General features: G+C 69.6%; 38 protein-coding genes. 12 read left to right on the plus strand and 26 right to left on the minus strand.

Going from position 1 to position 41,662, the window contains the following annotated elements; translation table 11 throughout:
* Positions 1-35: 35 nt before the first annotated feature.
* The 4 genes from C4V41_RS54735 (at position 36) to C4V41_RS54750 (ending at position 3,643) form a co-directional block, all read left to right on the plus strand.
* A protein-coding gene (locus C4V41_RS54735; protein ID WP_407670161.1) for an IS3 family transposase occupies positions 36-1,210 on the plus strand; the annotation gives its coding sequence in 2 pieces (ribosomal slippage) (positions 36-291 and positions 291-1,210; 1,176 coding nt in all).
* Positions 1,211-1,243: 33 nt separating this feature from the next.
* Positions 1,244-1,753, plus strand: a complete 510-nt coding sequence (locus C4V41_RS54740; RefSeq protein ID WP_103964010.1) for a hypothetical protein — start codon at positions 1,244-1,246, stop codon at positions 1,751-1,753.
* A gap of 628 nt (positions 1,754-2,381) precedes the next feature.
* Positions 2,382-2,843 carry an LppU/SCO3897 family protein gene (locus tag C4V41_RS54745; RefSeq protein ID WP_456093869.1) on the plus strand — a complete coding sequence of 154 codons (462 nt, stop codon included), beginning with the start codon at positions 2,382-2,384 and terminating at the stop codon, positions 2,841-2,843.
* Complete coding sequence (locus C4V41_RS54750; RefSeq protein WP_103964012.1) at positions 2,840-3,643, plus strand: zeta toxin family protein; 804 nt, start codon at positions 2,840-2,842, stop codon at positions 3,641-3,643. The genes C4V41_RS54745 and C4V41_RS54750 overlap by 4 nt, the downstream gene beginning before the upstream one ends.
* A 4-nt stretch (positions 3,644-3,647) precedes the next feature.
* On the opposite strand, the gene C4V41_RS54755 is transcribed toward C4V41_RS54750, so the two are convergent.
* The 5 genes from C4V41_RS54755 to C4V41_RS54780 form a co-directional block, all read right to left on the minus strand.
* A complete protein-coding gene (locus C4V41_RS54755; protein WP_103964013.1) occupies positions 3,648-4,727 on the minus strand; it encodes a hypothetical protein in 1,080 nt (359 codons plus the stop codon).
* A complete protein-coding gene (locus C4V41_RS61370) occupies positions 4,724-8,695 on the minus strand; it encodes a zeta toxin family protein (RefSeq protein ID WP_146104185.1) in 3,972 nt (1,323 codons plus the stop codon). Before C4V41_RS61370 ends, C4V41_RS54755 begins: the two co-directional genes overlap by 4 nt.
* Before the next feature lie 45 nt (positions 8,696-8,740).
* Entirely contained in the window at positions 8,741-8,995 is a 255-nt protein-coding gene (locus C4V41_RS54770) for a hypothetical protein (RefSeq protein ID WP_146104186.1), read from the minus strand.
* A gap of 53 nt (positions 8,996-9,048) precedes the next feature.
* Positions 9,049-9,459, minus strand: a complete 411-nt coding sequence (locus tag C4V41_RS54775; protein ID WP_103964017.1) for a YbaB/EbfC family nucleoid-associated protein — start codon at positions 9,457-9,459, stop codon at positions 9,049-9,051.
* A 333-nt stretch (positions 9,460-9,792) separates the two neighbouring features.
* Positions 9,793-10,119, minus strand: coding sequence for a hypothetical protein (locus C4V41_RS54780; protein ID WP_103964018.1), 327 nt, complete (start codon positions 10,117-10,119; stop codon positions 9,793-9,795).
* Between the two features lie 424 nt (positions 10,120-10,543).
* On the opposite strand from C4V41_RS54780, the gene C4V41_RS62510 reads away from it, so the two are divergent.
* The 3 genes from C4V41_RS62510 (at position 10,544) to C4V41_RS54790 (ending at position 12,067) form a co-directional block, all read left to right on the plus strand.
* Positions 10,544-10,711 carry a hypothetical protein gene (locus C4V41_RS62510; protein WP_160150727.1) on the plus strand — a complete coding sequence of 56 codons (168 nt, stop codon included), beginning with the start codon at positions 10,544-10,546 and terminating at the stop codon, positions 10,709-10,711.
* 39 nt (positions 10,712-10,750) lie between these two features.
* The gene (locus C4V41_RS54785; protein WP_103964019.1) at positions 10,751-11,023 is read left to right on the plus strand and encodes a hypothetical protein; all 273 of its coding nucleotides are present in this window, start codon (positions 10,751-10,753) and stop codon (positions 11,021-11,023) included.
* 93 nt (positions 11,024-11,116) lie between these two features.
* Positions 11,117-12,067 (plus strand): ERCC4 domain-containing protein, encoded by a 951-nt coding sequence (locus C4V41_RS54790; protein WP_103964020.1) that lies wholly within the window; start codon positions 11,117-11,119, stop codon positions 12,065-12,067.
* Between the two features lie 205 nt (positions 12,068-12,272).
* Here the strand turns inward: C4V41_RS54790 and C4V41_RS54795 are convergent, their stop codons facing one another.
* The 12 genes from C4V41_RS54795 to C4V41_RS54850 form a co-directional block, all read right to left on the minus strand.
* Complete coding sequence (locus C4V41_RS54795; protein ID WP_103964021.1) at positions 12,273-13,334, minus strand: Glu/Leu/Phe/Val dehydrogenase dimerization domain-containing protein; 1,062 nt, start codon at positions 13,332-13,334, stop codon at positions 12,273-12,275.
* Between the two features lie 116 nt (positions 13,335-13,450).
* Positions 13,451-14,200 carry a ZIP family metal transporter gene (locus tag C4V41_RS54800; RefSeq protein ID WP_103964022.1) on the minus strand — a complete coding sequence of 250 codons (750 nt, stop codon included), beginning with the start codon at positions 14,198-14,200 and terminating at the stop codon, positions 13,451-13,453.
* 135 nt (positions 14,201-14,335) lie between these two features.
* Complete coding sequence (locus C4V41_RS54805) at positions 14,336-14,926, minus strand: hypothetical protein (protein WP_146104187.1); 591 nt, start codon at positions 14,924-14,926, stop codon at positions 14,336-14,338.
* Positions 14,927-15,039: 113 nt separating this feature from the next.
* Positions 15,040-15,486: a hypothetical protein gene (locus C4V41_RS54810; protein WP_235030981.1), complete on the minus strand. Its 447-nt coding sequence runs from the start codon at positions 15,484-15,486 to the stop codon at positions 15,040-15,042.
* 165 nt (positions 15,487-15,651) lie between these two features.
* A complete protein-coding gene (locus tag C4V41_RS54815) occupies positions 15,652-17,985 on the minus strand; it encodes an ExeM/NucH family extracellular endonuclease (RefSeq protein ID WP_103964025.1) in 2,334 nt (777 codons plus the stop codon).
* Between the two features lie 67 nt (positions 17,986-18,052).
* Entirely contained in the window at positions 18,053-19,237 is a 1,185-nt protein-coding gene (locus C4V41_RS54820; RefSeq protein WP_103964026.1) for an FAD-dependent oxidoreductase, read from the minus strand.
* Between the two features lies 1 nt (position 19,238).
* Positions 19,239-19,793, minus strand: a complete 555-nt coding sequence (locus C4V41_RS54825) for a TetR/AcrR family transcriptional regulator (protein ID WP_160150728.1) — start codon at positions 19,791-19,793, stop codon at positions 19,239-19,241.
* Positions 19,794-19,859: 66 nt separating this feature from the next.
* Complete coding sequence (locus tag C4V41_RS54830; RefSeq protein WP_103964028.1) at positions 19,860-20,258, minus strand: RNA-binding S4 domain-containing protein; 399 nt, start codon at positions 20,256-20,258, stop codon at positions 19,860-19,862.
* Between the two features lie 22 nt (positions 20,259-20,280).
* Entirely contained in the window at positions 20,281-20,958 is a 678-nt protein-coding gene (locus C4V41_RS54835) for a DUF899 domain-containing protein (protein WP_103964029.1), read from the minus strand.
* 64 nt (positions 20,959-21,022) lie between these two features.
* On the minus strand, positions 21,023-22,474 hold the full coding sequence (locus tag C4V41_RS54840) for an alpha/beta hydrolase (RefSeq protein ID WP_103964030.1): 1,452 nt from the start codon (positions 22,472-22,474) through the stop codon (positions 21,023-21,025).
* A 69-nt stretch (positions 22,475-22,543) separates the two neighbouring features.
* Positions 22,544-24,019: an MFS transporter gene (locus C4V41_RS54845; protein WP_103964031.1), complete on the minus strand. Its 1,476-nt coding sequence runs from the start codon at positions 24,017-24,019 to the stop codon at positions 22,544-22,546.
* 9 nt (positions 24,020-24,028) lie between these two features.
* Entirely contained in the window at positions 24,029-24,850 is an 822-nt protein-coding gene (locus C4V41_RS54850; RefSeq protein WP_103964032.1) for an oxidoreductase, read from the minus strand.
* A gap of 119 nt (positions 24,851-24,969) precedes the next feature.
* Between C4V41_RS54850 and C4V41_RS66335 the strand changes: the two genes are divergently transcribed.
* Positions 24,970-25,677 carry a GbsR/MarR family transcriptional regulator gene (locus C4V41_RS66335; RefSeq protein ID WP_103964033.1) on the plus strand — a complete coding sequence of 236 codons (708 nt, stop codon included), beginning with the start codon at positions 24,970-24,972 and terminating at the stop codon, positions 25,675-25,677.
* Here the strand turns inward: C4V41_RS66335 and C4V41_RS54860 are convergent.
* The 6 genes from C4V41_RS54860 to C4V41_RS54885 form a co-directional block, all read right to left on the minus strand.
* Positions 25,668-26,066, minus strand: a complete 399-nt coding sequence (locus tag C4V41_RS54860) for a hypothetical protein (RefSeq protein ID WP_103964034.1) — start codon at positions 26,064-26,066, stop codon at positions 25,668-25,670. The genes C4V41_RS66335 and C4V41_RS54860 overlap by 10 nt on opposite strands.
* Positions 26,067-26,164: 98 nt before the next feature.
* Complete coding sequence (locus C4V41_RS54865; RefSeq protein WP_103964035.1) at positions 26,165-27,430, minus strand: High-affinity nickel-transporter; 1,266 nt, start codon at positions 27,428-27,430, stop codon at positions 26,165-26,167.
* Complete coding sequence (locus tag C4V41_RS54870; protein WP_103964036.1) at positions 27,427-28,713, minus strand: tetratricopeptide repeat protein; 1,287 nt, start codon at positions 28,711-28,713, stop codon at positions 27,427-27,429. The genes C4V41_RS54865 and C4V41_RS54870 overlap by 4 nt, the downstream gene beginning before the upstream one ends.
* A 20-nt stretch (positions 28,714-28,733) precedes the next feature.
* Positions 28,734-30,092: a DUF4331 domain-containing protein gene (locus tag C4V41_RS54875; RefSeq protein ID WP_103964037.1), complete on the minus strand. Its 1,359-nt coding sequence runs from the start codon at positions 30,090-30,092 to the stop codon at positions 28,734-28,736.
* A gap of 65 nt (positions 30,093-30,157) precedes the next feature.
* On the minus strand, positions 30,158-30,817 hold the full coding sequence (locus C4V41_RS54880; protein ID WP_200824916.1) for a hypothetical protein: 660 nt from the start codon (positions 30,815-30,817) through the stop codon (positions 30,158-30,160).
* A gap of 129 nt (positions 30,818-30,946) precedes the next feature.
* Positions 30,947-31,714: a hypothetical protein gene (locus C4V41_RS54885; RefSeq protein ID WP_103964038.1), complete on the minus strand. Its 768-nt coding sequence runs from the start codon at positions 31,712-31,714 to the stop codon at positions 30,947-30,949.
* A 159-nt stretch (positions 31,715-31,873) separates the two neighbouring features.
* Here C4V41_RS54885 and C4V41_RS54890 point away from each other — a divergent pair, with 159 nt between their 5' ends.
* Entirely contained in the window at positions 31,874-33,385 is a 1,512-nt protein-coding gene (locus C4V41_RS54890) for a sulfatase family protein (protein WP_160150729.1), read from the plus strand.
* Between the two features lies 1 nt (position 33,386).
* On the opposite strand, the gene C4V41_RS54895 is transcribed toward C4V41_RS54890, so the two are convergent.
* Genes C4V41_RS54895 through C4V41_RS54905 form a run of 3 tightly spaced genes read right to left on the minus strand, consistent with a single transcriptional unit; the run spans position 33,387 to position 37,544 of the window.
* Entirely contained in the window at positions 33,387-35,201 is a 1,815-nt protein-coding gene (locus C4V41_RS54895; RefSeq protein ID WP_103964040.1) for a hypothetical protein, read from the minus strand.
* Positions 35,189-36,169 (minus strand): hypothetical protein, encoded by a 981-nt coding sequence (locus C4V41_RS54900; RefSeq protein WP_103964041.1) that lies wholly within the window; start codon positions 36,167-36,169, stop codon positions 35,189-35,191. The genes C4V41_RS54895 and C4V41_RS54900 overlap by 13 nt, the downstream gene beginning before the upstream one ends.
* Entirely contained in the window at positions 36,156-37,544 is a 1,389-nt protein-coding gene (locus tag C4V41_RS54905; protein ID WP_103964042.1) for a hypothetical protein, read from the minus strand. Before C4V41_RS54905 ends, C4V41_RS54900 begins: the two co-directional genes overlap by 14 nt.
* Before the next feature lie 181 nt (positions 37,545-37,725).
* Here C4V41_RS54905 and C4V41_RS54910 point away from each other — a divergent pair, with 181 nt between their 5' ends.
* From C4V41_RS54910 to C4V41_RS54920, 3 genes are all read left to right on the plus strand, one after another.
* The gene (locus C4V41_RS54910; RefSeq protein WP_103964043.1) at positions 37,726-39,039 is read left to right on the plus strand and encodes a DUF4407 domain-containing protein; all 1,314 of its coding nucleotides are present in this window, start codon (positions 37,726-37,728) and stop codon (positions 39,037-39,039) included.
* Positions 39,029-40,420 carry a serine/threonine-protein kinase gene (locus C4V41_RS54915; RefSeq protein ID WP_103964044.1) on the plus strand — a complete coding sequence of 464 codons (1,392 nt, stop codon included), beginning with the start codon at positions 39,029-39,031 and terminating at the stop codon, positions 40,418-40,420. The genes C4V41_RS54910 and C4V41_RS54915 overlap by 11 nt, the downstream gene beginning before the upstream one ends.
* 45 nt (positions 40,421-40,465) lie before the next feature.
* Positions 40,466-41,662 (plus strand): S1 family peptidase (locus C4V41_RS54920; RefSeq protein ID WP_146104196.1); only part of this gene is annotated, 1,197 nt, incomplete at its 3' end.

The following is a 41,662-nucleotide window of genomic DNA, read 5'->3' on the forward strand; positions in this document are numbered from 1 at the left end:
ACATAAGCTGACTGAAGTCTGGAAGAGGTAGGTACGTGACGAGGCGTCGTAGGCGGTTCTCGCCGGAGTTCAAGGAAGAAGCCATCCGCATGGTGCTGGAGGGCGATCGGACGGTCGCGTCGGTGGCGCGGGAGTTCGACATCAACGCCAGCACCCTGGGCAGCTGGGTGAACCGGCATCGGATTGTGAGCGCTCAGGAGGAACCGCGGCCGGTCTCCGGGCCGGACCGGGCCAGGATCCGGGAGTTGGAGCGAGAGAACGCCGAGCTGCGCGAGAAGTTGATCTTCCTGAAAAAAGCAGCCGCCTTCTTCGCGGCCGAAACTCGATGACGCTCGCCATGTACGAGCTCATCGACGCGGAGAAGGCCGACCACAAGATCGCCCGGATGTGCGCCTGGCTGGGCGTGTCCCGCTCGGGCTATTACGAATGGCGCGAGCGGCCGGCCTCGGCTACCACGCAACGCCGCACCCTGCTGGCCGCGCTGGTTGCCGAGATCTTCGCCGACTCGCACGAGACCTACGGTTACCGGCGCGTGCACGCCGCCCTGGGCCGTCGCGGCGAGCACTGCTCGACCGAGCTGGTCCGCGCCCTGATGCGCGAGCAGGGCCTCCTGCCGGCCCAGGTCCGGGCGTTCCGGCCCGCCACCACCGTCCAGGGCGACTTTCGCGGCATTCCCGACCTGGTCGGCCGCGACTTCACCGCTGAGCGGCCGGGCACCAAGCTCGTCGGCGATATCACCTATGTCCGCACCTGGGAGGGCTTCCTCTACCTGGCCACGGTGATCGACTGCCACAGCAAGGCGGTGCTGGGCTGGGCGATGGCCGATCACTACCGCACCGATCTGATCAAGGACGCGATCCGGATGGCCGCCGGCACCGGCCTGCTCCAGCCCGGCGCCGTGTTCCACACCGACCGCGGCTCGAACTACACCTCAGATGAGTTCGGCCGCTACCTGACCGGCCTGAACATCCGCCGCTCGGTCGGCCGCACCGGCGTCTGCTGGGACAACGCGATGGCCGAGTCGTTCTTCAGCGCGATCAAGAACGAATGGCTGCACCGCTTCGTCTTCACCACCCGAGCCAAGGCGAGACGGCAGGTCATCCGCTACATCGAAGGGTTCTACAACCGCCGGCGCCTGCACTCGGCGCTCGGCTACCGGCCGCCCCTGGAGGTACTCAACGAATTCCTCTCAACTCGAACAGCCGCATAGGCTACGCCCATAGGACGGCTGTCCGGAATCACCGTGGCCCCTCACGCCCATGCCTTCATTGAGGCGCCCGCCACGCCCTCCTACGACAGAGCACACATCGAGAATGGGCCATGGCGCTACTCGAAATACAAGATTCTGCTTTTCCTGCTCACCAAGGACGGCGTGCGCCAGTTGACCCAGCATCTCGACTTCCTGAAGGCCACCACCCGCAGCCGGGCACGCACCAACTACCGCTACGACGCGTTCACCTCCGTCCAGGTGGCCGAGACCGACAGCGGAGAGAACGTTTTCGAGCTGACGCTGACCAACGGCGATCCAATCAAGGTCAAGGTGACCGACCCACCCACAGACGTCACCGAGACCGAGGACAAGGACCCGCAAGGCGCGTCCCAGCGGACTCTCAATACGGCCGGGCTCGGCAACGCCCTGCACGTCCTGGAGGGGGTAGCCGCGGAGGGCAAGGAATGGATCGCCTTCGAACGCCAACGTGAGAAGCTTCCCCTCGCGGAGGTGAGCAAGGCTGTGAACGCCATCTTCACCTGATGAACCAAGCCGGATCGGTGACTTCCGATGATCGCTCATTCTCCAGGCGCGAGCTGAGGCTCGACGGACGGTGGCCGGGTGGCCAATCTGCGCGACGTCGTTGAGGCGTTGATCCGCCGCCTGCATTCTGGTCTCGTAAACCGGCCCGTCACGGTGCCATGGCTCGGACAGGTCGATGGTGACGCCGATGCCGATTCTGTGCAGCAGGTCATGGAAGTACGTAGTCGCTGTTCTGCATTCAGCCCTACAGATCGTCCGGCTCGCTGCTCTTGGATCCGCCGGACCTCGTCAGTTTTCGGCTGGGGGCGCTGTCGAAGCTGACGTGCACCGAGCGTGCCAAGCGAGGACCGCTCGATCAGCTCCTCGAACGGCTCATCAGCCGTGCTGTTCACGAGAGCCGATTTTCTCCCCCCATCCGACAGTGGCGATCAAGAGCGGGCGAGCGGGATGGATCCGGCGTGTCGGTCGAGCGCACTTCGCCGGACGCTTCGGCGATTTCGTAAATGAGCGGAAGCGTCCGGGCGGCTGGTTAGGCTGCCGTGCCATGATGGGCGCCTCGAGTGATCGCCACCGTCCTGTCGCCCGCCTCCCGGCGGGCCTCGCCTGTACGCTCCTGATCTTGACGGCCGTGGCCTGCGCCGCGGAGGATGATCCGAGCAATGCCCAGGTCGGCTCCTGCCTCGAAGCGCTCGGTAAGGGCGGCAAGACTCTCCGGGAGGACTTCCACATCGTCGGGTGCACCACCCCGCAGGCGGCCTACAAGGTGATCAAGAAGGCGAACCGCTGCGACGACGTCACCAACGGATACCTCGTGATGTCCAGCCGCCGGACACGCAGCCAGCTCTGCCTGACGCTCAACGCGAAGAAGGGTGACTGCTTCTACCAGGAGATCGGCTTTCCCACCGGCAAGGCGTCCAAGGTGACCTGCGGGCCCTCGGCCACCTACCGGGTGACCAAGGTGTCGGAGGGTGCCGCCGACGCCTCGATCTGCGGCAAGGACGTTCCCAACTGGACCAAGACGCCTGACGAGCTGCCGCGCGCCATCGTCTACCGCCACCCCGCGCTCACGCTCTGCGCCGACCGGCCATGACCTCAGCCCGACCGACCAACTGGGACGAGGCGCTCGGCTTCGAGTCGGCTCTGGACATCATCGGCAGCCTCATGGCGTGGTGCACCGCCCGGGACCGGGCCGCGCCGGCCGACGCGTCGTGGCGTGCGTTGCGTGGCCAGTATCGGAGGGAGTTCACCGGCCTCGACCCGGCGGACCACGTGGCCGTGGCCAGGGCCGTCAGGGCGCATGGCGCTCGACTGGCGGAGCTGGGCGGTTCGGTCGAGGTCGTCGCCCGGCCATCGCCGGACACCTACCGGCTCTCCTCGGGTGAGCACGCCCGCGTGTTCGCGGAGACGATCGTCCCGGAGGCGCTGGACGTCGCGGCGCCCAGCCCGGCGCCGGTCGTCATGATCGTGGCGGGGGAGCAAGGCTCCGGCAGGACGACGCGGGCCCGCCAGATAGCGCGGGACCGGCCCGCGCCCGGCGGCTGGGAGGTGATCGATCCCGAGATGTACCTCGCCTATCACCCCTACAGCTGGGATCTCGTGCTCCACGACGATGCCGCCGCTGGGGACCGGGTGATGGCCGACGCCCTGGGATGGTGCGTCCTGGCCGTCGAGCGGGCCATCGCCCGCCGGGCGGACGTCATTCTCGAGGCTGGGGCGGACCGGGATGGTGAGGTGGACGCGTACGCGGCGATCTTCCGGGCCGCCGGCTATCGCGTCGAGGTGGAGATGACGGCGGTTCCCGAGGCGGTCGCGAGGCTTCGCCTGTTGATCCGCTACCACTGCCGCCACGGGAACTGGGAGGTGTTGGAGTCGCCCTCGCCGATCCGGTGACGGCTCACGTCGTGCGATACAGTGCCGCCCTGGCGCGGAACCAGCTCACGGTGTCCAGTGACGGCGGCCGGTTGCCCGCGTCGCCCAGATGGGCGAGGAAGTCCGCGGACGGGGCCAGCGCGTGCTCACGCAGGTAGTAGGCGACGGCTTCCGACCAGATCCAGACGCCGTCCGTACGGACGCTCCAGGGAACGACGCTACGGCGGGATCGGTTCACGGCGTCGTCGCGGAGGATCGGATTGTCGCGGATGGTCGCCGCCGACGTGAGGTAATCCAGGAGACGGTCACGCCGGGCCGGGTCGGTCACGAGCGGGTGATCGGTGTGGAAGCGGGGGCCCGCCTCGCCGTCCACGGCGTCGTACACGCTCGCCCGATGAAAGCTGTGCGGCGGGACGGGGGCCCACAACAGCGACGACCGCGCCCGGGCTGCCCGCTGGTAGGCCGGTGGGCTCGATGCGGCGGTGTAGACCTCGACCTGCGGATCGGCCTCGCCCTGCTCGCTCAGCGCGATCTGCGCGCCGAGCGCGAGCAGGCTTGGATCGGTGCCCGCAGCGACCTCCGCGAGGTAGACGCGCTTGGCGCGAGGCCCCGGGGGACCGCTGGGCGGGAACCGCCAGGCCCGCCACAGCGCGAGAACCCCCGGCCGGTCGGCGACCAAGCCGATCAGGGCCAGATCCCGCTCGTCGAGCAGGCCGTCCGCGAGCGCCAGATCCCCCGCGTCGGTGAGGTCCAAGCAGCGGCCGATCCGCTCCCGGTGAGCACGCAGCACGGGCAGCGGCGCCGGGGCGAACTCCCACTCCGGAGCGGGGTCGCCGCTCTGCCGCCGCACCCGGGAGAGCCGGGCGTGATCGGCCCCCGCGCTGTTCAGCAGGCCCGTCAGCAGGTCGGCGTCGGGGCCGGTCAGGGAGACGTCGCGCTCGACGACTGCCATGGCCATCGACGCGGCCAGGCCACGCAGGTCCTCGGCCACGAGCCGGTCCCTGGCCTCGGCGATCAGGCCGTCGGGGACCCGCCCGGCCAGCCGCAGCAGCAGCGTGTGACAGTCGGCCACCAGGCTCGGGAACCGGTACGGGGGCTGGCTCATCGTGGTTCCTGCCTCCCCTGACGAGCGGTGGGATCCATGCTAGTGAGGCGGTCGTACAGCTCAGCCACGTCCGCGAAAGCGCCGAACAGCCCCGGTGACGCCACCTCGACACCGCGGACGATCTCGTAGATCGAATGGTCCTCCGTCGGCAGCATCCAGCCGAGCAGCGCGTGGGTGAAGTGTTCCTCGGTGACGCCCTCGGGCTGGATCCAGCGGAAGATGGAGTGCAGGCGCGTGGCGGTGCCGGAGATCCCGGCGATGACGGGGAAACCCGCTTCGGTGGAGACCGTCGTGTACCAGGGGTGGTCGGTGTGCATGCCGTACCGCGCCGTGCCCAGCACCCAGCTCATCGGGTCCCGCGCGTCGCGCCCGGGATCGTCGTCCGGCCGGGCGAGAAGGTCCGACCAGGGGTCCTCGATGGCCGGGTCGTCCTGGACGTTGCGGACCTCGGCGGACGGGGCAGGCTCCGGAGGCGCGCCGGACGGTTGCGGTGGCTCGGGCGGGCGCCGCGCGGCGGCCAGTTCGAGCGCGTGCAGCGGCATGTCGCGGTCCAGGAAGTCCTGCGGTGTCCGCTGGAAGGCGTCGAGTTCCTCGACCGTACGTGACCACCTCGCGGCCTGGCTCTCCTTGAACTCCGCCACGGTGGCGGCCGCGTCCGGCGAATGCGTGCCCATGGTGGCGATCTTGAAGATCTCCCTGGAGTTGGCCAGCGGGCGCTCCAGGAGGGGGCGCAACCGGGAGACGTCGAGGCCGGCGCGGGTGGCCGTCTCCGTCCAGTCGGGCCGTGTGCGCAGCTCGTACAGGGTTTCCTTGAGGGTGAGAGCGTCCTGGCTGAAGAACGCGGCGTTGTAGAGCGCGGTCATCAGCATGCGCAGGTTGCCGTCCCGGCGCAGGCCGGTCAGCGAGATCCGGTCGCGGCCGACCTGGCCGGGGCTGGTGGGGTCGTCCTTGAAGAACGCCTGCTCGGTGCGGGCCGCCGGCGTTCCCGGATGGAGCTCCTGATGGAGCGCAGTGAGAACGTCGTACAGCCTGGCCACCGTCCGCTCGGCGGCGGTGCGGGCGGCGGGATCGTGGTACAGCGCCTCTCCGAGCCTGCGCTCGAACGCCAGCGAGGTCTCCGTCGGGCCGGGAGGTGTCAGCCACGGCGCCGCCATGCCCTCGACCGCGTCCGCCTCGCGGGCCAGGTGGTCATAGGTCGCGGCGCCATCGGGGTGCTCGGCGCGCTGCCGGTCCAGCGTGGCGCGCAACCGCTCGACCCGGCGGGTGAAGTCCGTCCGTTCGGCCGGGGTCCACGGACGCTCCCGCTCGGCCCGCAGGGCCTGCTGGGCGCCCGTCCGTCCAAGCCACGCGCCGTCGGGTCCGCGCCGGTTGGAGAAGATCGTCTCACCGGTACGCAGCCGGATGTGCAACGCGTTGACGATCGCCGGTGGGTCGTCGGACTCCAGCATGCCCACGGTCTTCTCCGACCCGGCGAACCGGCTGTCGTGCGCCGCCGCGGGCACGAACCGGCCGGCGCCCTGGGTGACCTTCTCACTCAGGTAGCGGGTGAGCACCGAGAGCCGGCTCTGCGCCCCGGCGGCCGCCACGAACTCAGTCTCCACCCGGTAACCGCGGTCCTGGAAGCTCCTGATGAACTCGCCGGCCTCCCGTGGGTCGCCCAGCGTGGCCTCCACGATCACGTTGTAGCCCTTCGCGATGACGTGCTCGAACGCCATCGTCTGCCACTGCTTCGCGATCGGCTGGATGAGGTTGTTCGTCGCCACGTCGTTCCAGGCCAGCAGCCGCTTGTACGCGGGGTGGAAGTCCTTGAACTCGTCGACGATCAGCCGGATGGCGCCCCCGTGGTTCTGGTACTCGTCGTGGAGGCGGCGGATCGTGGTGGACTTGCCCGCGCCCGGCTGGCCCCCGACGACGATCATCGTCGGGGCGGGGGAGCGCATGGCATCGGACAGCTTCTCCCGGACGATCCGGCGCTCGAAGATATCCCGTAACTCCTCGTCGGTGAGCCGGTGGTCGACGGGGGGCTCCGGAGGGGTCTGCGCTGGTCGCGGCGACGGGTTCGTAGCCGGGCGAGAAAGCGGGGGAGGGGCGCCGCTCAGGGCCTGCACGAGCTCCGCTTGGGAGGGTACGAGCTCGCCGCCGCGGCGCAGGGTTCCCGATGCCGACGGCTGAGGCTCGGGGACGGCCTGTGCTGTACGGGCGTTCAGATCGCCGGGAGCTCCAGGGGAGACCGGGTTCGCGGCGGTGGGCGGGGATGGCGTGGCGAAGGGCTGACCACCGGCGGCTGCTTGCGGCGCCCCCGCGACAGGTCCCGAAGCGACCCCGCCGCCGCCCCCGCCTGTCCCGCCTGTTCCGCCTGCCCCGGCGCCGGCGGCGACCGGGGCCGCGCTGGTGGGAGCGCTTGCCGGAGTGGTGGGGGAGCCGGTCGTGACCGGGGTTCCCGGAGCCGCAGGAGCGGCGTTGGCCGTGTGATCGGCTGCGACGGGTGGAACGTTCGCAGCCAGGCCGGGAGCAGCGGCGGCGGCTGCGGGCGGCGCGCTCGCCGCTCCCGGACCGGCCGCGGCTCCCGGACCGGCTGGCGCTCCCGGACCGGCCGCGGCTCCCGGACCGGTCGGCGTCGTGGGCGCGGGGACGCCCGTGCCGGGGCTCGGTGGCGCGTTCGTGGCCAGGTCGGTCGGGGTGACAGATGTGGCCGAGGCAGCCCCGGTGGTCGGACCGGAGACGGAGTCGGTGCCGCTGCGGCCCGCGTCCGTGGCCGAGGCCGTCGTGTGCGCGGTCTCCAAGGCGCTGTGAGGGTTGGCGATCGCGCTGAGGACGTCGACGCTGAACGGGCTGATCGTGTTCGTACGACCGGCGCCCGCCGCCATCCCGCCCAGCACCCCCTCCACCGAGGGCAGCTCCCATTTGCCGTACACCAGGCCGTTGGCCGCCACCCCCGCCGGCACCGACACCGCTCCGTTGGTGAGAGCGCCCCCCAGGGCACGGCCCGGATAGCGACGCAGGGCGTTGAGGATGCCGGGCGCGTCCCGGGCGGCCGCGTTCAGGGCCTTGATCCCCGGCACATTGCTCACGAACCTGGACATCGGCCCAGCGAGCCTGGAAGCGAGCACGGCGCCGCCGGCATCGCCGAGCATGGTGGCCAGCGTCCGCTTGCCGTCCCACCCCTCGCGGGTGCCCAGGTCACGCTGACGGGCCTGGGCGTAGCCGTCGATCACCAAGCCCTCGGCGACCTCCTCCGGCACCTCCCGGAGCGCGTGGCTGGTGACCGCGCGGGCCAGCAGCGCCTTGCCCTGTCCCAGGCCGCTCAGCCGGGCCGTGTTCACCGCCGCCGCTCTGGGGGCGATCGTCCCGGCGAAGCGGGCGCTCGCCGCGCCGTTCAGCCGTTCGAAGACCTGGTCAAGGAACCTGCGCAGTTCCCTGGCGTACGGCCCGAGCAGCGGGGTGGTGGCGCCTGCGCTGAAGAACGTGGCCAGTGCCGCCACGGTGGCCGCCGACAGCGTCACCCAGAAGCCGGCGTTGATGGACAACTTGGCGTACTGCGTCTCACGGGCGTAGTTGTCGTGCTGCACCGCGTACGTGTGCGCGACCTGCGCCAGCGCCCCCAGCCCCGACTCGCCGGAGCCGAACCGCTCGACGTCCGTACGGAAGGCGTCGGCCGCCGTCCCCTGCCAGCCTTCCAGGATCCTGGCCCCCGCGGGCCCGCACGCCTTCGCGGCGGTCGCCGAGCACCGTGCCAGGTCCTCGAAGGCCACCGCCAGCGCGGCCTGGCCGCTCTCGCTGCCTTCGGGCCACATCTGCCCGGACGAGATCAGCGCGGTCAGGATGTCGGCCAGCGGCGGCAGGCTCTCGCCCCAAGCCTTGGTCACGTCGGTGCCGAACCCGTCACTGCCGATCGTGTCGCCCTGGCTCGCGGGCGTGCCGGTGACGGGGGAGCTGACGTTGCGGCCCGGACCGGTCTCTACGGCCATGCCCGCCCCGGTTCACCCCCGCGCCGATGGGCTGTGGTCAACTTGTCAGACCCTCCTGTCGAACGACGCGGCCTCCGCCTCCGCCGAACCGTCGACGCTCTGACGTACCGCTGTGCCGCTGTCGGACATCCGGGCCGCCTGGGCGCGCGCCCAGGCGATCACCAGGTTGGGGCCATCGCCCTCCGTGTACGCCCTGCGGAACTCCCTGCCCGCCGAGTCGTCCCCCCACGGAGTCGCGGCGTGCAGCCGTTCGATGCGGGCCACGGCCTCGGCGACCGCGTCGTCGAGGCCGGCGGCCATGGCATCCCAGTGTGCCAACCCTTTCTCGACCAGCCGGCGGTCGATCCTGAGCGTCACAACGCGTCCCGGTCGCCGCGCATGCGCTCGCCCAGCTCCCACAGCCCCGAGTCGAGATCCCCTTCGAGCTCCGCTCGCATTTGGTCCGCCGGGACCAGCGGCTCGAAGATCGCGATGACCTCCTCCTGCGCCCTGGCCGCCGCCCGGTGTGCGGTCTCGGTGATGAGCAGGGCGATGGCCTGCGAATCGGACCGCCGCAGGACTCGGGGGTCGAGATCGAGACGGATCAGCTCCCCGCGTGCCCCCACGGTCACCGTGACCAGCCCGTCGGGCGAGCGCTCGGTCACGCGCACCGCTCGGGCTCTGTCGTGCAGGGCCCGCGACTCGCTCTGCAGGCGTACGAAGTTCTCGCGCAGCTCCTCGGCATAGGCCCGCAGCGCGTCCGCTTCCAGGGGCGGCAAAGCCATCACCCCCTTGTCACGACATGAACGGATCTTGCCGCGAACCTAACGCGAAGGGTACGAGTGCCGAACCGTTTCACGAATCTTAGAAATGTCCTCCGCCGCGGCCTGCTCCGGTGGGGTTTCGGCGTCGATCAGGTGCTGCCGGTTGGCGGGCACCCCCCGGGAGCCCGATCAGCGGGATCTGGCCGTTGACGCGATCCTGCTCTTCGTGCCGCTGCTGGAGCTCTTCCGGGGGCCCGATCATGATGCCGTTGATCCCGATCGCCGTACACCTCGAACAACCGCTTGTAGTCGCTGGGAAGTCGCAATCCGAGCGATTGCTCGATCCTCGGCCAGTCATAGGTGCGGCCGCTGTTCCGCGGCTCTCCGATGATCGTCGCCAATTGCGCCAGCGTGTCTCGCGGCCCCTCCTCGGCAGAGCACCGGGCTCGACGCCCGGGGGAACAGCACGCGCGTACGCGGCACCGCGGACAGCGACAGCACCGGCAGATCCAGCCGCCCGTCGAGCCACCGGTCGAGAAACCCCGAGGCGTCGTACGGCAGCCGCTGCCGCCCCAGCCCGCTGGCATCCAGCGGCACCACCGGCCTCTTCGGATAGAGCTGTGCGATGCGCAGGTCGTTCCGGCCGGAGACGAAGACGCTTGCGGTGGTGTGGGTCAGCATCAGGCCCTCCTTGTCGTCCCCGGACGAGGTTCTTTGCGACAGAACTGTCGCGCATGGTCGGCGTGATGTGCCGGTGCTACCTTGACCAGGATGTGCAGGACGGTCAGGGTGCATCGGTCAGCACAGTACGGGCGAGGCCCGCGGCCTCCTGCGGGGTCAGTTTCGTGCCACGCAGGAACGCCTCGGCGTGCGCGACCTCCCCCGCCAGTTTGAGCTCCTCGGCGATGCGCAGCCGTTAGCTCTGGCGGTGGGCCGCCTCGGTGCAGTCGCCCTTTGATCTCGGCGAGTGTGGACAGTGGTGACATGGTCTGCAATTCACCCCCACTCGTCGGAGGCCAGGAGGTCGAGGTCCTGCGCCCGGGAGTCCGGGCAGTTGCAGTACACGCTCTCCACCGGCGCCAGCGTGAGATCGAGGCCGCTGTCCATGAAGCGGTTCGACTGGATCAGTATCGTGCCGGCGACCGCCGACCGCGACCACCTGCTGTCCATCACCGCAGGCGGTCGCCAGGCCATCGGCCTCAGCATGGACATCAGCAACAGGGACTATTTCCATTACGCCCGCGACGGGCGCCTGGCGACCTCATTCAGGTAGTTACGCTTCGGCGACGACCCGTACGCGCTCGATCATCTGATGGACGGGCTGCGCTTCCAGATCAGCGCGGACGATGTCTTCGACGATCGCGTCGACCGGGAGGAGAGCGTCAGCTCGGTCCTGGTCCTGATCGAGCGCTTCACGGGAACCGACCCGCCGCCGACTGGTTCGAGGCGCGGCACTCCTGCATCCGGCCTGCCTCCTGACGGCTCACGCTCAGCCCGTGCGGCATGTCGCCAGGCTGTCGGCCCAGGCAACGCCAGCGGTGAACCCCTGCTTTCGTTGGCGGCGTACGACACCGTGTTCATATGAGGGCGGCCGCCGCCCGCAATGTGAGCCCGCCCCCAGCGGTCGAGTCCGCTCGCGTTCTCAGCCGTTCATGCGATCGTGAGAGAGACTGGCAGCATGCGTGAGCTGGTCATCGTCCGGAATCCGGATCAGCAGTCCCGGCTGCCCTACTTGATTCGGCTGCCTCTTGGGGAGGGGCTGTTTCTGCGGGCGGGTGGCACCTGGCCGCGGGAGAAGGCGATCTACTGTCATCCGGTCGGGGCGGAGGAGTGGCCGGTCGAGCCGGAGGTGGTTGAGCGGGTTACGGTTCGCTCGTGTGTGCGGCGGGGTGCGGCGATCGATCTGGTGCTGGACCGGGCGCGGGAGAACCGGTCGCAGATCGTCTTCACCAAGGCTCGCGGTCGGGATGTGATCTTTTGGCAGACGGCTCGGGTGCGCAAGCAGGCTCGCCCGCAGGTGACCACCCCCACCGCTCGCGCGTCCGGGGTCGCGGCTCTGCCGGTCGTCGTGGACAGCGGGGAGCGGTACGCCTACAAGTTTCCTCGGCAGCAGGTTGAGCTGGTCAGGCGGCGGTTGCCGTGCGGTGATTATGGCGTCGAGGTCGCTGGGGCGCTGTACGCGGCGGTGGAGCGTAAGAGCTTGGCCGACCTGGTGGGATCTCTGCTCAACAGTCGGCTGAAGTACCAGTTGACCGAGTTGGCCGCTCTTCCGCACGCTGCGGTGGTGGTGGAGGAGCGCTATAGCCAGGTGTTCAAGCTGGAACATGTACGCCCGGCGGTGGTCGCCGATGGGATAGCCGAGTTGCAGGTGGCTTTTCCCGGCGTGCCGATCGTGTTCTGCGAGAGTCGGCAGCTTGCCGAGGAGTGGACCTACCGATTCCTGGCCGCCGCCTATGCCGCCGGGGATCATTCAGCCGAGGCGGCGCCGATCGTAGACGAGCCCGCGACGATGCCGGAGCCCAGTACGGCCGAGGTTCGGGCCTGGGCTCGTGAGCATGGTCTGGAGGTGCCGGCCAAAGGGCGGCTTCGGCCGGAGGTCTGGCAGGCGTATCGGCTCGCCCATTCGTAGATCAGCCGGGCCAGGTCCGATGGGGCTCGACGTACGGCGAGAACTCACGACTGGATTTGGCGGGTGATGGTGGTGTCGTTCGCCTGCAGGAACGCCTTGCTGAGATGAGCGCCAACCGCCTGTCCTCCTAGAGGGGCGGCATCGAACATCCTGGTGCCGTTGAAGATCAGGTGGTGGCGCAATCTATAGCAGCAGCGAACGACATTCACCGCCCCGGTTCGGGGGCGAGGGGTGGGCCGTCGGAGAGGTCGGCCGGGTCTCGCCAGGTGGCGAGGAACTGTTCCGCCACGGCGGACGCGCCCGAGAACGGGCCACCTGGATGCTCCAGTGCCGTTTCGGTGAGCTGGCTGACCCGCTCTTCCACCAGGTCCCGTGCCGAGTCGGCGTCGGGGACCTGGCCGGCGCGTTCGCCGAGGTAGCCGATCGTGGCGCCGGCGCCGCAGACGAAGTCCGCCAGCGTCACTACGCCTCGCTCGGCAAGGGTGCGCAGGCCGGTCGCGGTGTAGGGCACGTTCGCCGCCGGGGCGATCACGCGGGCGTGCACCCGAGCGGCGCGATCGGCGGTCAGGGTGCCGGTTCGCGCGCCGGGTACCAGGACGTCGGCGGTCACCTCGTACAGAGTCTCGGCGGGTTGCACCGGCAGGCCGAGCAGGGTCACGCAGGCGTCGCCGTGTTCGGCGCGCAGTTCTTCGAGTGCGGTGACGTCCAGTCCGGCAGGGTCGGCCACGCACCCGTACAGGGTCGAGAGGGCGACGATGCGCGCGCCCCGCCGCGCGGCCTCCCGTACGACGGCGCCGCCCACCTTGCCGAATCCCTCCACCGCGAGCGTCCGCCCGGCCAGGCCGCCGAGCGCGGTTTCCGCGGCGACGACCACGCCCAGGCCCGTCACCATGGTGTCCACCAGTTCGCCGCCGACCTCCTGGTGCATCACCGCGTCGGTACGGTAGCCGGGCAGCAGGGCGAAGTCCTGCGTACGCGTGCCCAGGTCCGAGGCCGTGAGGAAACTGCTCTTCTCGACCATTGGGGCGATCTCCTGGCAGTAACGGGCCAGGGTGGCCTCCCGGTTCTCGGGCTCGGCCCGCAGCACCGCCTTGGCGCCGCCGATCTGCTCGCCGAGGACGGCCAGCTTGTACGTCATCGCCCGCGCCAGCAGCCCGGCCTCGCCGGGGGTGACGTCAGGGGCGAGCCGGGTGCCGCCCGCGCTCGTCGGGCAATCCAGGTCGAAGGCGATGTATCCGTCCACCGAGGCCAGTTCCACGATCCTCATGCGCGCTCCTCATGTCGTCCGGGCGATGGCCACGCCTTCCGACCAATCTCGACGCGAATCGGTTTCATGTCCACTGCCGGAGAGCGGATGGATCACCTCCAGTGCTGGGGGCATGATCAACCGCCGGCCTTCGACACCGCGAACGCGAGCAGGAACCCGACCAGCGTGATGAGGCCCGTCATCAGGTGCGAGTTCTCGAACGCCTCGGGGATCATGGTGTCGGCGATCATGGTGAGGATCGCTCCGCCGGCCAGCGCGATGATGCCCGCCAGCACGGCCGCCGGCGCCTGCCCCAGGAGCGCGTACCCGGCCAACGACGACAGCCCGCTGACCACGGCGATGCCGCTCCACAACCCGAACACGTACGTCTTGGACCGCCCGGCGCGACGCATACCGGCCGCGCTGGACAGGCCCTCGGGTACGTTGCTGATGAACACCGCCGCCACGGTCACCATGCTCACCGAGCCCCCGCCGAGCAGGCTCGCTCCGATCACCAGCGACTCCGGCACCCCGTCGAGCACCGCGCCCAGCGCGATCGCCGTCCCGGAACCCTCCTCCTGCGACGGCTGCCTGTCGCCGGAGCGCTTGCGGTGCCTGGCGCCGCGGCGGGCCAGCAGCATGTTGCAGACGGTGTAGAGGACCGCGCCGGACACGGCCCCCACCACTGTGGGCGCCAGTCCCGCGCGTTCGTGCGCCTCATCGATCAGCTCGAACGACACCGCGGACATCAGCACCCCGGCCCCGAACGCCATCACCGACGAGATCAGCCATTGCGGCATCCGAACCGTGTAGCCGGGCAGCGCTCCGAGCACGAGCGCGAACCCGGCCAGCAGCCCCCACCCACCTGCCTGCAACCACTCCGGCATGATCGGCGTCTGCCCTCCCGCCGCCCTTCCCAAACCGGGAGCCATTCCCCGCAAGTGGGGGAACTCTGGCCACCACGCCGAGATGGAGACGACCAAGGCATTCGGTTATGACAAGGGCACGTCCCCGGCTATCGGTTATGGGGTGATGTGGTGATCCATGAACCGGTGTATTTGCAGAGGCGTGCGGATCTCGACGGCGTGCGGAGGGATCTCTGCCTCTCGGTACGTGTGCGCTGAGGCGGGGTAGCTGGAACGGCGGAGGCCGCGGGGGTGTGCCTCGGCGGTGTCCACGTGCCACACATATGCGCGCAGGGATAGCGAATCGACGAGCCACAGTTGGTAGTCGTCGCGGTGTTCGGCCAGGTGGGTGATGTAGCGGGCGAGGACGGTCCGCGCGGCTGTTTCGGCCGTGTGGGCGTGGGTGATGCCTTCGGTGTGCTCGCTGGGAGCTGGGTGCCAGCCTTTGGCGTGCTGGTCGGTGTATTCGATGAGGAAGGCGAATCGCTCGGTGATCTCTGGTAGGCCGAGGTTTTCGGCTGCCCGTGCCGATAGCTGAGCCCAGTCGGCGATGGTGGTGTAGAGCGCCGCCTGTTGTTGGTTCTGCGGGGTGTCGTCGTTGTGAGTGGCGTTCTCGTCCAGGTCGGGCATATTGAGCATGGCTGCTACCTGGTAAAGCCGACGGGGAGAGATCAGGCGGTTCCAAGCGTCGGTGAGATCGTTCGTCACGGCCTTCAGTCTGGAGGGTCGTCAAACGATCGGTCAGGAGAAGGCCAAAAGATCTTCCAATGGTTCACGGGGTCCCGGCGGGACCCCGTGACAAGCTGCGCATATCGCCCCTGTCATGCGGCGTTGAGGGCCTCGGTGATCTTGCGGGCCATGTCGGTGACGGTGGGGCTGGGTTGGGTGTGGGCGGCTGCGTCGATGGCGACGATGACGGTGCTGCGGAAGTTGTCCGCCTCTGCCCGGTCCTGCTGCTTGAGCAGGGCCATGGAGGCGGTGAGGGCAGGCAGGACCTGGTCGGCGAGTTCGGCGACGGTCTTGCCGTACTTGATGCCCTTGGGTGCCTTGGCGAGCACGTGTCCGATCGCGCCGGTGGCGGAGGTGAGGGCGATGGAGCCGTGGGTGGCGACCTTGTGGGCCGAGCCGGCGGCGCCGGCGGCGCTCATCAGGGAGATGGCGCCCCAGGCGGCGGTGCGGAGGGTGAGCTGGTCCTGGTCGTTGAGGGTGATCGACATGATCGTGTGCTCCTTGATTCCATGGAACGGACGCTTCGTCGTTCCGTTCATGGGCTCTACGATCGCCGACCCCTCTGATACCGGGCTGTCGCCGTCCTGACGCGGCCCCTGACACGGGCACCGCATGGCCCGCCGTGCGTACCCGCCGCCACATCTGGGAGGACGAGCCCAGAACGTCCTGGCCGCGGCGGGGTGACCGCCGCGGCCAGGCGGGTGTCAGAGGTTCAGGCCCAGCAGGAGCGGGTCGTGGTCGGAGGAGCGGAAGGCGTCGGGCGCGTACAGGTAGGACGGGTTGTATTCGGTGTTGTAGTCCATGAACCGGCCCTCGTCCGCGTTGACGTGCCAGATCGTGGCGCTGGTCACCAGGTTGCGCGCGCCGCTGTCGGCCAGCATGTGGTCGAGCTCGCCGGACAGGCTGTCGAACACGTAGCTGTAGCGGTCATTCTCCTCGACGTACTTCTTGCTCAGGCTGGTCAGCCCGGCGGCCTCGAAGGTGTCGATCGGGTCCTCTTCGCTGTAGGCGTTGATGTCGCCGAGGACGATCGCGTTCTTCAGCTTGAGGTCGCCGATCAGGCTCAGTACGGCCTTGGCCTGCTTGACGCGCTTGGCGTTGTAGCAGCTCTGTCCGTCACCCTGGTCGGCGTCCGCGCCGGTGGCCGGGCCGTCGGCGTCGGTGCAGCCCTTGGACTTGAAGTGGTTCACCAGCACCGTGAACGTCGCCCCGGTTCCGTTGGCCTTGCCGAACGTCTGCACCAGCGGCGGGCGGTTGAAGATCGGGTCGGACGACGAGCGCGCCGGGCCGACCGGGGTGACCTTGGCCGGCTGGTAGATCAGCGCGGTCTGGATGAGGTCGGTGCCCGGGTTCGGGTGGGTGATCGCCTTGTACGTGCCCGCGCCCGCCTTGGCGTTCAGCGCGTTGACCAGGGCGTTGAGCGCCACGTCGTTGTTGCGCTCGACCTCCATCAGGCCGGCGACGGCGGGGTTCAGCGTGGTGATGTTGGAGACCAGCTTGGCGAGCTGCCGGTCGCGCTCGGCGGCGTTGGTGGCGCCGCGGGAGCCGAGCGTGGTGAACCAGTTGAGCGTGTTGAGGCTGGCCACCTGTACGTTGCCGCCGACCCGTACCGGCTGGTTGCGGCGCGGGTTCTCGGCGCGGAAGACCACCGGCTTGGCCGGCTGGAGGCGGTAGAAGTCGAAGCCGTACGTGAGCACGCCGGTCAGGTTCGACACCTCGTCGCCGAGGCGGACGCTGTTCGAGCCCTCGGTGTGATGCGGCAGCGTGGCCGGGTTCTGTACGGTCGAGCCGTCGTCGAGCAGGATCCTGCGGCGCGCGTCCAGGTCGGTGTCCACGCCCGCGCGGTCGGTCGGCTGCCACAGCCTGCCGTTCGCGGCGAGCGTGATCTCGCCGAAGCGGGCCAGGTTGTAGGTCTCGGAGACGGCCAGGTCGTCCTCGAACGTGACGGACATGTTCTCGTAGCGCTCGAAGGTGACGCCCTTGGCGAGCGGCAGGTCCAGCCTGGTCGGCCGGATCGTGCCGGTGCCGCAGACGTTCACCGCGGTGGCCGGCGAGATCTCGGTCAGACCGTTGTACTCGATCGCCTTGCCGGAGACGCGCACCCGCTCACCGGGCTTGACCTGCGAGGACGAGTACACGAACAGGCCCTCCGACGTCGCCGGGTCGGCGTCGGGCGTGGTGGCCTGGAGGTAGAAGCCGCCGAGTCCGCCGGAGCCCTGGAAGGAGCCGGTCACGACGCCCTCGACCCGTACGTTCTGGCCGGCGACCGGGCTGGCCTCGCCGCTGCCCTGCACCTCGGAGATCTGGTGCGTGGGCGCGGTGTCGCAGGTCTCGGTCGGGCTGGGGGTCGGCGTGGGCGTCGGGGTCGAGCCGCCGCCGCAGGGCGCGGGGGTGGTGGCGGTGTTGCGCGGTGCCGGGGCCGCCGTCGCGAAGTCGGCGCCGTTGTCGTCGGTGTCGGCGCAGCCGCCGCTCTTGCGGAGGCCGGCGGTGGCGTTGGTGAGCGCGGGGGCGGCGGTGCCCTCGAAGAAGTTCGCGGTGCCGTACCCGACCAGGTCGGAAAGCTGGGCGAGCTGGGCGTCGGTGCAGGGGGTGGAGGAGCCGTTGCAGGCCAGGCCCTCGGCCGACTTGACCAGCGCCACCTTGCCCGCGGTGCCGCTCATGTTGATCGAGCCGGCACTGTCAGGCGTGGGCAGCGCCCCGCTGGGCGTGGAGCCCGCGGCGAGCTGCAACAGGTGGTACTGGCCCGGCGCCAGCGTGCCGGAGAGCGCGGCCTTGTTGGCGGCGAAGTTCCCGGTGCCGGCGGCGCTGGTGTACTGCACCGACCAGCCGTCTAACGACACCGGGGCGCCGCTGCGGTTGAACAGCTCGACATAGTCATTGGTAAGGGGGGCACCGGAGTTGCCGCCTCCGCCGTAGACCTGGCTGATGACCACGGTTCCAGGGGTCGCGGCCATTGAGGGGGCGGAGAGGGCGGCGATGGAGCCGACGAGGACGCCGGCCGCGGCGAGGATCGCCGCGGCCCGGGGCTTAGCTTGCATGTCGGGGAGCGTAAACCGACATACGTGGAAAACGCTGTATTGAACGTGGACATGTCGTGAAATTTCACTACGCGGCGATGTGTTCCGGGCGCGCGCCCATGCCGATGAAGCGGCCCATGAGGTGACGCAGCGGCGGCAGTGCCCGGAACGCGGTGAATATCGGGGGTACGTGCTGCGTCGTGTCGTCGCCCAAGTTCTTGGGATAGAGATCACGCAGGATCCCGAGCTGGAAGGCCTGGGTCACCCTCGTCGCGCGCTCCCTGCGCGACTGCACCCGTACCAGATCGGCTTCCGCGGGAACGTCGCCGCGAGCGAGAACGGGCCCCAGCAGGTTGGCGGTGGCCACCGCGTCCTGCACCGCCAGGTTGATGCCGACGCCGCCCGCGGGCGACATGGCGTGGGCGGCGTCACCGATGCACAGCAGCCCCGGCCGATGCCACTGGCGCAACCGGTCGACCCGTACGGTCAGGTGGTGCACCGCGTCCCAGTCGTCGAGCTGCCGGACGCGATCGCGCAGGGCGGGCGCCAGGCTCGCCACCCGTTCCTGGAGCGCAGGCAGCCCGGCCGCCTTGAGCTCGGCGAAGGCGTCCGCCGGGATCGCGTAGGCGAGCTGCCAGTAATCACCGCGGTCAATGGAGATCAACGCCCCCTTGCCGCCCTGGAAGAAGGGCACCCGATCCTCTGCCCGGCGGGGCAGGCGGAACCACAGCACGTCCATGGGCGGCGAGTCGCTCGCGGGCGCCAGGCCCGCCCGCGCCCGTACGGTGGAGTGGCGGCCGTCCGCGCCGATCACCAGATCCGCCCGCACCTCCACGCCACCGTCGGTGATGACACCGGCCACCCGTCCTCCCTCGGTGATCAACTCTGTCGCCTCGGTACGACGCAGGAGGCGGAAGGAGGGGTAGGCCGCGGCCTTGCCGGCCAGGAAGTCCAGTACGTCCCACTGCGGCATGAACGCGATGTACGGGCAGCGCACCTTCAACCGGCTGAAATCGGCGAAGGTGACGTCCTTGCCGCCCATGTTGACCGTGACCTCGGGCATCTTGGTGTGCGGAAGGCGGAGAAACTCCTCGATCCACCCCAGCTCGGCGATCAGCTCTAAGGTCGAGGGGTGGACGGTGTCGCCACGGAAGTCCCTGAGGAAGTCCGCGTGCTTCTCCAGCACGACCACCTCGACGCCCTGGCGCGCCAGCAGCAGCCCGGCCATCATCCCCGCCGGGCCTCCGCCGACGACGCAGCACTGTGTACGCATCTCATCCTTCTTCCGGAAACAGCAGCCCGACCAGGGCCGCGATGTCGATCGGGGATCCCATCCGCCGGTTGACGGCCACGGTGGCGAACAGCGTCTTGGCCGCCGTACCGGTGTCGTGCGCGCGAAGCTCTCCCGCCGCGACCCGCTCGGCCAGAAAGTCGCCGATCAACCGCTGGCCTTCGTTCACCAGCTTCGCCAGCGGCGCGCGTGCCTGGGCGGCGCTGAAGAACACCGCCATCAGGTCGGCATGGCTCACCAGCAGCCGATCGAACGCCTCCAGCAGCTCGGTCAGCACCTCTTTGGCCGGGCGGGGGTCGTGACGCGCCGTCAGTAGCTCCCGCAGCCGGGGCAGGAAGCCCCGCTCCGACAGCAACGTCTCGACCATCGCTTCCTTGCTGTCGAAGTACCGGTACAGCAGACCGGGAGTCACCCCGGCCGCCTGCGCCAGGTCCTTGACCGTCGCGCCGTCCACGCCTTTGTCGGCGAACACCTTCAGGGCCGCGTCCAGCAACTGCTCCCGGCGCCATGCCGCCTGCTCGCTCCGTGTCCTGGTCATCGCCTCATCCATTGAGTAAACGTTCATTCAATGTAGCAGGCGATCCGAACCACCGTGCGGGCGGGCTCAGCGGTCTCGCGGCTCCGTGGCCGGGCGGCCGAGTAGTTTGTCGAGGTCGCGGCGTTCGCGTTTGGTGGGACGGCCCGCGCCTCGAGTCCGGACGGCCACCGTCACGACTTCCTCGCGGGGAGGCGGCGGCGGGCTCTTGTCGACGTAGCACTCGGCGGCCACGGCGGCGCCGACCCGTTTGGTGATGAGCCGGGAGACGACCACGATGCGTTCGCGGCCCTCGTGGCGCAGCCGGATCTCGTCGCCGGCCTTGACGACGTGCGCGGGCTTGACTCGTACCCCGTTGACGCGGACGTGGCCGCCCCGGCAGGCGTCGGAGGCGATCGAGCGAGTTCTGGTCAGCCGTACCGACCAGATCCAGCTGTCCACCCGCGCACTCGTCTGCTCACCCGCCACCCCCACACCTTACTGAAATCCCCTAGCCGTAATGGGCGGCGATGTCCTCGGAGCTGGACCACCGGCTGTAGGTGGGTGACTGGGGCCAGCCGTCGGGGGAGTCCTGCCACTCCTCCTGCCGCCCGTACGGCAGCAGGTCGATCAGGGCGAAGGTGTGGCTGAGCTGCTCGGTGCCCCGGCCGTTGGTGTGCCAGGTGCGGTACACGGTGTCGCCGTCGCGCAGGAACACGTTGACGGCGAAGCCTTCGCCGGGCGGTGCGCCGACGTCGGTGCCGAAGGGGCTGTTGGCGGTGGAGTACCAGGTCATCTTGTTGCCGACCCGCTGCTTGTAGGCGAGTGCCTCGTCGATGGGGCCCTGGATGACGATGACGAACCGGGCGTCGTAGTTGTCCAGGAACTCCAGCCGGGTGAATTGCGAGGTGTACCCCGTGCAGCCCGGGCACTGCCACTCCTTGCCCGGGAACCACATGTGGTTGTAGACGATCAGTTGGCTCATGCCGTTGAAGATGTCCACCAGCCGGACCGGTCCTTCTTCGCCTTCGAGGGTGTAGTCCGGCATTTCCACCATGGGCAGGCGGCGGCGCTGGGCGGCGATGGCGTCCAGTTCGCGGGTCGCGGCCTTCTCCCGGGTACGCAGTTCGTCGAGTTGACGCTGCCAGGTGTCGGCGTCGACCACGGGCGGTAGCGCGTTCTTGGTCATGGTTCCTCCCTGATTTTCGCGTGTTCAGGGGTAGACCTGCCCCGGTCGCCGAATTCATCGCCGGTCAGCAGTTTTTGTCGTGGGAGGGCAGGTTTCCGGTGGTCAGGAAGGTGGTGACGGTCTGGTCGCCGCAGGCGTTGCCGTTGGCGAGGTAGACGCCGTGGCCGCCGGAGTCGACGCTGACCATCCGGGCCCGCTGCCCGAACGCCTGGCGCATCTTCAGCGCTCCGCTGTACGGCGTGGACGGGTCGCGCAGGTTCTGGATGAGCAGCACGTTGGCGGGGCCACGTGAGGTGACGCGGACGGGCGGCTCGGCGGGCTTGTACGGCCAGAACTGGCACGGCCCCACATTGACCGGCATGCCCCCGGTCAGCGGGTGGGCGGCCCGGTCACGGGTCACCTGGCGCTGGTAGCTGGTGACCGTGTCGCGCCATTCGACGTCGTTGCACATGGTCGCGCCGGCGTGGGCGGCGGTGTTCTGCATGACGGCCACCGGGGGTGTGTTCGGCGGGGGCAGCTCGCCGGAGGTTCGGGCGGCTCGCATGAGGGTGGCCAGCATGGGGAAGTTCGCGTCCGAGTAGAGGGCGTTGAGCATGGTCTCCCGCAGCAGGTTGCCGTCCAGGTCCGTGGTGCCGGGCCAGGGGAGCGGCTTGCGGTCCAGCGTGGCCGCCAGGTCGAGGAAGGTACGGCGGACCGCGGCCGCGTTGGTGCCCAGGCCGTATTCGCCGTCGCGGGCCGCGGCCCAGGTGGCGAAGTCGGGGAAGCGGTCCTCCACGCCGACGGCGTAGTTGGCCAGCCACTGCCGGGCCACGCGACGCGGGTCGGGATCGTCGTTGCTGTCCAGGACGACCCGGTCGGTACGCCCCGGGAACATGGTGGCGTAGACGGCGCCCGCGTAGGTGCCGTACGAGACACCCCAGTAGGAGAGCTTCCGCTCGCCCAGTGCCTGGCGGATCCGGTCGATGTCTCTGGCCTCGTTACGGGTGCTGATGTGCCGGATGAGCGGCCCGCCGTTGCGGGCGCACGCCTCGGCGATCCGGCGCGACCAGGCGACGTTCTCGGCGATGCCGCCGTCGGCGTCGGGGTACGGCTTCAGCCTGGTGAACGCCAGATCGCGGGTCTCCAGGTCGCACGAGACCGGCGAGCTCTGGCCCACGCCGCGCGGGTCGAACCCGACGATGTCGTAGCGGTCGAGCACGTCCTGGGGCAGCTTCTTGATCTGTACGCTGGGCCGGTTCAGGCCAGGGCTGCCCGGTCCGCCGGGGATGATCAACAGGACGCCCCGGCGCGACGCGGGCTTGGCGGTCTTGATCCGTGACACCGCCAGCGAGATCGTCGGCCCACCGGGCGCCCGGTAGTCCAGGGGCACTTGAAGGGTGGTGCACTCCTGTCGCGGGTCCACCCCCGGCCCTGCGGGACAGGTGCCCCATGCCGTCGCCTGCGCCGGGGCCGCGAGGGTTGTGGCAAGGACGGTGGTGGCTGCTCCGACGGCGTACAGTCTGGCAAGGTTTCGCATGAGAAGTCCTCCTCGGTGAGCGGTGTCACCGACTCTGCCGAACCGCGAATCCCGCAGCCAGAGACCGTGTCACCGAAGGCCCATGACCTCATCACGAACCGGACATGTCCTACCGGGCAGCCAAGCCAGAGCGAGGAGGACACCGACGACGCCGAGGCCGCCGCTGACGGCCAGGACGAGGTCCAGGCCATGGACGAAGGCGGCGCGGACCGTACCTTCCAAGGTCGCGGACCCGGTGGATCGGGCGGCGGCCAGCCCGGCGAAGACGCTCTCGCGGGCCTGCTCCGGCACCCCGGCCCGATAGGCGGACGTCAGGATCGAGCCCAGCACCGCCGCGCCGAAACTGCCGCCCAGGGTACGGATGGACTGGTTCACCGCGGCGCCGACACCGGCGTTGGCGGGCGACAGGGTGCCCAGCGCCGCGTCCATGACCGTGGGCAGGACACAGCCGAGCCCAAGTCCGTACATGGCGGTCCACGAGGCCGCCAGCACGGTGCCGCTGCCCGTACCAGTGGTGGAACCCCAGAACAGAGCCCCAGTGAGCAGCGCGAACCCCAGGCCGACCGCGAGTTTGGGGCCGATCAGCCCGCTCAGCCGGCCCGCCGTCCCCATCCCGACGAGCAGCCCGGCGATGAGCGGCAGCAGTCGCAGGCTGCTGCCCATCGCGTCCGCCCCCAGGTTCGCCTGGAAGTACTGCGGCAGCGCGAACAGGACACCGAACATGGTGAAGTTGACGAGCGTAGCCAGCACGGTGCCGACGGTGAAGCGCGCGTTGGCGAACAGCGCGAGGTCCACCAGCGGCGCGTCGACCCGTCGTTCCCAGAGCACGAACAGCACCAGCGCGGCCACCCCGCCGAGAATCGGCCCGAACACGGCGGCATCGGTCCAGCCTCGCTCACCGATCTCGATGAGGCCGTACGTCAACGCCGTCAGCGCCGCGCTCGACAGCACCACGCCGCCCACGTCGATCCGCCGGCGGCGCTCCCGCGCCGATTCGGGCAGCCAGGCGGCGACCGCGAGGAGCGCCAGCACGACCACGGGAATGTTGATCAGGAAGACCGAGCCCCACCAGAAGTGGTTCAGCAGCCAGCCGCCCAGGATCGGGCCGATGGGAAAGGCCAGCAGCGAGGCGCCCGCCAGCGTCCCGATCGCCTTCGGCCGCTCCTCAGCGGTGAACATCGTCGGGATCAGCGCCAGCATCGTGGGCATGATGAGCGCCGCGCCCAGCCCCAGCACGGCACGCGCCGCGATGAAGACCCCGGTCGAGGGGGCGTAGGCGGCGGCCAGTGAGCTGACGCCGAAGATGACCAGCGCAATCAGGAGCGTCTTCTTGCGGCCCAAGCGGTCACCGATCATTCCCGCCGGGATCATGCCGGCGGCGAGCACCAGCGTGTAGACGGTGACGAACCACTGCAATTGGGCGTTGTCGGCGTGCAGGTCCCTGGCCATGCTCGGCAGGGCCAGATTCAGGATGGTCACGTCGAAGCCCACGGCCAGCGACGTGAGGACGAGCGCGGTGAGCGCCCACCATCGATGGTGCGACATGGCGGGGGCCTACTTCGTGGCGTTCATGACGAGCTTGTCGAACTCGCGGTCCGTCAGCGTCCTGTTGAGCTCCAGGAGCTGCTCGGCCGTCCAGCCGACCGCGTACCGCGTCTCGGGCTTGGCGGCCTCGATGGCCTGCCGGATCGCGGTGGCGACGACGCCGGGGTCGCTGCCCTGGCTGTTCTCGCCGAGCTGCGCCTCGGCCTGTCTGGCCATGGCCTCGGCCATCTGTCCGTACGCGGTCGCGCCGGAGATGTCACGAAGGTCCTGTGCCGTACGGTCTTCGAACTCGGTCTTGATGATGCCGGGCTGGATGATCACGACGTCGATGCCGAACGGCTCCACCTCCATGCGCAAGGAGTCGGAGTAGGCCTCCAGCGCGTGCTTGCTCGCGTAGTACCAGCAGCCGAGCGGGAGCGCGATCTCGCCGCCGATGGAGGAGACGTTGACGATCGTGCCGGAGCCCTGTTCGCGCATGTACGGCAGGACGAGCTGGGTCAGCCGGGCCGGTGCGAAGACGTTGACCTCGAACTGGTCACGCGCCAGGACGATGGGGATGTCCTCGGCCGCGCCGTGCAGGACGGTGCCGGCATTGTTGATCAGGACGTCGATGCGTCCCTGCTCCTCGACGACGGCGGCGACGGCGCGTTCCAGATCTTCCGGCCGGCGGGCGTCCAGCGCCAGGGCGTGTCCACCGGCTTCGCGGAGGTCGTCCATCTTCTGTACGCGCCGCGCGGCGCCGTACACGATGTGGCCGGCGCGGATGAGTTCGAGGGCGGTGGCCTTGCCGATGCCGGCGGAGGCGCCCGTGAGGAGAATGACCTTTTCCATGGGGGTAACGGTAGGTTTGTATTCTGAGATGAGACAACTCGAAGAAATTATCTGTGCAGGTAGAAGGCCATTTATTGGTGCAACAAGCTTGTAGATGAGTGCAACGCAGGGAGGATGACATGCCGGGAGACCGGTTGACGGCCGAGGATCGTCGCCGCATCGCCGAAGGGCTGGCGGCCGGCCTGGCGTACGCGGAGATCGCCCGCCGGCTGGGACGGTCCAGGTCCACCGTCACCCGCGAGATCGCCAGGAACGGCGGCGCGCACGACTACCGGGCGGCCCGCGCGCAGCATGCGACGAACTGGCGCGCCCGCCGCCGCAAACGCGCTCCCCACGCCGACGTTCCGCACACCACCGACAACCGTGACGTGCGTACGGTCCGGGAGTTCGAGGAACAGTTCATCGCGATGATGATCGAGGGCGGGATGGCGCCCATGACCGCCAGGGTGTTCGCGGCGCTGTTCCTCAGCGAGGGCGGCAGCCTGACCGCCACGGAGCTCGTCCGGCAACTCCACGTCAGCCCGGCGACGATCTCCAATGCCACCAAGTGGCTGGAGCAGCGGGGGATGATCGCCCGGGAGCGCGAGGCGCGCCGGGTGCGATACCTGGTCGACGTCGACGTCTGGTACCGCACCTGGGCGGCCAGCGCCAGGTCGATCGCGATCTGGGCCGACACCGCCCGGCACGGCGCCGGGATCTTCGGCACCGACACCCCCACCGGCGACCGGCTCCGCACCACCAGCCAGTTCTTCGCACTGCTCGGCCACGACATGGGGCAGGCGGCCGAACACTGGCGGCAGGCCCTGTCCATGCAGCGTCAGCGGTGAGCGTCGAGGGCCTCGGTGATCTTGCGGGCCATGTCGGCGACGGTGGGGCCGGGCTGGGTGTGGGTGGCGGCGTCGATGGCGACGATGACGGTGCTGCGGAAGTTGTCAGCTTCCGCTCGGTCCTGCTGGTTGAGCAGGGTCATGGAGGCGGTGAGGGCGGGCAGGACCTGGTCGGCGAGTTCGGCGACGGTCTTGCCGTACTTGATGCCCTTGGGTGCTTTGGCGAGGATGTGTCCGATGGCGCCGGTGGCGGAGGTGAGGGCGATGGAGCCGTGGGTGGCGACCTTGTGGGCTGAGCCGGCGGCGCCGGCGGCGGACATCAGGGAGACGGCGCCCCAGGCGGCGGTGCGGAGGGTGAGCTGGTCCTGGTCGGTGAGGGTGATCGACATGGTTCGTGTGCTCCTTCAAAGTCGTTGATGGGTCTACGATCGCCGACCCCTCTGATACCGGGCTGTCGCCGCCCTGACGCGGCCGCTGACACGAGCGTTCAGATGAGAGCGGCCGCCGCGCGCAGCGTGACCCCCGTGCCCACGAGCAGGACGAGCGCGGCGGTCATGACGGCGGTGTAGGGGCGAAAGCGCCGCATGCGCCCGGCCAGGGTGAGCGTGCCCAGCCTGCGCAGGGTGAGCGCCGTGATCAGCAAAGTGAGCGCCATGCCGAGCCCGTAACACACCACGGTCAGGACGCCGAACGCGGTACGTCCCAGCGCCATCGCACCGAGCAGCACCACCAGGGCGGACGGACTGGGCACCAGCCCACCGGCCACCGCCAGCGCCACGACCCCACCCGACCGGTGACCATGGCCGTGACCATGATGGGGCCGGAAAGCGGAGCGGAGCAGACCGGCGCCGATCACGGCGATGAGAAGCCCGCTGGCCACGCCGAGCCAGCCCAGCACCACCTCACCGGCGATCGCGCTGCCGACCGCGACCAGCACCCCCAGCACCAGCACGCCCGCCGTGTGCGTGACGGTGACCGTGGCCGCGACGGTGACGGCGTCCCGCAGCCGCCCTTGCCGTCCGGCGAGGTAGGCGGCCATGACGGTCTTGCCGTGACCGGGCATCGCCGCGTGTACGGCGCCCAGCACCAGCGACAACAGCAGAGCCAGCAGCCCGAGCGGCACGGTCAGCCGGTCGCCGCCGATCAGCGTGTTGAGCCGGTCGGCCAGCAGACCGGTGTAGCGGGTGACGGCGTCCACGCCCGGCGCGTCCGCCGAAGCGGCAAAGCCGTCGCCCGGCTCCGCCGTCAAGCGCGCCTCCCGTACGTCGAGCGGTGAGGTGAGCAGGTCGGCGGGGTATTTCCGAAGCTCGCCGGACACACTCTGAGCGGGAACGGTGGAGCCGCGCAGGCGCACGCCGTCGCCCTCGGCCGTGATCTCCCGCCAGCCCACGGTGTCACCGCGATAGGCGTTCGCGAAGGTCAGGGCGACCGGCCGGTCGATGCGCACGGGTGCGGTCAGACGGCACGTCAGCCTGCTGGTCCGCAGGCCGGCGGCGCCCGGCTGATAAGTAGCGGAGGCGTCGGTCACCCGCCAGGTCAGCGACTGTCCACCGGCCTGAGAGCGGGTGGCCTCACGCAACGAGGCACAATCGTGAAGGGCGGGCGGCTGTTGCAGAGTGGGGATCTCGGCGAGATCCACGATCGCGAGCAGCTCGATCCGGTCGCGGTGGATCGTCAGCCCGTCGTAGTGGTTGATGCTGAAGTTGCCCAGCGGATGCGCGGCCAGCACCACGGCGGCGAGGGCCGTGATCATGGCTTCTCCGCCAGCAGGGCCCGCGCCCGCGCCGCCCCGGCCGGTGAGAAGTGCGGGTTGATGGACAACGCCCTGGTCAGGTGGGTACGGGCGGCAGCGCTGTGCCCGAGCGCGTGCTCGATCTCGCCCCGGTGGTAGGCGAACAGCGCGTTACGCCCGCCGAGCGCGTCGGCGCGGACGGCGTACGCGGCGGCCTCGGCGGAATGGCCGGCCCGGTGCAGCGCCCAGCCGAGCGCGTCGGCGACCTCGACGCTCCGGCGCCGCTTCCATTCCGCCTTCAGGTATCGCACTGCGGTGTCCGCGTTGCCGTGGTTCGCCTCGAACGTACCCATGGCCAGGTTGTCGGCGTTCAGTTTCTGCTGGGCCGTGAAGACGGCGTACTGCCGCCTGGCCCCGTCCTCGTCGCCGAGGTGTTCGAGCAGCTCCCCGTACTCGACGACGAACGACGGGGCACGGGCGACGGCGGTGGCGTAGTCGCGCAGGGCCTGGTCGGTGTTGCCGAGCGCGGCCTCCGCGCGCGCCTTGCCCGCGCGGGCGGGCGCGTGTTCGGGGTCGGCGGCCAGCGCCTGGGTGTAGGCGGCGAGCGCGGTACGCGGGTCGCCGTTGTTCCAGGCGAGCTCGCCGAGTTGCCCCTGGCAGAAGGCGTACTCGGTGGGGTCGCCGGGGATCGCGCAGGCGCGGCGGAGCAGGTCGCGGGCGGGGCCGGGCCGGCCGCGCAGGTGTTCCAGGCGGGCGGCCCTGGTGAAGGAGGCGAGGTCGGGGCGGCCATTGAGCATGCGGCGCAGCGTGGTCTCGGCCTGTTCGTACTGGCCGAGTTCGAGGTGGGCGTCGGTGAGCACGCCGTACAGGGCCCAGCGGAACGGCGCGGCCTTGCGGGCGCGTTCGGCCCAGCCGACCGCGCCGGCGAAGTCGTGCCGCGCGTTGGCCAGGGCGCCCATGCCGATCACGGCGTCGATGTACGGCTCCCCGTCGCCGGTCGGCCGGCGCAGCGAACGTTCGAACGCGCCCTGGGCCTTGTCGTAGTAGGCGGCGTCCGTGGTGCGGCGGGCCTGCTCCAGGTACATGTTCCCGAGGCTCGCCCAGACCGCCGCGTCGTCGGGATGACGGCGCAGGTGCGTCTGGGCGGCCTCGATCGATCCGGCCAGATCGTACGGTGACCAGCCCACCGGCGTGGGAGGCGGCTCGTCCCGGCGCAGGAGTCCGCCGGGAGCGTACAGGGTCAGCAGGACGCCGCCCAGCAGCACGCATCCCAGCAGGGGCAGCAATCGCCGTACGCGACTCATCTGATCGGATGTCCTTGGAATCAGCCGGTGGCGGTGATGGGCAGTGCCAGGTAGGGGAAGCTGCCGGTGATGGGTTTGAGCAGGAACGCGGGGTTGTCCTCGGCGATGAGGCCCGGCGCGCCCCGGCCGGCGGGTTCGCCCAGGAGCATCCGCAGGTTGACGGTCACGACGTCGTCGATGAGGCGGCGGCCGTTGGGATAGCCCTGGGCGTCGCCCTTGAGGATGCCGTACTTGTCGGGTTCGGCGGCGACGGGCGTGCCCATGTTGAGCCGCAGTTCCTCCGCCTTGGCGACGCGCGGGGCGTCCTGGTTGAGCAGGTGGGAGTTGAGGTCCTGCTTGATCGGCCCGTCTCCCCGCGCGGTGAGGCCGGTGAGGTAGATCTGCTCCAGGTCCTTGCGCGGGGCCGGCGGCGCGGTGACGCCGGCCTGCTTGGCGACGACCTTGGCCTGGCCGGGGTCGAGCGTGGACGGCACGACGAGGCCGCCGCTCTCGTCGCCGTCCGGCCGCAGGGTGTTGAAGTGGTCGCGCTGCTTGAGCGGGATGATCACTTCGTTGAAGTTGGGGTTACCGAGCCGCGAGACCTGCTTGTAGTCGGCCGAGCCCGAGCCGAGCAGGCCGCTCGCCTTGCGGGAGGCGGTGGTCCAGACGCCGATGACCGGGTTGCGGGCCGGGTCGCCGCCGAGTGCCAGCTCCGACTTGGGGAGTTGCAGGGCCAGGGAGCTGACGTTCAGCGGCACGCCGGTCTTCACGGGGAAGAACGGGAGCCCGAACCTGAGCATGTTGACGGCGTGGTTGTCGGAGTAGAACGGGTCGGCGGCCGTGCCGGTGAACACCTTGCCGCCGCCCGGCAGGTCGCGGACGGCCTTGCCACGGACCGAGGCGTAGCCGGGGGCGCCCATGTCGGTGGGGGCGGCGTACCCGTCGCGGACCAGGGTCTCCGACTTGCCGTCGCGCAGCCGGGTCAGCGTGTAGCTCTGCTCGACCAGGGCGTCCAGCGGGCCGGCCTTGTGCTCGCGTTTGCGGATGAACGAGGGCACCGGCGCGCCCTTGTTGGCGAAGGTCCAGCGGTAGGTGATGGCGGCCTTGCCGGTGCCGGTGTTGTCGACGTGCACCTCGTAGCGGGCGTCGGTGTCGAACTGGTACGGCTTGTGCGGCGCCTGGAAAGGGATGTAGTTGGCCACGATGGTGACCGTGTCCTGACGTTCCGGGCTGGTGAAGGCGTACAGGTCTGTGGCGTCGATCTGCTTGTTGACGGTGGTGGCGGGGGCGTCCCAGTGGCTGGTCGCCGTGCTCGGACGCATCGCGGGGCCGAGGAGCATCGTGGTCGCCAGGACGGCGACGGAGCCGCCGGCGATCCATGTCCACGTGGTCAGTCTCATCTGTCTCTCGATTCGCGAGTACGGGCCGCGCCCGCGAGGGCACGGCCCGGTGTCGGGGATGTCGCCTACGGCACGTACTGGACGACCGCGTCGAGATTGGCCAGGTAGTCGCCCTCGCCCAGCGGGATGCCGGTCAGCTCCTTGACCGTCTGGCTGAGGTAGGCGCTGACGTAGAAGGGCCAGTACTTGGGTCCGATGCCACCTTCGAGCGGACGGGGCGTGGGCACGTTCGGGGCGAATTCCTGCAGCTTGTACGTGGCCACGAGCTGCTCGCCCTGAGGCTGGCCGTCGACATCCACCTGCGCGTGGGCACCGTCGGCGCGCAGGTAGATGTCGTGGATGGCGACCGTGTGCCCGCTCTTGACGTCATTGACGACGAAGCCGCCGGGGTAGTAGACGCCGTTGCACGGGTCGATGTGATCCTGCTTCCACCCGATGGGCATGTAGATGCCCTTGTTGCCGGGCTTGGCCTCGATGGGCTCGAGGCCCTCCACCTCTATGCCGCGCTCGTCGAAGAGCCGGACGATGTCGGGCCCGAAGTCGAAGTTCGCGTGCCCCTTCGGGCCGAAGTACGGGAACTGGAAGCAGGACGCGCTGGGCGGCTGAATGGACTTGGCGCCGGGGATCGGCGGGAACGGGCCGGCGTGGGCGGGGGAGACCGGTGCGGCCGCGAGTACGGCGGCGCTGATCGCGAGCGTTCGGGCGATGCGAACAAGAGCACGCACAGTTATCGACCTTCCGTCGACAAGAGGCCTGATGAAGCGCCTCTGACCTGCGATGACATGCTCAAAGTAGTGAATCGGTAACGCTCTGTAAAGCGATCTTCAAGAGTTGGTCTGAGTGGTCGCCGGGGTTTAGAAGAGAGTGTTCGGCCTCGGCAGCCCGGAGCCGCCACTTCCACCCTGGACGGCGTCGCTCATCGTCTTCAGTCCGAGCATGCCGACAGAGGCGCCCGATGGGATGGGCCGGCTCGGCAGGCCCCGCCAGGCGATGTCCAGATCGGCCCAGTGCGTGCCGCCACGGAACGCCGTACCGAGCTCCTTGTTGAGATCCGCCGACCAGCCTCGGTCCATGGACAGGACGACCTTCAGCGGGCCGATGCCGCCGTTGTGCGGGACGAAGTTGCCCGGGGTCAGGGCCTGCGGGACGCTGAAGTTGACCATGGCCAGCTCGCCGCCGGGCCGGGGCCGCCCGTTGACGGTCGGGGTGGCGAAGAACCTGCTGTCACCCATGGCCGCGAACAGCACCCAGAAGGTGTCGATCTCGTACGTCACGCCCGTCGCGTCGTTGACGAAACGGAACCCGCCGGGGTAGCAGACCCGCCCGCTGGGCGTCTCGATGTTGTCGTACCGCTCACCCACGGGCATCCGGGCGGCGGTGCCGCCGTCGACCATCACGATCGGGTCCAGCGTCTCGAACCTGACCCCGACCCTCATCAGCTCGCCGAGGAACTCGGGGGAGAAGGTGGCCTTCGCGCTGCCCTCCTTGGAGAGGTAACTGCCGATCTGCCCTTCGGCGAGGCAGCCGCCGCCGGGGGAGCCGGGCGGGGCCGTGGCCAGGGCGGGTTGTGCCGACAGCAGGACGGTGGCCAGGGCGGCCAGCGCCGCACGGGTCAGGCGCATGCGTGTGCTCCTTCGGGAAGAGTTGGCTACGGAGAGTAGTTATAGCACCACTCAAGGTTGCGCCATTGTTCGCCCATCCCGTCTAATACCATTTGGGCGTTTTGTCTGGTATTACTGTCGGCCATGCCGATGTCCGGAAATATCAGGAGAAGCCTGGCGGTGGCTCTCGCCTTGATCTTGGCGTTCCCCGCGAGCGCCGGGGCGGCCGAGCCCAAGCGGCCGAACATCATCTTCTTCCTCGTCGACGACATGTCAGCCGACCTGCTCCCGTACATGGACACGGTCGGCGGCCTGGCCGACGGCGGCGCCACGTTCACCGACTACTACGTCTCCGACTCGCTCTGCTGCCCGTCCCGGGCCTCGATGTTCACCGGTGAGTTCCCGCACAACACGGGCGTACGGACCAACCAGGGCTACGATCGCGGCGGTTACCGGGCGTTCGCGAAGCACGAGGGCAGGACGTATGCCCGTTCACTCCACCAAGCCGGATATCGCACGGGCTACCTCGGCAAATACATCAACGAGTATCCGGCGGGCCCCGGCTACCAGGTGCCGCCCGGCTGGGACGAGTGGCACGTCTCCGCCGGCGGCGGATACAGCGAGGTCGACTACCGGCTCACCCGCTACATCAAGGAAAAGGGCGTGCGGTCGATCGATCCCTCCGGGGGCGAATACCTGGTGGACGAGCTGGGCCGGCGCGCGGCGGGCTTCATCGAGCGGTCCAGGAAGTACGCCCCCGGCGAGCCGTTCTTCCTCCAGGTCTCGTCCTTCTCACCGCACAACAGGGTCGACTTCAAGCCCGGCGACAAGGAGCCGCGCTTCCCGCCCGCGCGGCGTGACCGCCCTAGCGAAAAGCTCCCCCACGGAGACTGCGGCGGCCACGACTGTAACGGCATCGACGTGGCCCGCCTGCCCGCGTTCAACGAGGACACCACCGACAAACCCTCCTGGGTCCGCCGGGAGCCGATCGGCGCGAAGCGCGTCCAGCAGCTTCGCGAGGACTTCCGCGACCGGATCCGCATGGTGCAGTCGGTCGACGACATGGTGGGGCGGGTCCTGTCCACGCTGACCGACGCCGAGAAGCGGAACACCTATGTCGTGTTCGCCAGCGACAACGGCTTCCACCTCGGGCAGCACCGTCTCGTGCGCGGGAAGTCCACCGCCTACGACCACGACGTACGGGTGCCGCTGCTGGTCAAGCGTCCGGCCACGGGCCGGCAGGGCCGCGTCGTGACCAACGCCATCGCCCAGAACGTGGACCTGTTCGCGACCTTCCTCGACATGGCCGGAATCGACGCGGTCAACCGCGACGGGCGTAGCCTGCTGCCCCTCATCCAGGGCCGGAAGGTCGCCGACTGGCGCGACGCGGCGCTGATCGAGCACGTCAAGCCGAACTCCGGCGGCCCACGGCCCGACCCCGACGCCGACCGCCTCAAAAAGGGCAACGCGCAGCCGCCCTCGTACAACGCCGTTCGCACGGCCGGGGAGCTCTATGTGGAGTACGAGGGCGATCCGAAACCCGAGTACTACAACACCGTCACCGACCCGCACCAGCAGACCAACCAGCCCGGCAACGCCAGGACGGCGGCCCTGAGCAAGGTGCTCGATACTCTGACGGGGTGCGGCAGGCCCGGCGCGGTGGACTGCTGGACGGCCGCTCACCTGCGCTGAGTCAGAGCCACAGCCACAGGGCGATGGCCGCTGCGATGGCGACGATGATCGACGCGCCGATGAGGACCTTCCCGGGCCGCCACTTCTCCTCGGGCGCGGTCATCCGGTCGAGGCCGGCCTTGACGCTGCCGGCGACGGACGTTCCGGTCAGGCCGAATTCGCGTATCGCGCCGCCCGCCAGCGCGTACAGCAGGGTCGAGGCCGTTCCGGGCGCGCTCTGGGCCACGATCGCGAGCAGGAAGGTCTGGGGCGGGCGGTCCAGGTCGGCGAGGATCTCTTCGATGTCCGCCGAGGTGAGCCGGCGGCGGTGGCTCACCCGGAGCACGTTCTGGTAGTAGAGAACGCTCTCCTCGGCGGCGAAGCCTGAGCCGATCGCCTCGATGAGGTAGCGGTGCCGCATCAGCGCGTATTTGACGGCCTCCATGGCGCGCGGATCGGTGGGCAGGGCACGGCGGTCCGCCTCGGCGATGACGATGTCCAGCACCTTGCGGTTGCGGGACTGGACGGCGACGTGGAACAGCTCGTCCTCCGACATGCCGTCGAGGATCGTGCGCAGCCGCTCGGAGCCCAGCAGGCTCGCGATGAGCAACCTCCCCGAGGGGGAGCTTCGCGGCAGGAGCCCGCTCAGCGCGGCGACCAGCGCCGGTGGGAGGGCCCGGCGCCGGCCACCCAGATCGACCAGCACCTCCTCGACGTCGGCCGCGTGCATCGGCGACGCGTACAGCAGCCGCAGCAGGGTCTCGAAGAAGGTCCGCACGACGACCGAATCGGCCAGCTTCTGGGGCGGGCGGATGGGATTCGTCCTGATGAGCATGCGGTACGTCTTGCGATCCTTGTCAGGCACCCGTTTGCGGGCCAGTTGCGTGGTGAGGACACCGAGCTGCCGCTCCTCGCCGTTCGCGATGCTCTCACGGCACTGGTGCAGCAACTGCTCCACCGAGAGCCGCGCGGCGGCACCGGCTTGGAGCAGCTCGGAGGCGGCGGCGCGGTGGGACGCGTCGTCGAAGTCGCGCGGTTCCGCCAACGTGGTGAGCCACCTCATCAGCTCCTGCAGGTCGGCGCCCCGATAGCGGGCCAGCTCCTTCTCGTAGAGCAGGGCCTGGGGCGGGTACGCCTCCGGCGGGTCGTCGTCCTCCCAGGGCAACTCCCACGCTCCGTGAGTGGGCGGCACCTCGGCGAAGGAGAGGCGGATCCGGTGCCGGGAGGCGCTGTTGGTCCAGGTGGAGGCCGCCAGCGTGGGGCGGAAGCCGTACGGGAGCAGCGCCGCCACGGCGTCCAGGAAGTCCAGCCGTTTCTCCAGCGGCAGATGGCCGGCCCGCACCACGCAGACCGGCCGCCCGGTGAGCAGCAGCGCCGCCGCCCGCCGGGCCGTGCCGTTCACCGCGCCGGCGAGCTGACGCTCGTCGTACGCGGAGGGGGAGAGCAGGAAGGGCGCGTCGCCGCCGGAAAAATCCTCCTTTGCCAGCGCCTCGTACAGGGCACGGTACGACAGCCTGGTCGACTCGGAGGCGACGTCGGCCCAGCGTACGCAGGCGTAGTACGTCATCGCGTACGGGCGCTGGAAGCCGTCCTGGGACTCCGGCTCGGTCTGCAGGGACAGCCCCAGCCAGGGCTCTTTGTCAGGACCGATGGTGAAATGGCTGGTCGCCACCCGGGGGAGGGCCTTGGGCTCCATGGTGCCGGAGGTGAACGCCTTCAGCCACATGCCGAACTCCGCGCTGGTGATCGCGCCCGAGCTGCAGGCGATCACGCCGTAGTCGTCCAGGCTCTCCGGCGTCTTGCCGAGGATCGCCCAGTGGGCGGTCAGCCATCCCATCGCCTGCTCCTCATCGCGCCGGGCCGGATCATGCGGCCGAGCCAGATCACGGGCTCCATGACGTTCATGGGACGGACGGCTCCCCGGATCGTCAGCCCGCCGTTCGCATTGTCGATGACGTTCAGGAAATCGTCCGGATCGAAACGGCCGAGATCCTCATCGATGAACAGGCCCACCGAAGAAGTCACGAAGTATTTGATGCGGTCGCGATGGAAGAACGCCTCGATCAGGTCGAGGATCATCTCCGCGTTGTGGTCGTGGGCCTCCCGGCACAGCAGCCGGAAGAAATCGGGGACCCGCTCCTCGGGCACCCGGGGAATGCGCAGCTCATCGCCGGGATCCCGCTCCGCGAACCCCTCTTCCATCGCGATGCGCAAAACCTTCGGATCGTCGTACTTGGTGATGCAGACCGCGATGTGGTGCGGCAGTTTGCCGTCTTCGAACTCGTCGCCGACGAGCATGCGCCCGGCGACCTCGTGCAGTGCGGCGTCCAGATGTTTGAAGGCGTCGCCGACCCTGGCCTCGCGGTCGGGGTCGAACATGTAAATCAGCCCACGGCTCTTGACCAGGCTGTCGACCAGGGCCTTCTTATCGATGTTGGACTCTGATTCGGCGTACAGGTCTCCGCGCAGATCCAGGAAGTCGAGCTTGAACTTCGGCGCCTTCGCCACGTGCGTCGCCCACGGCCACCACCATCGCCTGCGCTGTGCCGCCGGGCCGATGATCATCCAGCTGTAGTGGGTGAGCGCCTCGGTTGGGGCGGGGAACGTACGCGCCTGCAGCAGGGTGTCGCGCAGTTTCGCCAATTCGGTACGGGACACCGGGTTCTCCCCGATGAGCCGCCAGCCCGCGTCGCGAGCCTTGTTGAGCGCGATGCTCAGCGCCGCCAGAAAGGCGGTCTTGCCACTGCCCGAAGCCCCCCACATCGCGATGTCGGGCTCGCCGGGGACGGAGTCACTGTCGACCACCGATGTCCTCATTCTGGGAGACGAAGGGAAGAGAAAGCGCGGCGGACGACGCCACCAGGCCGAGCCGGACCACGAGTTCCTCGGCGTTCACCGCGTCCACCTGGAACAGCGCGGCCGAGCCGAGCCGACCCCAGGAGGGCGAAGGGCTGTCGCAGATGGCCGCGCTCCTGAAGTCGTGGCGCTGCTCCAGATCGCGCAGCAGCGCCAGCCAGTCGTGCCGCGCCGGGCAGGGCGGCACGCGGTCGAGGCCGCCCCGCGGCGGATGCGGCGGCCGCGCCCCGATGGTGAGCAGCGCCGTACGCGTGCCGTCCGGCTGAGGGAGCAGCCGGTCGCGCACCTCCGCGAGCAGGTCCTCGACCTGGGCGGCCTTCGGGTACGTCGGCGCGGTAGGTCGCAGGGACTCCAGAGCGGCCCGCGCCTGCGCCGTCGAGCCGGACCAGAGGGCCACCGTCGGCCGCGTCCGGTCCGCGTGCCTGGTGCCGAACACGTGGGTGCCGTATCCCACGACGGACACCTGAAGGTGCTGCTCGGTCAGCAGGTCGATGACGTAGCCGGCCCAGTGGCAGCGATCCTCGAACTCCTTCGGCGTCCCCGCCGTCTCGATGGCGCACACCAGGTGCGCCTGCCGAGGCGCGGGCGGCAGTACGGCCGGCACCGTGGCCACCACCTCCGTCCACGGACGGCTGTCCGGCCGCAGACCGTGGACCTCGGGAAAGCGGACGACGCCGGGCCGCTCCAGCACCGCCCGCAGCCGATGCGGCCCGGGCGGCAGCGGCGCGTGGTCGACCGACACCAGGTCCGAAGGCTGGAGCAGACCCTGCCAGGCGGAGACCGCGAGCAGCACACCGCCCGCGTCGGTGCACGTGATGGTCACCTGGGCGTCGTCCCCGGGCTTCGCGCCGGGGCCGAAGAGCCGCCGTCCCACCAGTTCGAGCCGGCCGTCGTCCGCGCGTTCCCTGGCCACGATCAGGTCGTACGCGTGCCGCAGGGGTGCCTCGGCGATCAGCTCCGGGAGCAACTCCGCGAGCTTGACCCCGGACGCCTCGACGACCTGAGCCGACGGTCGCCGCTGCCGCAGCGCGCGCAGCGCCGCCTCCTGCTCGTGTCCGTCGGCGGACCGCACCACGATCACGGGGTCGTCCTCGTCGGCGGAGATCAGATCCCCGGCGATCCGGAGCACCGCGTCGAAGACCTCGTCGCCGGAGGCGGTCAAGGTGGACCACTTGGCGGCGGCTCTGCGCAGGTGGTAGGGCGTACCGACCTCGTCGGCACGAACTTCGTAGATCCGTATTCCGGCGGCGTCGATCTCCACGACGGCCAGCCGTTCCCTGAACGAGACGATCAGATCGGCGAGATCGCCACGGAAATGGTGCAAAGATTCCCCGCCCGTTTCGTACCTTTACTGGGTTACATGGAGCTTTGTCCGCTTTGTCAGGATCTGTAAGAGGTGGTGACTTCCCGTAGTTGACATCTATCCTCTTGTGATAAATCAAGATTGCCGATTGTTTATGGTAGTCAGTGGATTACTCACGGGGTAGGGCGTAGGGGAGCCGCGCGTGATCGGTAGATGGCTGATTGTCCTGTCGGGTGCCCGCCCGGATGTGCTTGAGCGGTGCAGGGGGGAGCGCGCCAGGTTTCACGGCCTGGGCGGCGCCATCCTGACCACGGCCTGCGTCGCCGCCATCTCCATGACGTTCGCGCTCGCCTCGGCGCTCAAGGTGTTCGTGGTGCTCGCCGTCCTGATCGGCATCGTCTGGGGTGTGGCGATCCTGAGCCTGGACCGGTGGCTCGTCACCTCCCTGCCGGCACAGGGCGGACGGCGCTTCTGGCTGGCCCTGCCCCGGGTGCTGCTCGCGCTGCTGCTGGGCGCCGTCATCTCCACGCCGCTGGTCCTGCAGATCTTCAAGCCCGAGATCGACGCCGAGATCGTCGACATCCAGCAGGAGAAGGCCGACGCGTTCACCAGCGCGCAGCAGGGCGGCGAGACCGGCCGGCGCATCGCCGAGCTGGAGAAGTCGGCGGCGGCCCTGCAGGCCGTGATCGCCTCGCGCGGGGAGGTCACGCTCGACCCGGCGGCCGATCCGCGGGTCCGCGAACTGCGCAAGTCGCACGACCAGGCGGTGAAGCAGCGCGACAAGTTCTACCAGGAATGGCAGTGCCAGCTGTACGTCGGGCCGCCCAAATGCGCCAAGAAGGGGGCCGGGCCTCTGGCGGACGCGGCGGAGAGGGCGTACAGAACCGCCGACGACCGGGTCAAGGACATCGACCAGCAGATGGCGCTGCGCCGCAAACAACTCGGCGACAACCAGGAGGCCGGCAAGGCGAGCCGGCTGGCCCAGGCTGAGCGTGACCTGCGCAACGTACAGATCGAGCTGGGCAAACTGACCAAGCAGCAGGGCGGGCTCAGGGACGGCTTCGCCGCCGAGATCCAGGGCTCCGACGGCCTGATGCTGCGGCTTGAGGCGCTCGGCAGGGTGTCGCAGGACAACGCGACCCTCAACATGGCCCGGACCTTGCTGTTCCTGTTCATCCTGCTCATCGAGTGCCTGCCGGTCCTCGTCAAGCTGATGCAGCGGCCCGGAAACTACGACAAGATCCTGGTCGCGCTGGAGAAGCGGGAGGTCAACGACGCCATCGACCAGATCTACGAGGCGGACCGGCCGCGCCGCGCCTCTTGGCGGGACGGCACGACCCGGCCGTACGTAGCGGACGAACCTCGTACCGAAATCCTCCACGAACCCGCCGCCATCCCGCACCCCGCGGACCGGAGCTTCGAGGACGAGTCACTGCGCAACCTCCGTGACAACCGCGGCTCCCGGACGGACGACCGCGAGCGGACCTCGTACGCCGGACTGAACGATGATTGGTGAGCGCGTCGCCGGCCGCTTCGTCATCGAGGCGCAACTGGGCACCGGCGGCATGGGCCGGGTGTGGCGCGGCCGCGACGGCAAGCTCGATCGGGTGGTGGCACTCAAACAGGTACGCGCGGACGTCGGCCGCCTGCCAGAGCTGACGGCGCGCGCCGAACAGGAGGCCCGGGCCCTGGCCCGGATCGACCACCCCGGCATCGTCCGCGTCCATGACGTGCTCGACGCCCCTGACGGCCCATGGATCGTCATGGACTACGTCCGGGGCACCGTACTCGGCGCCCTGATCGAACAGAGCCCCCTGCCCGAGCACGAAGTGGCACGAATCGGCGCCCAGGCGGTCGCCGCACTCGCGGCCGCGCACGCGGTGGGGGTCTTCCACCGCGACGTGAAGCCGGACAACATCCTGATCACCGCCTCCGGCGAGGTCGTCCTGGTGGACTTCGGCATCGCCGCCATCGAGGGCCACGGGCGTCTTACCGCGCTCGGTCAGGTGATCGGCACCCCGGACTTCATCGCTCCTGAACGGTTGCGAGGCATCCCGGTGGACGGCGCGGCCGACCTGTGGTCGCTCGGCGCCACCCTCTACACGGCCCTGGAGGGACGTCCCCCCTTCCACCGGAGCACCTCGGAAGCCACCAAGTTCGCCATCCTCGCACTTCCCCCGGACCCTATGACCCGGGCGGCCGGCCTCAAGTCGACGATCAACCGCCTGCTGGCCAAGAGCCCGGCCAACAGAATGACGGCCGCCGAGCTGGCACACCGCCTGCGACAGCCCCCCAGAAGAGCCCCCGTGACGGTGCCGCGGCAGGCCCCCGCCCCCCAACCACCTCCGCCTCCCCTGGCGAACGGCGGCCACGTGCGCCGGACGATCGCCGGCGCCGAAGCGGCGGAAAGAGGCTCGATGATCCTCGCCCTGCCCGCCGCCGAGGCAGCGATCCTCCTCGCCCAGCAGTGGCAACTGTTCACCACCGCCGCGGTGGAGGAACTGTGCCGCGATGCGGCAAAGAGCGCGAAGATCCTGCAAATGCTGCTCCCGTACCGCGTCGCCTGGCTCCTGGACCAGGTACGGGACCCGAACTTGGTGGCCGGAGTCGTACTGGCGATGGACCCCCACCACCGCGGCCGCATGCTCGGCCACATGCACGACCGGCATTCCGCGGCGGCCCTTGAAGCGATGGCCACCATCGACACCCGGCAGACCGGCCTCGCCGTAGCCGCGATGCCGGAGGGCCCGGCGGGTCAGGCGCTGACCCGCCTCCCGTCCGCCACGATCGCCGCCTTGCTCATGCATTGCCCACCTTCCAGCCGCGACCGCCTGCTATCCCTGCTGCCATCCACGACCCGCGAGGACGTCGCCCGAAGACTCGCCCCCAAGGGATAGCCATCACATCAAGCGGCGCCGAGGGCCTCGGTGATCTTGCGGGCCATGTCGGTGACGGTGTGGGCGGCGCCTCGGCGATGTCTGGCTTTCTGTTTGTTCGCCGTGGCCGGCGCCACGGCCGAAATTTATGGGTTGACCTGGGGAAATCTCGCTGAGCAAGTGTCCGCCATATGTCCGGTAGATACCCTGGTTCGCCCAGAACCGGTCTTTCACAATCGTGCAGTGAACCTCCAGCGAATGATCCGGTTATTACACATCACAGCCCTCTCGTTATTGATGGCTGTCTCTTCAGTCGTGCTCTGGGCGGGAGCGACACCGGCCCATGCGGTGAAAGGCGGGAGCCCGGTCGCCGACGGCACGTGGGGTTTCGTGGCGAAGGTGAACGTCGGCGAGGCGCACGGGTGCACCGGCGCCTTGGTCAGCCCGCAGTGGGTGATCACCACCACCAGTTGTTTCGCCTCCGATGGGCAGCCCGTCACGAGCGGGGCGCCGAAGGTGGCGACGACGGTGACGGTCGGCAGGGCCGACCTGTTCGGTTCGGGCGGGCGGGTGCTGCCCGCGGACTGGATCCACCCGCACCGCGACCGGGATGTCGTGCTGGTCCGGTTGTCGTTGCGGGTGCTCGACGTCACGCCGGTCGCGGTCAGCTCCACCGTTCCCGCCGCCGGGAACGCGCTGCAGGTCGCCGGGTATGGCCGGAGCGCCGGCGTGTGGGCGCCCAACCGGCTGCAGGCCGCGCCGGTCGTGGCCGGGGCCGTGGCGGCCGGCTCGTTCGGTTGGACCGGAGCGAACGGCAGCGACGTGAGCGCCTGTCAGGGCGACGCGGGCGCGCCGGTCTTCCGTACGGGCGGGAGTCGCCCGGAGCTCGTCGGGCTCAGCTCCGGTGCGGGGCAGGGGGGCTGCCTTGGCGCGGCTGACAACGGGCCGCGCGGTGCCAACGCGGTACGGGTGGACGATCTGGCGAGCTGGATCAGCTCGGTCGCGGCCGAGCCCACCACGTCCTTCCGTACGGAAGGATCTAGTTCGACCGGGATCGGTGGTTATGACCTGAAGGACGCCCGGGATCAGGTGGTGGCGTTCGACTACGAGCATTCCGGCAAGCTGGACCATCTGCTGGTGTATCGGCCGGGGGCCGGGACCGTTCACATCCTCAAGCGCGGCAGCGGCGCCACGTTTACGCCGGTCTATTCCTCGACCGATGGTGGGATCGGTGGTTATGACCTGAAGAGTGTGGCGGATCGG

It is taken from the genome of Nonomuraea solani, assembly GCF_900108335.1.
In the GTDB taxonomy this organism is placed as follows: Bacteria; Actinomycetota; Actinomycetes; order Streptosporangiales; family Streptosporangiaceae; genus Nonomuraea; species Nonomuraea solani.

What these genes read in the sequence shown, in the direction of transcription:
- C4V41_RS54750 (WP_103964012.1), top strand. Translation starts at nt 2,840, where the DNA reads ATGACCTCAGCCCGACCGACCAACTGGGACGAGGCGCTCGGCTTCGAG.
- C4V41_RS54755 (WP_103964013.1), bottom strand. Translation starts at nt 4,727, where the DNA reads ATGAGCCAGCCCCCGTACCGGTTCCCGAGCCTGGTGGCCGACTGTCAC.
- C4V41_RS61370 (WP_146104185.1), bottom strand. Translation starts at nt 8,695, where the DNA reads ATGGCCGTAGAGACCGGTCCGGGCCGCAACGTCAGCTCCCCCGTCACC.
- C4V41_RS54770 (WP_146104186.1), bottom strand. Translation starts at nt 8,995, where the DNA reads ATGGCCGCCGGCCTCGACGACGCGGTCGCCGAGGCCGTGGCCCGCATC.
- C4V41_RS54775 (WP_103964017.1), bottom strand. Translation starts at nt 9,459, where the DNA reads ATGGCTTTGCCGCCCCTGGAAGCGGACGCGCTGCGGGCCTATGCCGAG.
- C4V41_RS54780 (WP_103964018.1), bottom strand. Translation starts at nt 10,119, where the DNA reads ATGCTGACCCACACCACCGCAAGCGTCTTCGTCTCCGGCCGGAACGAC.
- C4V41_RS62510 (WP_160150727.1), top strand. Translation starts at nt 10,544, where the DNA reads ATGAAGCGGTTCGACTGGATCAGTATCGTGCCGGCGACCGCCGACCGC.
- C4V41_RS54785 (WP_103964019.1), top strand. Translation starts at nt 10,751, where the DNA reads ATGGACGGGCTGCGCTTCCAGATCAGCGCGGACGATGTCTTCGACGAT.
- C4V41_RS54790 (WP_103964020.1), top strand. Translation starts at nt 11,117, where the DNA reads ATGCGTGAGCTGGTCATCGTCCGGAATCCGGATCAGCAGTCCCGGCTG.
- C4V41_RS54795 (WP_103964021.1), bottom strand. Translation starts at nt 13,334, where the DNA reads ATGAGGATCGTGGAACTGGCCTCGGTGGACGGATACATCGCCTTCGAC.
- C4V41_RS54800 (WP_103964022.1), bottom strand. Translation starts at nt 14,200, where the DNA reads ATGCCGGAGTGGTTGCAGGCAGGTGGGTGGGGGCTGCTGGCCGGGTTC.
- C4V41_RS54810 (WP_235030981.1), bottom strand. Translation starts at nt 15,486, where the DNA reads ATGAACGGAACGACGAAGCGTCCGTTCCATGGAATCAAGGAGCACACG.
- C4V41_RS54815 (WP_103964025.1), bottom strand. Translation starts at nt 17,985, where the DNA reads ATGCAAGCTAAGCCCCGGGCCGCGGCGATCCTCGCCGCGGCCGGCGTC.
- C4V41_RS54820 (WP_103964026.1), bottom strand. Translation starts at nt 19,237, where the DNA reads ATGCGTACACAGTGCTGCGTCGTCGGCGGAGGCCCGGCGGGGATGATG.
- C4V41_RS54825 (WP_160150728.1), bottom strand. Translation starts at nt 19,793, where the DNA reads ATGACCAGGACACGGAGCGAGCAGGCGGCATGGCGCCGGGAGCAGTTG.
- C4V41_RS54835 (WP_103964029.1), bottom strand. Translation starts at nt 20,958, where the DNA reads ATGACCAAGAACGCGCTACCGCCCGTGGTCGACGCCGACACCTGGCAG.
- C4V41_RS54840 (WP_103964030.1), bottom strand. Translation starts at nt 22,474, where the DNA reads ATGCGAAACCTTGCCAGACTGTACGCCGTCGGAGCAGCCACCACCGTC.
- C4V41_RS54845 (WP_103964031.1), bottom strand. Translation starts at nt 24,019, where the DNA reads ATGTCGCACCATCGATGGTGGGCGCTCACCGCGCTCGTCCTCACGTCG.
- C4V41_RS54850 (WP_103964032.1), bottom strand. Translation starts at nt 24,850, where the DNA reads ATGGAAAAGGTCATTCTCCTCACGGGCGCCTCCGCCGGCATCGGCAAG.
- C4V41_RS66335 (WP_103964033.1), top strand. Translation starts at nt 24,970, where the DNA reads ATGCCGGGAGACCGGTTGACGGCCGAGGATCGTCGCCGCATCGCCGAA.
- C4V41_RS54860 (WP_103964034.1), bottom strand. Translation starts at nt 26,066, where the DNA reads ATGTCGATCACCCTCACCGACCAGGACCAGCTCACCCTCCGCACCGCC.
- C4V41_RS54865 (WP_103964035.1), bottom strand. Translation starts at nt 27,430, where the DNA reads ATGATCACGGCCCTCGCCGCCGTGGTGCTGGCCGCGCATCCGCTGGGC.
- C4V41_RS54870 (WP_103964036.1), bottom strand. Translation starts at nt 28,713, where the DNA reads ATGAGTCGCGTACGGCGATTGCTGCCCCTGCTGGGATGCGTGCTGCTG.
- C4V41_RS54875 (WP_103964037.1), bottom strand. Translation starts at nt 30,092, where the DNA reads ATGAGACTGACCACGTGGACATGGATCGCCGGCGGCTCCGTCGCCGTC.
- C4V41_RS54885 (WP_103964038.1), bottom strand. Translation starts at nt 31,714, where the DNA reads ATGCGCCTGACCCGTGCGGCGCTGGCCGCCCTGGCCACCGTCCTGCTG.
- C4V41_RS54895 (WP_103964040.1), bottom strand. Translation starts at nt 35,201, where the DNA reads ATGGGATGGCTGACCGCCCACTGGGCGATCCTCGGCAAGACGCCGGAG.
- C4V41_RS54915 (WP_103964044.1), top strand. Translation starts at nt 39,029, where the DNA reads ATGATTGGTGAGCGCGTCGCCGGCCGCTTCGTCATCGAGGCGCAACTG.